The following is a 57,671-nucleotide window of genomic DNA, read 5'->3' as shown; positions in this document are numbered from 1 at the left end:
GCGCCGTTCATCTACTCCATATACAACACTGAAATAACCCTGTATGAAACGTATACTAACTATATGCTACCTGATGACCTTTTTAACAGGCAGCGCACTGGCTCAAGACGACTCCCCCTATAAGACGAGCTTTAAAGTAGATGCCCCCATTATTGCTGCCGGCATGGGCCTGAGTGTCTATGGCTTGTCGCTGATGCAGGACAAGAGCGGAATGAGCGAGGCTGAGATTATGGCACTAAGCAAAGAGGATGTGAACGGTTTTGACCGTTTTGCGGCAGGCTATGATTCTGACAAGGCAAAGAAGCTCAGTGACTTCCCGTTTTACGGCTCTTTTGCAACCCCGTTTCTGATGCTGCTGAACAAGAACGTTGGCAGCAAAGCCGGTCAGGTAATGGTGCTATATGTGGAGACGATGGCTGTAACAGGTGCCTTTTTCACGATGACGAATGGCAGCGTGGAGCGCGCCCGCCCGCTCGTGTACAGTAACGAGGTGGATATCTCGGACAAGAATGACGCGAACGCGCTTAATGCGTTTTACGCCGGCCACACCGCCGCTACCGCCAGCGCCACGTTCTTCGCCGCCAAGATCTTCCACGACTTTAACCCCGACTCCCCGGCCAGGCCTTATGTATGGGCCGCCGCCGCCGCCGTTCCGGCCGCTGTCGGATACCTGCGCCTGAAGGCCGGCAAGCACTTCCTGACCGACAACCTGCTGGGCTACGGGATGGGCGCCGCCGCCGGCATCCTGGTGCCGCAGCTCCACAAAAAAGCAAACAAGCGCAACATCAGCCTGATGCCGGTTTCCGGAAAGTATTTTAACGGGGCGCTGATGACGTATACTTTTTAAGGTAAAAATAAAAGGCCTCCCATTTGGGAGGCCTTTTGCATTAACCGGATAGTACTATTAATATCCTGGATTCTGAGTAAGCAGCTCATTCACTGTTATTTCAGCTTGCGGGATAGGGTACTTCAACTGGTTTTCGCTTGTCACGTTAGGCAGCACCTCGATAGCACGCCCTGTTCTGATCAGGTCATACCATCTGTGGCCTTCCACTGCAAGTTCTACACGGCGTTCCTGCTCGATTTTTAACCTGAGACCATCCTGAGTTACTGCAACAGTTGGCAGCAATCCTCTTTTCTCCCTTACGTCGTTCAATCTTTCCAGCGCTCCAATAAGGTTGTTCTGCTCTGCACGGGCCTCAGCACTGATCAGGTACATTTCAGCAAGGCGGGATACAGTCCAGGCGTTAGAGCCATCCGCACTCAGGCGATACTTGTAAGCCATAAAGTAATCCACTCCTCCAAACACAATCGGCTGCAGGGTCGTGGCTTTACGCTTATCTCCATCTTCAAAGGCGGCAGCAAGTGAATTATCAATCGGCAACTCGAAGCGGCCGCCATTTGTATTCTTTCCTGTGCTAGGCAATTCTACGTTTGCGATCAGGAAGTACGGCATGGATGTTCCATCGTTAGCCGTACTATTCAGATGGAAGATGCGCTCTGCGTTAGACTTATTTGTGAAGATGTTATCGTAATCATCAGACAGCCTGAATTTCTCGTTCGCAATAACCTCCTCTGCCAGCTTTTCGGCCTCAGCATAATTTTTAGTAGCCAGGTATACCCGCGCTAGCAAAGCCTTAGCTGCTGACTTGGATACGTAAGAAGCATCTCTGAAATCTCCAGCGTTCTCAACAGCAAACTTCAGATCCTCAATAATGAAGTCCCATACCTCTTGCTCGGAGTTTCTTGCCACTTTCTCGGTTGTTGGCTCTCTCAAGATCGGCACGCCGCCCCATCTTGTAACAAGGCTGTAGTATCCATAAGCTCTCAGGTAACGAGCTTCTGCCATCACCTCATCTTTTCGGGCAGGACGGCTAAAGGTAGACTCGTCGAGTTTATCCACCGTCTGCAGGAAGAAGTTAGCTCTGTAGATACCCTTGTACAAACCCTGCCAGAAGTACTGCGTCAGCAGGTTGTTTGCAGAGATGCTGTTATCATCTACCTCACCATGCTGAAAAAAGGTAGCCCGGTAGGCCAGGTTATCAGCAGACAGGTCGTCGGTTAGGAAGGAGAGGTAATGGTAAGAAGAGGCGCCTCCCTGGAATCCATCATAAACCCCGTTCAGCAACACCTCTGTATCGCTTGGTGTAACAGCTTCCGGTGATATAGAGCCTCGCGGCTCTATATTCAATTTATCTTCGCAGGCAGACAAGGAAAGCCCCAGCAATGCCATGCAAACCACTTTTGTTTTTATGTTATTCAGCATTTTTCTCAACGATTAAAATCCAATGTTAACGCCTAGTGTAAAGCTTCTCAGCTGTGGCAACGTTGCCTGGTCGTTAGCGGCAGTTACCGCGTCCTGGGCGTTTGAGCTTACTTCAGGGTCAAATCCGGAGTATTCTGTGAAAGTAAACAGGTTCTGGCCTGTGGCATACAGTCTTACTTTTCTCAGGCCTACTCTGTCTACAACAGACGATGGCAGGGTATAGCCAAAGTTCAGTGTTTTCAGACGCAGGTAAGAGCCATCCTCCAGGAACCTGGAAGAACGCTGTGCGTTAAATGAACCGGCTGCGCCGTAAACCGCTCTTGGCACCGAGTTGCTTGTACCTGCACCAGTCCATCTGTCATCCGCTTCATCCTTGGCGATAGCATTATTGTTCGCGCCTGCGCCCAGGTTGCCCGCGCCGTCCAGTTCTTTCCACATGGCGTAAACCTCATTGCCTACACTGTACTGGAAGAAAACGCTCAGGTCAAATCCTTTGTAAGAGAAGTTGTTGGTGATACCTCCGAAATAATCCGGCACTGCGCTACCTACAAACGTTCTGTCTGCACCAGTCGTGATATCTCCGTCACCGTTGATATCTCTGAACTTCACATCGCCCGCTCTTACACCTTTTGCAAACAGCTTCTCAGGAACCTCGTCGTTAGACTGATAAACGCCCTCTTGCTCCAGCAGGTAGAAGGCACCTATCGGCTGGCCTACAGCCACTCTATTCACGAAGCCTCTGTCGAATGGCTCGTCGTTGTTCAGCTTCGTTACCTTGTTGTCGATAAAAGCGATGTTGAAATCCGTTGTCCATTTAAAGGCGCCTGTCAGGTTCTTAGTGCTTACAGCAAACTCAAAGCCCTTGTTCTCCAGCGATCCGATGTTCTCGGTGATGCTGGTATAACCGGATGTTCTTGGCAGTGGTCTGCTCAGCAGCAGGTCATCCGTTTTCTTGATGAAGTAGTCGGCACTTGCGCTGATTCGGTTGCCCAGGAAGCCAAAGTCAAGACCTACGTTTGACTGTTTTGTTTGCTCCCACTTCAGGTTTGGGTTAGGAAGCTGCGAAGGAGCGATACCAGACTGGTCGTTGTAGTTCTGTCCGCCGTTGATAAGGGCCATGGCAGCATAATCGCCAATACCCTCCTGGTTACCAGTGATACCGTAGCTGGCACGCAGCTTAAGGTCGCTCAGGAACGAAAGATCCTGCATGAAAGATTCCTGAGAAAGTCTCCAGCCAACAGATACGGACGGGAAGGTGCCATACTTGTTGTCTTCTGAGAACTTAGAGGAGCCATCGCGTCTGATAGCAAGCGACAGAAGGTACTTGTCTGCGTAGTCCAGGTTCACACGGCCGAGGTAAGACTCCAGAGCGCTTGACGTCCAGTTGCTAGTACCGCTAGGGATCTTAGCCGCTGAAGTGATGTACCTGAAGCTGGAAGAAGGGAAGTCAGTGCCCTCCACGTATTGTCTCTCTGTTACGAACTCCTGGAAAGTATAACCAACCAGAGCAGTCATGTTCAGATCGCCAAAAGACTTGGCATAGTCAAATGTATTCTCGATCAGGTAGTTGCTTGCCGTACCGTTACCGGCTAGGCCGTAACCTTTGGTACCAAAGCCCTGTCCTGAGGTGATGGGCTCGTACTGGAACTCCTTGTTGTTGTACCAGTCGCCACCAGCTGACAGTCGGTAGTTCAAGCCAGGAAGAATTTCGTAGTTACCATAAACGTTTCCGAAAACGCGGAAGATGGTAGTCTCATACTCAGGCTCCAGCGCACCCTGTACCGGGTTGTTCCGCTGCGTAGCGAAGTATGATCCGTCTTCGTTGAAGGCAGGCTGGTCCGGGCGGGACTGCAGCGCGTTAGGCCATGGAGCGAAGATGTTGTTATCGCCGATGATACGGTTGTTCGTGGAGCGGCTTACGCCCAGGTTAGTGCCGATTTTAATCTTGCTGCTAACGGCGTGGTCTAAGTTCAAACGCAGGTTCTTGCGCTCGTACTCGTTGTTGAGGATAATACCCTCCTGCTTGAACTGGGCACCTGAGATGTAGAATTTGGTTTTCTCGTCACCGCCCCTTACAGACACCTGCAGGTTAGAGATAGAGGCCGTGCTTCTTGTTACCTCGTCGATCCAGTTAGTATTGTAAGCGGGTGCTCCCAGCAGACCTATCGTCTTACCAGTATCATTCATATAGTTCTGACGCGCCTCGTTTACGATGCTTGTGTACTCTGTAGCGTTCAGGAAATCAACCTCTTTGGTAAAGTCCTGCACACCTGCATAGGCGTCAATATCAACCTGTGTTTTACCGGCCTTACCTTTTTTAGTGGTAATCAACACAACACCGTTGGATGCTCTAGAACCGTAAATAGCGGCAGAAGAAGCATCTTTCAATACCTCAATTGATTCAATATCATTCGGGTTGATCTCCGCTAAAGGGTTGATCTGCTGGTTACCGAAACCACCCTGGGAGATATCGCTGTTGGAAACAGGGACACCATCCACTACATAAAGCGGGTCATTGCCGGCAGAGATAGAGCTGGTACCACGTACACGAACGGATATACCTCCCCCTGGGGTACCTGAGCTCGAGGTTACGTTTACGCCGGCAATTCTACCCTGGATTGCCTGATCAAGGCCTGCAACCGGGATGTTCTGAATTTCGTCAGACTTCACAGAGGCCACTGAGCCTGTGATGTCGCGTCTTTCCTGCGTACCATAACCTACTACAACTACCTCCTCCAGTAGTTTGGTGTCGCTCTCGAGGGCTACATTGATTTCTGACGCGTTGCCAACAGGTCTTTCAGCTGCCAGATAGCCTACGAATCGGTAAACCAAGGTAGTCGCGTTAGCGGGAACATTGATTGTGTAACTTCCATCATAGCTTGTAGTGGTGCCTATCGTAGTACCTTTTACAAGGACAGCTACGCCAGGCAAACCTTCTCCATTGCTCTGATCAGTTACCTTACCCGAAATGGTCTGATTCTGCGCCCACGCCTGGCTAACAAGCGTTAGGAACATAACCAAACCAAATAATAGAACTTTTCTCATAAAGTTAGATTAGATTGATTGGTAAAATAGTTATTAGTTGTTTCCCAAATATAACTCTATGTTGCAACACTTTACTTCCTGCCCATACTTTTTTCTCGCCTTCTGCTGAACCAAAGGTGCTTTATCACGTAAAAGCAGGTCTTTTCTATATATAAGGTGCTAGTTCCTAACAGCTTGCGCATCCACTAAATTTTTATATAATTTTTCATTTACGGTGTCAGAACACAGGCAAATACATCCTAAATGGTGTGACTGTATATTAGCTAACCGCAATTCAAAATCTGTTGCTTTGAATGGTGCCTCCAGCACAAGGCGGAGCAGCCTTTTATACTTTTCAAGTATATCATCAGCACTATGTTTCTTTTGTTGCAATTGATGAAATCAAAAAAGCGTGTGACGCTTTCGCACCACACGCTTTTCTAGTTTAAAGAGGTAACGGTTATTTCTGCTCTTTCAGGTTTTCCTCAAATAGCTTAAAGATACGCTTATACTCGTCGGTCCAGCTGGCTGGCTCCGTGAAGCCGTGGTCTTCTACCGGGTACACCGCCAGCTCCCAGTTGTCCTTACCCAACTCGATCAAGCGCTGCGTCAGCCGCACCACGTCCTGGAAGTGTACGTTCGTGTCCACCATGCCGTGGCAGATCAACAGGGCGCCCTTTAGCCCCTCAGCGTAGTAGATGGGCGAACTCTTGGCATAGGCTGTGCTGTCCGTGTGTGGTGTGTTAAGAATATTGGAAGTATAGCCGTGGTTGTAGTGTGCCCAGTCGGTAACAGACCGCAGGGCCGCACCGGCGGCAAACACATCCGGCTCCGTGAACATGGCCATCAGCGTGATGAAGCCACCGTACGAGCCACCGTACAGACCGATGCGCTTTGGGTCTACGTTATACTTCTCCACTAGCAGTTTGGCCCCATCCACGTGGTCGCTCAGGTCTTTGCCTCCCATAAACTGGTAGATGCCCGTGCGCACATCGCGACCATAGCCCGCGCTGCCGCGGTAATCGATGTCCAGCACGGTATACCCCTGGTCGGCAAGGAAATTATGGAACATGTACTCGCGGAAGTAGGAGCTCCACCATTTGTGCGCATTCTGCAGGTACCCGGCGCCGTGCACAAAGATCACGGCCGGTCCGTTCTGCACTGCATTCTCCGGGCGGTACAGACGGGCGTATACATCCACGCCATCTTCTGCTTTAAAGGTGATCACCTCCGGCTCGCGCCAGTCGTAGGCCTTGAACTCGTCAGTCAGGGAGTTGGTGATTTGCTTTGGCTTCGCGTTCTTCTTGTTGTCCATCACGTACAGCTCCCACGGCTTGTTGCTGTAAGAGTAGCGGATGGCCAGTTTTTTCTCGTCCGGCGACAGCTCCACCTCGTGGGCACCGGCCATACTTGTCAGCTGTACCATCTCGCCGCCGTTTACCGGCATGCGGTAAAAATGCTTCTCGCCGGGGTGCACCTTGTTGGCTGTAAAGTAGAAGTGCTTTTTATCATCTGATAGGCGCGCATCCGATACTTCAAATTTGCCGCTGGTGAGGGCCTTCTTCTGGCCGCTATTCACGTTCACCGTATAGAGGTGCGAGTAGCCGCTCTCCTCGGAGTGGAACCACACGCGCTCGTTATCCGGCATCCAGCCAATGGCGCCGGGGCCATAGCTGATACCGGGGCCATTGATCCAGGCCTCGTCGCGCTGGCGGTCCAGCACCGTGAGCTTGGAGGTAGCCGGGTCCAGTTTCATAATCCAGCGGTCCTTGTTATCGGCAGAGCGGGCCACCACTACGGCATGCTTGCCATTGTCGGACCAATAGGTCCCATAGATGGCGGCAGCGCGGGGTTCCGGCTTTTTAGTTTTGCTATCGGCGGCACTGGCAGAGGCGCTGGCCTTTGCCTCCTGCTGCAGCAGGTAAGCGGGCTGGTCGTAGATGCCCTCCACCTCGTTCATCAGCACGGCATAGGCGGTGTCGCGCTGCGTATCGTACACAAAGAATTCGTAGCTGCTCTGGGCGTCGCCTACCTTGGTTCTGGTCTTTATATCCTCCGTATAGCCTGATTCTGTCACAAAGTCCGGTACAATGGCTACCTGCGCGTTTTTAGGACGGGAGATGAGCTGGTAGGTAATGAAGCGCTCGTTCGGCCCCAGCGTCACGCTGCTCACGATCTTCTCTTCCACATAGATTTCCTTCGGGCGGTCGGGGCTATCCAGCTTCTGCTGCTTCTCGGCGGCTTCTTTGTCTTCCTTGCGCTCGCGCACGATCTGCAGCAAGGCCAGCTGCTGCTCCTTCAGCCAGTCGCGTTGCGGGTTTTTGCCTTCCTCTGCCGGTTTGCGGCCTTTTTTGAAGTCCGTCAGCTGCACGGTTTGCCCGGAGCCGATGTTCCAGGCAAACAGGTTGCTGTCTTTGGTATATACTACCTTCTGCTCGTTGTGGCTGAAGGCGGGATTGCTCTCGCGCTCCACGGTGTTGGTTACCTGCTGCGCTTTCCCTGATTTTATATCATACAAAAAGATGTCGCCGTTCTTCTCGTACACTTTTTTGGTTTGGGCACGGTTGTACACGCCGCGCTGAGCCGGCAGGCTGCGGCGCTCTTTTGCGCTCACCTTCTGTAGGTTACGGCCGTCGGCGCTCACGCTGTAGAGCGAGTCCTGGCGGTTGCCGTCCGGGTTCCAGTCGAAGTATATCTTCTTTCCGTCTTCAGACCAGAACACGTTGCTCGGAGAGGTGCCGATCCACTTGGGGTCGCGCATGATCTTCTCCACGCTCAGCTCTGTTTTGTCGTTCTGCGCGTGCACATCGGCGCTGCCCAGCAGCAGCAATACCGCAAACGCCACAACTTTTCGTTTCAGTTGCATGGTTGGTTTATTAGGTTTAGGTAGTTTAGTTAAGGTTTGATCCTCAAAATAAAGTATAAACACGAAGTTAACAAAAAGCCACCCGCAGGAAGTTGTGCCTCGGAACGGTTATTTTATACTTCGCCGGCCACGAAAAGTATAGCGACAGTGAAGCAGCAGCAGGATATTTATACTTTAACCTGAGAGGCAGATTTTATACTTGGAAGCCGTTTCGTGCTTGTTGCAGCTGAACCAGATGCCCTTGCTTGCGTGTTTTCACCAGCAAGTATAGTAGCCGAAGTATAAATTGTTGGTGATAACACCAACAATGGCAGTGCGTTATTTTCATCAGCAAGTATAAGAGGCCTCTCTACACTTTGCGGCAGCCGGATTTACACTTTTATACTTCAGGATTTTTTCTTTTTGCTGAAATTCATACTTGGGTGCTGTTCCTCGTGCGGTGTTATACTTTGGTAGAACTGGGCAAAGCGCAGCAGTTCCGCCTCGCCGAATAGTTTCCCCATAAAGGTGATGGTGGTGGGCATGCCGTTCTTCTGGAAGCCCGTGGGCACCACCACGCACGGGTGGCCCGTAAGGTTGGTAACGACCAGGTTGCTGCTGGCAAACGATGGGCTGATGTACACGTCCACCTCCTGTAGCTTCTCCTCCATCTGCTGCACCAGCAACGTGCGCACGCGCTGCGCCTGCAGGTACTCCACGGCAGGTATAAACCGGGCGGTGCGGAAGATGTTGGGCCAGGCGTTCTTGTGCTGCGCCACCAGCAGGCTGTCGCGCCCGCTCCGGGTCAGCTCATCAAAGGCGGCCGCGCCTTCTACCGATATTGTCAGCAACAGGTCGCTTGCCGGCAGGTCTGGCAGTGAGAGGGGCACCAGCTCCACACCCGCCTGCTGCAGTGCATCCAGTGCCGCCTGGTCGTTTTGCTTAAAGCCATAATCCTTCGCGAAGTCATCCTTCAGGTAACCCACGCGCAGCTTCTTCGGGTTTATACTTTGGTTGTAGTTAAACGGCACGTCATACACCGATTGGTCTTTGCCGTCGGGGCCATAAATGGCATTGAAGACGATGGCGCAATCCTCGGCGGAGCGGGCAATCGGGCCGATCTTATCCATGGACCAGCTCAGGGCCATGGCACCGTGGCGGCTCACGCGGCCATAGGTGGGGCGCAGGCCGGTGGTACCCGTGGCCGTGGATGGCGACACGATAGAGCCCAGTGTTTCCGTACCAATGGCGTATGGGAGCAAGCCTGCCGCCACGGCCGCCGCCGATCCCGCTGAGGAGCCACTGGAGCCTTTGCTGATGTCCCACGGCGAGCGGGTTTTGCCGCCGTACCACACATCGCCCATGGCCAGGGCGCCCAGGGTCAGCTTGGCTACCAGCACCCCGCCGGCATCCTGCAGGCGCTGCACCACGGTGGCATCCTCGTCTATCAGCTGGTCTTTGTAAGGCGTGGCACCCCAGGTGGTTTTATACTTACGCGTGGCGAGCAAATCCTTCACCCCGAATGGAATGCCGTGCAGCATGCCTTTATACTTTCCGGCTTTTATTTCCCGGTCTGCCTGGCGAGCCTGCTGCAGCGCCAGCTCCTCGGTTAGGGTAGTCACCGCCTCCAGCGTGGGGCCATACTTCTTCAGGCGGTCCAGGAAGAATGTGGTGAGCTCTTCGGAGGTGATCTGCTGCGTGCGCACCAGCTCGGCCAGCTGCGGGATCGTATAGAATGCCAGTTCCTCGCGCTTTTTGGGCAGCTTCACGTTCTGCGGGCGCTCGGCCTCAAAGGCTGATTTCCCTGTTGGGAAAGTATAGCCTACCGGGATCGGGTTGAACATGAGCGCCGGTGGCACGCTGTTGGGCAGGTTCTGCTTGCGTATCACCTCATAACTCTCCCGGAGCTCCTCCAACTCCGAAACTGTAGAGTCGAGCTGGGTGTCCGTAAAATGCAGCCCGAGCACTTTCTGAGCATCCTGCAGAATGCTTACCGATAGTTTATCATCTGCCACCCTGGCCACAAACGCTCCCGACACAAAGCAGGCGGCACCTAAAAGTGCTATGGTTCTGTTCTTCATTTTATGGTTTAGTTTTGATGTCGACAAAATAATAGATTTTGGCAAAAAAATAAGGGGCAAGCTTAGTGCCCACCCCTTATTTTCTAAACTAAATCAACCGTTAATAGTCATCGTTTTGTGTGATGTTTGGATTTGCATCGATCTCCCCCTGCGGGATTGGCTGGATGCGACGCGGATCGCCTACAGGAATCAGTCTGGCTGCTGATGGATGTTCGCTGGTACGTGTAATTGGCAGGTTCAAGCGGGTCAGCGTGTGGTAACGATGCCCCTCGAAAGCCAACTCCTTTCGTCTCTCCTCCAGTATATCCTCTACTAACTGCCCGCCGGTAGAAGTATAAGCCTCTACGCCTCTTTCCGCCACAAGCATGTTCAGTGTCTCCAATGCGGATGCGTCATCTCCGGTTCTTGCCTGAGCTTCCGCCAGGATTAGCAACACCTCAGCGTACCGGATAACCTTTATGTCATCCTTATCGGAAGGATTCGTACGGTTAGAGTACTTGTTCACGATGTATGCTGGATTTACACCGCCGCGCTCGCCAACCAAAATTACCCCCAGACGCACATCATCTTCTGTGTAAGTATTATACAGGTCAGTCGTGGCTAAAATATCTCCGTAGCCGCCTTGGTCGTAGATGTTAGCCAGTGCGTTAGAGCCATTGTTGTCTATGGCATCTATAGATATCTCAAAGATGGTCTCCACCTGGTTAGAAACAGGAACAGGGTTCTGCCAATAGTCAACAAAATTCGCTGCAGACACAAGCTCATAGCCACCGTTGTCCACTACATCCTGGGCTGCTGTCTTGGCATTCTCATAGTCGCCCATGAACAGATAAGCACGGGCCTGCAATGCTCTAGCCGCATATTTGCTCATGTAAGAGGCATCAGATGCTCCGGCTTCCATCATTTCAAATGCCTTTGTATAATCAGCGATGATTTGGCTATATACCTCTGCCACTGTGTTGCGAGCAGGCTCTGCATTCTGATCAAACTCTGTCACGATCGGCACCCCTGCAGCATTTGGATCAACAGTGTAGGGCTTTGCGAAGAATTTAACCAGTTCGTGGTACGCTAATGCCCTTACAGCATAGGCCTCTCCTTTCAGTTGGCTTACTACTTCCGCATCAGCCTCCGGCAGCTCTGCATTAATCACTATGTTGGCGCGCAGGATAGTCTCGTAAAGGTTATTCCACATCTCCGTGGGCTCCGCAGAAGAAGCAGTAAGAGCGAACGTGTTTTGGTTGAGATAACGCCCGGAGTTTGTAGGGGCAATGTAGGTGTTATCAGCTAGCAGGTCGCCCAAGACCGGAATATTTCTACCAAACGTTTCGAATGTGCGCATGGAGGCGTAAACGCCGTTCATTGCGGCTTGCATCTCCTGCTCCGTCGTTATGGCAGAGCCGATTGGAACCGAAGCGTAGGGCTCTTTCTCCAGGAAGCTATCTTCGCATGAACTCAGCAACATGGTTGCTGACAGCATGGACATTAATATGAATCTATTTTTCATAAACGATTTAATTAACTTTCAATGATTAGAAACTAACATTTACACCAAAGGTAACTGCCTTACCCATTGGAATATTTGCGTCTTGCGCACCGTTAACGCCTGCTTCCGGATCCATTGGAAGGTCGTCATCATACACCTTTGTCAGAAGGTTAGTGCCACGCACATAAACATTAGCTTTGGACAACTTCACTTTCTCAGTCCACTCACTTGGGAGGTCGTAGCCAAACTGCAGGTTTCTCAGACGAATAAAGTCTCCTTTGTACAGCAATCTGGTTGAAAAGCTGCTTGAGCTGTTTACCAAATCATACTCATACCTTGGCACGTCTGTGATGTCGCCCGGCTGCTGCCATCTGTCGAGCACCTTACTATACTTGTTGGAAAGCGGGTAACCACCATCCATCAGGTAATACTCCCACGAGTCTCGGACGTAATTGCCAAAGTTGTAAACAAACAAGGCATCCAATGTAAAGCCCTTAAAGGTGAAGGTGTTGTTGAAACCACCAAAGAACTTGGGAGACGCACTCTTATAAGGAACGCGTGCCGCCCGAGAGTAAACGGATGTTACTTCTGTCTGCTCAGCATCGGCCCACCACTGTGGATCGCCTGTATCCGGGTCTACGCCTGCCCACTGTCGCACATAGAATGTTCTGTAGTCCTCGCCTTCCCGCAGCAGGTACGCTCCATCAATGATATCCTCCCCGTCAGGCAGTTCTGTGATCTCATTCTTGTTGAAAGCAATATTGAAGCTGGTTCTCCACTTAAATTCGCCGTCGATCGGGTAACCGCTGATGGCTAATTCAAAACCCTTGTTCTTCATCTCACCGATGTTTTCCAGGATGGTAGTGAAACCCGTCGTTCTTGAGATAGGACGCTCGAAAAGCAGGTTGCTGGTAGTCCTTACATAGTAATCAGCTGTGAGTGATAACCGGTCGTTGAAGAAGCCGAAGTCTACACCTACGTTAAACGGCTTGTTCAATTCCCAGGTAAGAGCCGTATTACCAATGTTGGTAAAGGCGCCACCTGGCTGTTGGTTGTAGTTAATACCGTACCCGTAAAGCGGTCTCCAGGTATAGTTACCGATGTCGCCGTTACCGTTAACGCCATAAGAAGACCTTAGCTTCAGAGTTGACATAACGTCGAGATTCTGCATAAAGGCCTCCTGATCAATGTTCCAGGATACACCAACAGACCAGAAATTACCATACCTGTTCTCTGAACCGAAACGGGATGAGCCGTCACGACGGAAGCTACCGCTCAGCACATACTTGTCGGCATAGCTGAAGTTTGCTCTAGATAGAATGGAAGAGAAAGAATAATCGTTACCTGTTGCTGCTGCGTCAACCGGGCTTGCAGCCACAACTGTGCCTGTAAGAGCTGTTGTTGGCGGGAAGTTGTTTGCACTGCTTGTGATTCTGTACTCGTTAGACTCCTGAGCCTCATAACCAACTGTAACGTCTGCGGTTAGCAGGTCGATGCTTGGCACTGTGAAGCGGTAGTTCAACAGGTTTGTAGATGTCCAGTTGAAGATACGAGTGTAGTAGTCGAAGCCGTAGCCGCCATAGTTTCTACCATCACCATGGAATGGGTTCCAGTACATTCTCTCTTCCAGGTTTATATAGTCCACACCAACCTGAGAGGTAAAGCGAAGACCTTCCGTGATGTTCCACCCAGCCCCTAAAGAGCCTAAAACCTTGGTATTGGAAAGATCTCTCTTGTCATTCTCCACCAAGTATAGTGGGTTATAGTTACCTGAGTAGCCCAGTGCCCCGCCACGATCAATATTGAGTGAGCCATCCGGATTGTAAGGATTTTGCGTCGGGAGCAGGAAGCCTATAGCACCTACTGGGTTAGCAAAAGCGCCACCGTTTGAAGGAGTGTTTTGGTCAATATTTGAAGCATTTAACGTAGAGAAGAAATCAATCTTCTGGTTAACAGTATGGTTCAGGTTTAATGAGCCGGAAATTCTCCTTAGCTCAGAGCCTATAACCGGTGCTTCCTGGTCAAACAAACCGCCGGAAACGAAGAACCTCGTTTTTTCATTACCACCCGAAGCAGAAAGGTTGTAAGTGGACTGCTTGCCCCTTCTTACGATAAGATCCCTCCAATCCGTATCCACATCCGAACCCTCTCCAAGCGAGGCCATGTACGGATTGATTACATCCGGACCATACCCCGCATTCACGAGGCCTTCTCTTGTTAGCTCCAACCACTGCTCGGCGTTCAGGAACTCACCGGCATCCGGAACTTTAGCTAATTCTGTATAGCCGTGTTCCGTAGAGAAATTGAACTTGGTCTTGCCTGCCTGTCCCTTCTTCGTGGTGATGAGGATCACGCCATTGGCGCCACGTGAGCCATAGATCGAGGTAGAGGCGGCATCTTTCAATACCGAAACGCTTTCGATGTCATTCGGGTTAAGGCCTGCTAATTGGTTGGAAGTGGTTGTGAGCCTGGAAACGTCGCCCGTGTTAAGTATCACACCGTCCACTACATACAGCGGATCCGAGCCCGCATTGATTGAGCCGATACCCCTGATGCGAATCTCCTGGCTGGCACCCGGCTGCCCTGAAGCACCGATTGACTGCAATCCAGCCACCTGCCCCTGGAGCAGCTGATCCACAGAGGCAACAGGTCTGTCTTCCAGCACCTCGGAGCCAACTTGAGTTACCGAGCCGGTCAACTCTTTTTCTATAGTTGTGCCGTAGCCTGTAATCACAACTTCCTGCAGTTGTTTGTTGTCTATAGCCAGGCCAACGTTAACAGTAGAGGCATTTCCTACTTGTTTTTCCACAGTAGTATAGCCAATGAAGCTAAACACAAGTGTGTTACTTCCCTCCGGCACATTAATGGTATAGCTACCATTGGCACTGGTCGCCGTGCCTACCTGAGTTCCTTTTACCAGCACAGTAACGCCTGGCAACCCTTGCCCACTCTCTGCGTCAGTTACTGTACCTATTACTGTTTTACCCTGCGCTACTGCCTGCTGCAGCAACGTTACTACCAGAATAAAACTTAGTAGTAGCAGTCTTTTCATAAATGATAAATAAGGTGAAAAAATGATTTAATTATGCTATAAAATCGCATATAGATACATATACTTGTATAATGATTCCAAGTTCAATTTTTAATTAAAATTAAATGGGAATATTGTGGAAACATAGGCCTGAGCGAACGACTATTGGCGCCCAACACTCATCTAGCAACAAATACAACTAACAAACAATGGATTACATGCAGCTACTTACTCCCTTTTAGCACCATGTCCCAACATTCAGCCACGTTGCTATCAAAGCATAAACTTTAAATATTTCAGACGCTCACTTATGAGGAATACATACCTGGCAGATACTTTTATTAAACCTCTAAGCCCCATTTCATAAACTTAATTCATATACAGCATCAGCATTTTTTTAGAGTTAGTGCTTGGCTGATCCAATATTAACAGCCACCGTAGTACCACATCTGGAAAATGCAGTACCTTGCACTATCAGCAAACCACACATGAACAAAAAACTATACGTACTGCTGGCCTTGCTACTGGCGCTGGCGCAGCTGCAGCCGGCGCAGGCAGGCAGCGGGAAGGAGGACAACGCGCTGCTCTGGAAAATCTCGGGAAAGGGGCTGAAAAAGCCCTCCTACCTCTACGGCACCATCCATGCGGTGTGCCCGGACAAAATGGCGATCTCGGAGGCACTGCAGGTAACGGTAAGCCAGACGGAGCAGCTGTCGCTGGAGCTGGACATGGACGACCCGAACATGATGGCCCAGATCATGCAGCACGCCACACTGCCGGAGGGCCAGTCGCTGAAGGCGCTGTTTGAGGAGGAGGAATACAAGGCCCTGTCCGAGCTTTTCGCCGGCAACTATGGCGTGGACCTGAAGATGCTGGACACCATGAAGCCGTTCATGCTCTACTCCATGCTGATCCCGGTGATGACGGAGTGCACCCCGGAGTCGTATGAGCAGAAGCTGATGGAACTGGCCCACGGCCAGAAGAAGGAGGTGGTGGGCATCGAGACGGTGCAGGAGCAAATGGCCGCCGTAGACAGGCTGCCAAACGCGATGTATGCGGACATGCTGGCTCGCACGGCCACCGATCTGCCTAAATCCAAAGCCGACTACCGCGAGATGGTGGAGCTATACATGGCCCAGGACCTGCAGGGGCTCCAGGAACTGATGCAGCGCGACTACTCGGAAGAGGACTACAGGAAGTTCCAGGAGGTGTTCCTGGTGCAGCGCAACCAGAACTGGATCCCGGTGATGGAGCGGATGGCCAAGGAGAAACCGACCTTTTTTGCAGTAGGCGCGGCACACCTCACCGGTGAGCAGGGCGTGATTGAGCTGCTGCGCAGGCAGGGCTACAAAGTAACGCCCGTTAAGAAGTAATTTTACAGAGCTTGAAAAGTATAAAGCGGTCAGGAAGCGCCAAAAGCAATTCCTGACCGCTTTTTGTTGCAGCGTGCTTGTGCGGCAAGTATAGGCAAATTCTTAGCGGCCGTGGCGCATCATCATGATCACCTGGTCGGCCTGCTTCACGTTATACTCGTAGGCCAGGCGCTTGTGGTTTATCAGGTCTATAATCGTGCCGATGAGGCAGAGGCCACCGGTAAAGAAGTAGAGCAGGCCCATGCCTATCTGCCCGGTGAGGAAGCGCTGAATCCCGGCCACGCCGAAGAACCCCACAATGGTGGTAACCAGCAGCAGCATGGGCTCGCGCCGGCGGGAGCGGTAAATGCTTGCAAACTGCCGCGCCTCATCCTCGTTCATGGGGTTTACCAGCGTTTGAATGTAGCCCATTTCGTCCGGCTCCAGGTCCGGCATCAAGTGAAGTATACTTGCCATATAGTTTTATTTTAGTGTTTCAGATGGTATGCTGTGCGTACGGTGGAAGTATAAAAGGCTGCCGCAGCGCCACAAGAGCAGCAGCACGGCCGGCGCCGCCAGCGGGTGCGCCGCCCAGGACGCCTGCCACTCGCCCCGCGCCAGGTAAGCAATGCCATGCCCCAGCCCGCAGCCCGGGCAACCGCTCTCCAGCACCCAGCTGAACGGGCAAAAGCTGAACAGGTGCGCTCCACCCGGGTTCATAGACGCCAACAGCAGAAGGCCCACTACCCAAAGCAGCGCCTCCAGCGGTACCCGTGCATTTGCCCTTTGCCAGTAGTTCAGGGTAGTAGGGAGTTTACTCATGTACCCGTTTTATACTTCCATACTTTTAAATTGGGATTTAAAGTAGTATAAAATTGTGATAATCAAAAGGGTAAGGTAACTATTCTTAAAGTATGGGCATAAAAAAAAGCCCCACAGAATGGAGCTTTTTTAAGCTTACTATATGACGTTCACAGTTATTCTTGTTCAGAGTCGGCGGCACCGCCTTTCTCATTCATTCTCACAACACCTTCCTGGCCTTCTGCGTTGGTTAATTTAACCTCGTACACCACTGCGGCGTTGGCAGCACCCTCCTCCGGGGTAATCTTATGGATCTCTCCTACCGTCCAGTCTTTGTACACATCGCTCTTCAGGGCGTTCTGTACTGCCTCCGGCAACTGGTCCTGCGTTACGAGTTCGCGGTTGCCCTGCGCCTGCTCAGTTTGCTGGCCCTGGGTCTGACCTTGCGTCTGGCCCTGAGTTTGTGTTTGCTCCTGTGTCTGGGCGTTGGCTTCAAGTGAGGTAAATCCTAGTATCGCTATTGCTGCTGCAAAGAATGTCGCTTTTTTCATGTTCTATTTTGTGTCGGTTTTAAATGTAATCTCATTCCCATAGTGACAGAACCGTGCCAAACTCTGCTTTTGCTACATAACCCTGATCCACAGGCAAGTAGGGCACAACCATAAAATATGCAGATTGTAGAATATCCCTGGCAACCTGTGCCCCATCTCCACAACATGTGGAAAGTTTCCACACCTCGCTCCTCCACAACTTTCCGTCAACAGCCATTATTTTATGGAAATGGGCCGCATGGAGCACTAACTAAACCGCCTGCCCAAAGTATAACCAATAGCAACACATTAAACTCTGAAAGCTATGGAATGCAACGTAGGGATTGTTGAGCAGAAGGCGCGCGTACTGGCCGGGCTGGCACTTATCGGCATAGGCGCTTACTATAACTCAAAGCCGCTGGCCGCGATCGGGATCATACCTATACTTACCGGGATGCTGCGCTGGTGCCCGCTAAACGCCGCCGTGGGCTACGACGGCTGCAAGGGCGAACATACCCGGTATGGTAAATAACGCCACCGCAAAACTGCAGGAGCCGGTGCTGGTGTACGACGGCGACTGCAGTTTCTGTAAGTTCTGGGTGAGCAGGTGGCGCCGCAAAACCGGTTCCAGGGTAACGTACGTGCCGTACCAGGAGGTGCCCGATGGCTTCCATGGCATCACGCACGCGCAGTTCCGCAGGTCAGTGTACCTCATCACCAGGTATGGGCAGCGCCTGCACGGGGCCGGGGCGGTGGCGGCGCTGCTGCAGTTAAGCGGCCACAGCACCTGGCACTGGCTTTACCACCGCGTGCCGCTGGCCGGCACCGTGGCTGAGGCGGGCTACCGTATGGTGGCCGATCACCGTGATTTTTTCTACAAGCTCACCAGGCTGGTTTTCAGGAATGATGCCTGAGGAAGTATACATCAGCAGGCAAAACACTTCATACGATGCGCAAGGTTATACTTTACACGGCAGTCAGCCTCGACGGGTACATTGCCCGCCCCGACGGCGATACCAGTTGGCTCCACGACGGGAAGTATACTATGGAGGGGGAGGACTACGGCTACAGCTCTTTTGTGCAAAGTATAGATACCACCCTGATGGGGCATAATACTTACAAAGTGGTACTCGGGTTTAAGGAGCCTTCCCCCTTTCCTGCTACAGCAAACTACGTCTTCAGCCGCGCCAGCCACCCCGATACGGAGCAGGTGCGGTTTGTGCAGCAGGACCCGGCGGCGTTTGTAAGGGAGCTAAAGCAGCAGCCGGGTAAGGGCATCTGGCTCATCGGCGGCGGACAGGTCAACACGCTGCTGCTGAATGCCGGCCTGATAGACGAGTTCATACTTACCTACATCCCCATTATACTTGGCAGCGGCATCCCTTTGTTTGCCGCCGGCGCGCAGGAGCGGCAGCTGCAGACATTGGAGAGCAAAAGCTACCGGAATGGCTTTGTGCAGCTATGGCTGCAGCCGAGCTAAAACAGGAAAGCAGCGGCTTCCACTGCATGAGGGTGCGTGGCCGCTGCTGCTAAGCTTTTTGGGTGATCGTTAATTTTCTGCTGAGCCTTGCTGCTCGTTACAGGATTTCTGGCTTGCTGCTCAGGAGGCAGCTGGGGTATAGCTGCTCCTCGTCCTGCCTGTGCTCCCGCTCCAGGCGGTGCTTGCGGGCTATGCGCTCGTTGTCTATCATGTCCGGGCTCACCCTGTCGGTGTAATCCCTGGTGAAGCCCAGGCTGTCGCCTACTTCGCTTAAAGTATAATTCCAGGTGTCGGAGATTCCCAGCCCTGCATTCCTCCTGTGTCTTCTCATCTCATACGCTCCTTTCTTACTAGGTTAAAAATTCCATCAGGTAAGTTTCCTCCATTTACTAAAGACTACTTACAATTTATTATACGAAAGTTACAGTTACGAGTACGCAGGATAGGTGCATTTTAATACAATTTCTTTCTACTAACGATCACCTTAACAATCTGCCCGGAAGGCCGCCATACTTCTCGCTGACACGCTTTTTTCCGAACATCCGTTAGCTAAACCCGACCAACGTGTTCGTCTTGTCTACAAACGGGCATATAGTATCTGTACAATAACGAAGGCCTGCGCAGACTCATCGCTGCGCAGGCCTTCGGCAAGCTTGTGCCCGTTGGGTTTATTTCTTTTTCTTGGCTTTGGATTTCGCTTTCTTCGACTTGGCTGCCTTCACTTTTTCCTCTGTTTGCTCGGCTTCCTTCAGCAGGGCTTTCCAGTCATACTTGGCGTCGGCGCTGAAATCGATGGTGGCCTCGTAGTCCTCCTTCTCCACCTCCAGCACCTTGATGTCCTTGGTCAGGTAGGTCTGGATCTCGTCCAGTATGGGCTTCTCCTCGGGGGCGCAGAAACTCACGGCAATGCCCTTTTCGGTGCCCCGGCCTGTGCGGCCCACGCGGTGCACGTAGTTCTCGGGCTGCTCGGGCAAATCATAGTTCACCACGTACTCCACGCTCGGGATGTCGATGCCGCGGGCGCTCACGTCGGTGGCGATCAGCAGCTTCACGTCGCCTTTCTTGAACTGGCGCATCACCTCCAGGCGGTCCTTCTGCTCCTTGCCCCCATGTATACTTATCGCCTCAATGCCCACGCGCTCCATGGCCGCCACCACACGCTCGGCGCGTATTTTGGTGCGCACAAAGGCCAGAATTTTTTTATCTGGGTTCTGCTTCACCACCCGCTCCAGGAAATAGCGCTTGTCATCCATGTCCACGAACATCACTGAGTGGTCCACATTCTTGGCAACCGGGTCTTTCGGGGAGATTTGGATGCGCACGGGCTTGTTCACAAGCGAGTAGGCCAGTTCCTTGATCTTCTCGTTGATGGTGGCCGAGAAGAACAGCGTCTGGCGCTGGCGCGGCAGCTTGGTGATCAGGTGGCGGATATCGTGTATAAAGCCCAGGTCCAGCATGTGGTCAGCCTCATCCAGCACCAGCACCTCCACGCGGTGCAGGTGGATGTGGCCCTGGCTCACGAGGTCGAACAGGCGGCCGGGCGTGGCCACCAGCACATCAATGCCATCCTCCAGCTTCGCGATCTGCGGCCCCTGCTCCACGCCGCCGAACACGCAGAACGTGCTGACGCGGGTGCCGCGGCCAATCTCGTTGAACACCTCCGTTATCTGCAGCGCCAGCTCGCGGGTCGGCACCATCACGATGCACTTAATGCCGTCGCCGCGCTTGCGGTTCTTGCTAAACTGCAGCCTGTCGAGCACCGGAATGGCGAAAGCAGCTGTCTTACCCGTACCGGTTTGCGCAATGGCCAGTACGTCCTCCCCCTTCATAATGGGTGGAATGGCTTTGAACTGAATGTCGGTTGGCTTTTTGAAGCCCAGCTTGCTCAGGCTTTTCTTTATCTCGTCGGAGATGCGGTAATCTTCAAACTTCATGCTGATGGGTGTTATACCTGGGTCCTGCCTATACGTACGGTAGAGCCAGTGTGCAAAGGTACGCTTATTTGCGCTTAGTTGATACCTGGCACTGCCCTTAGCCTTTCCGGCCCAGCCACTCCTGCACCGAGGTGGCTATTCTGGCGAAATCGCTGCCGCCGGTGCCATAGGTATCGTAGGCGAATTTGAGGATGATACCGCTGACCACCACCAGGAACAGCACGCGCACGAAACCGACGCCGCGCTTCAGGGCGGTGCGGGTGCCCAGTTGCGAGCCCAGTATGCTGCACACCGCCATCGGCACGGCCACCTCGTAGAGCACGTACCCGTTCCAGGCAAAGTATAGCAAGGCCGAGAGATTGGTGGCCACGTTCACCACCTTAGCCGCCGCCGAGGCCGCCAGAAAGTTAAAGCCGAACAGCCCGATGAAGATAAAGATGAGGAAGCTGCCGGTACCGGGGCCGAAGAAGCCATCGTAGAAACCAATCGCTGCCCCGATCAGCAGGCCGTACAGCCGTTCTTTTGCCTCCGTGAGCTTGGGTGCGTGCAGTGCCCCGAAATCCTTCCTCACAAAAGTATAAACCGCCACCAGCACCAGCAGCACCAGTATGAGCGGCTTCAGCAAACTGGCATCAAGCAGGCTCAGGGCACGCGCGCCCAGGAACGAGCACACAAAAGCCGCCGCGGCCGCCGGAAGTATAGCCAGGTAATTGATCCTGACGCTGCGCACATACTTTACCATGGCCGCCGTGGTGCCCGCTATGCCCGCAAACTTGCCGGTGCCAAACACCGTGGCCAGCGGCACGCCCGGCAAAAACACGAGCAGGGCCGGCACTTGTATCAGTCCGCCGCCCCCTACTACCGCATCTATAAAGCCTGCCATAAAGGCGAACAGGCACAGGTAAATGATCTCTTCCACCAGAAGTATAAAGTATAAAAAGCGGCGCAAGTTACGGCGCAGACGCATCACCTGAATCTGCCTGGCCAAAAATTTCCGGTTGATTTTTACTGGCCCTGATGGCACTTCTACAGCCTGGGCAATGTTGCTTTCCTGCACATCAAAAAGACATCACCCGTGATCAAGAGATTCTTTATCTATACCTTGCTGCTTAGCACCCTGCTGAGCCATACTTCCTGCGAGAAAGAAGCCGCTGCCGCTGCCCCCATTGTGGTGGAGGCGCCTGCCGGGGAAGACCTGTACGTGTCGTCGGAGCTGCTGCTGAGTGTGCCTAGGGAGCTGCTGCAGCAGCTTGTTGCCTCGCAAGGGTATGGCACGTATGGCGGTGAGGTAAAGTATGGCATCTCGGTTTACAAGCTGGTGTATAACACCACCTATCTGGGCCGCGAGATAAAGGCCTCGGGGCTGGTTTGCCTGCCACAGCACACTGCTGCGCCGGTCCCTGTTGTCAGTGTGCAGCACGGCACCAACTTCGCCCACCGCGACGCTCCGTCTAACTTCGAGGGCCTTTCCGGCTTTGAGCTTTTTGCCGCTGCCGGGTACGCCCTGCTGATCCCGGACTACATCGGCTTCGGCGAATCGAAGGACATCCTGCACCTTTACTACGACCAGAAGCACGCTGCCCTGGCGGTGGTGGACATGATCAAGGCGGCCAAAACGCTTTATGCGGAGGAGGAGGTGCCCGTAAGCGACAAGCTTTTCCTGGTGGGCTACTCGGAGGGAGGCTACGTAACGCTGTCGGCGCAGAAGGAGATCGAGACGAACCCGGCGCACGGTTTGAAGGTAACCGCCTCGGCGGCCGGCGCTGGCGGGTATGATATGGTGGAGATGCTGGGCCTTGTAAAGTCAGGGGAAGCTTACGCTTACCCGGCATACCTGGCCTACGTGCTGCAGGCCTACAACAACACCAACCAATGGAACCGCCCGCTATCAGACTTTTTCCGGGAGCCGTACGCCTCTAAGATGCCCAGCCTGTTCGACGGCAGCAAGAGCGGCAGCGCCATTAACCGGGAGTTGACAAGGGACCCGAAGGCGCTCTTTAACCCGACTTTCTTTGCAGCCCTGCAGGACGACGAAAAAGAACTGGCCCTGAAGCAGGCGCTGCAAGCCAACAGCTTCTACGATTGGGTGCCGCAAAGCCCGACGCGCCTCTACCACGGCACTGCCGACGAGGTGGTGCCCTTCAGCAACTCCCAAAAGACTTACGATCGCTTTGTGGCTGGTGGCGCCAGGCAGTTGGAGTTCATCCCGATAGAAGGCGAAGGGCACGGCTCCGCTTTCGAGCCGATGCTAGAGTCGCTGGTGCCTTGGATAAAGAGTTTTTAAAGTATACGCCGGTGCGATTTTGTACCAGTTTATACTTCAAGAGTGTTCCAGATTGTGGATAATACAGCTTATCCACAAAGTTGCTAACATTTTTAGCTGGTTTTCTAAATAATTTAGCTGCTCTTGCTAAAGAAAGTATAATTAATTGATGTTCTTGCTTTTAGGAGAAATTTTATAAAAGAAGCAAAGTATAGCCCCCTCTCTTGAAAGCCGGAGAAGAAGTTTCTGTAGTACCGGATCCAACTACCCCTGTATCACCCCACCCCGGCCCTCCCCTTTTATCGAGGGCCCCTACCCCCAAAACAGGGGAGGGAGTTTTGCAGTACCGGTTCCAACCACCCCTGCCCCTCCTTAGCCAAGGAGGGGAGTTCTGTAATTACTTCTGTTGAGGTATGAGTTGCATAGCTAAAGTATAAACACCCCTATAGTCCCCTCCAAGGGATAGTCTATACTTGCTCCGTAGAAAAGCAGCAGCTATCGAACTGCTACCCAGTCCTTGGGTTGAGCGCCTTGTAGATTTACGGTTTCGCTTCAGCGAAATTGCGGAGACCGCAGGTCAAGCAAAGGAAATGTACACAGCGCGATACCAAAGGACGAGCCCTCTCGGGCTTGAGAGCACCAAAGCCGGAGGTACAACGGTAGGTATATAGGAGCTTGAGGATGAACGGCAGCTAGAAAGGATAGCTTGTGTCAAATAACAGGAAGCAGCGGCTATGCAAGTATAACAAGTATAAAGTATAGCAGCAAGTATAAACTGGAAAGTATGGCCAAAGTATAAAAAGGCACAAGCGGACGCCCCGAAACGCTCCGGGACTTTCAGCTTGCGCCAGGAAAGAAGGACAAGTATAGCAGTAAGTATAAAAACACGGGCTACAACCCTGCAGCAAACCCCCATACTCCTCACAACCTCCCTCCCACCACTACCTTCTCCTTAAACTCGCTTTTCTCGCCGTTCAGCCCGAACAACTCGATGTGGAACAGGTAATAGCCGATGCTGGCCTTGGCCCCATCCTCGCGCAGGCCGTCCCAGCGGAAAAAGCCATTCGCCTCCAGCAGCTCGTTGCGCGCCAGCCTGCGTATCTCCCGCCCCTGCACGTCGTACACCGTTATACTTGCCACCAGGCCGGTTTTGTCGGTGCGGTAGTTGATGGTGGTGAAATCTTCGTAGCCATCGCCATCCGGAGAGAAAATCCTGGGCGCGACCTCGAACACCCGCTGCGCCACCACCCCCTCCTGCGCCTGCGAATTCTTATAGCCCGGCGTGGCAAAAACCGTGGTCGCCGCCGAGTGGAAGTTGCCGGCTATACTTGCCCCCTCCAGCCGCACCCGCTCCAGCGATACGCCGTTCACATCATCCAGTAGCTCGAAGTGCATCTTCTCATCATAGCTAAACCTTTCTGCCTCCACGCCATCCGGCTGCACTACCACCACAGCGCCGGCATCATCGGGGTAGCTGGGCAGGGTACTCATGCGCAGGAAAGTCTCCTGCCGCGCCAAAGGATAGTTTTGCCTGATGTTTTCGGGATTGGAGGTGAGCACCACGTATTGCCCGGGCGCCAGCACATAATGGGCCGCGGTTATACTTTTGGGGCTGCTGATTGAGTCGTTGCTGATGTTGGCCAGTTGCCAGCCCTGCAGGTCGATATACTTGTCGCTGCGGTTTACCAGTTCCACGAAATCCACGCCGTTGGGCCGCGGGTTAAACAGCACTTCGTTGATGACCACATCGCCGGGCGCGGGGGCGGAAGGCAGGGCAAAAGTAGCGATTAGAGGCTGACTGCTGCGGTTGCCAGAGCAATCGGTTATACTTTGTGCCGTTAACATGTACTCCTGCCGCTCCTGCAGCGGTGCCGAAAGCAGAAGTATAACCTCGGTAAACAGCGGCCCCTGCACCTGCACCTGATTTATACTTACACCTGGGCTGATACTGTAGTGGGCTATACTTGCCGCCTGTGCGCTGTCCAGCCGCTCGTTGAAGCGAAGTATAACTTTGTCTGCCGCTACGGCGATGACACTAGAAAGTATGGGCGGTGTGTTGTCGGGGATGGAGGCGGCCATGGAGTTAGGTTGTGCCGGTGTGCCTCCCTGTGGGTTCCCGGAGGCTGTCCAGTTCTCGATGCCGGCGCAGGGGTTGGTTATGTCGATCATCTCCAGACTCCAGCCGCCTTCGCGCTTGCTGTTGTCTTTGTACCAGGCATCGGCATACTGCACCGCATAGATCAGTTTGCCGTTTGGCTGGCGCAGCTGCAGCAGTTCGCCGCTGTTGTTCAGGCTTGGAAAGTTGCTGATGCCAATCACCTTGCCATATGGTGTAAAAGCAGCCGCCTGCGTGTTGGGCACTATGACCGCATACTCCTGCGGCAGCAGCTGCGCATCCGGAAGTATGGCTGTGGAGGTGGCGTCGGCGTAGCGGATGCCCTGCAGCTGCAGCACCTTATCCGTGGGGTTATACAGCTCGATGTACTCCTGCGCCGGCAAACCAACCGTGGGACTTTCATCCGCCATGATCTCGGTTATGAGCAGTTCGTTGTAGCCGGGCAGCACCGCCGGAGGTATGAAGCTGAAGCTGGAAAGTATAGGCGTGTCGAGGCCATTACCATACAGATCCTGCAGGTTATTTATACCTAGTGTGTTGGCTCCAACACCAAAACTTTGCCCGAACACCAGCCGCACCGTAGCATCCCCGCTGAGTTCCGCCAGGATAGGGTTTATACTTCCGTTCAACGTATAGTTGCTGCTGTTTTGCGCCTGCTCCGGCTGCAGCGGCTCGTTAAAGCGAAGGATGAGTTCCTGGTTTGATGCAGTCTGCAGCTCCTCCAGCACCGGCGGTTGCGCGTCGGTTATGGTAAAGTCATCGAAATAGAACTTCTTGCTGTTGGCCGAAGTATACTTTACCACTACTCCAAAGTATGAGGAGCGTTTGTGCGTGCCATCAGTTACCCTCCCCTGGCTCACATAGCTCTGGCTGGCGCCGCTTGCATCTATACTTAGCTCCCATTCATAGGTTATACTTCGCATAACCCGAACGCGCACCACGTTGTTGCTAGTGGCCACGGTTTTGTCCTGCCCGTCGATGATCTTCACGGCGGTTTTGCCGGCGTCTTTGCGGTAGAGGCTCACTTCGTCTTGGGTATTGCCGATGCGCACGAAGTAGCCGTTTACGTCGGGGGCTTTCAGGTTTTCCTTGTCGGAGATCAGGTAGACATCGGTGTAGTTGGAGGCGGAGGTAGCCAGTTTGAGGTTGGTCCAGAACTCCCAGGTAGTGCCCACAGCCGCTCGGGAGGGCGTAGTGAGCTGCAGGATAGTTCCGGTTACCGCTGGCCCGTTGCTCTGGAGTTGGCTTTGCGGATTGATGAGGAAGCTGTCCGCATCGCCGCTCCAGGTGGGGTTGTGGGTGAAGTTGCCGTCGGAGAAGGTTTCCTCCAATTGGGCAGCGGCAAGTTGCGGAAGCAGCAGTATAACAATGCCCATCAACCCTTGTGGAAGTGCCCGCCCTGTACGTTGCAGATAAGTATGGCGAAACAATTTCCTGCCGGAAGATGCCCCACAGCGGAAGTATTTGGCTGCTAAAGCTGCGGTAAAAGTGTTAATTTTCTGCGCAAACGATTGTGGTAAAGTTTGTTTCATGCCTGAATTGTGCTGAAAACTTCCGAAATTGCGATTGCGTGAGGGATAGAGCCGGCACCCCGCAGCGTTAGCGAGGAGTAGAGGCGAAAGCCCGGCCTGCTCGCGTAAGCGAAAGGACACATCCAAAGTATAAAAGTGCTCGCAGGTTTTGAAAACACTGTGAGTCAGAAGATAACGCAGCCGCTTTTGTAATTTCAGAACTATTACGGGAGCCGGTTAGAGAAGTTAAAGAGTTGGGGAGTTTAGGAGTTTTGAATGAGCGATGGAGTGAATCCGTGCACTAAACAATCAACAACTTAACTGGCCAACAATTAAGAGATTAACCATTTAATTATATACCCTAAACAATGAAAGTAGCAGTAGTAGGCGCCACCGGATTGGTAGGCGGCGAGATTTTGAAAGTACTGGCGGAGCGCGACTTCCCGGTAACAGAGTTGATGTTGGTTGCTTCTGAGAGATCTGTTGGTAAACAGATGGCGTTTAAGGGTAAACAGATAAAGGTTATCGGGATGCAGGACGCGATTGCGGCTGCCCCGCACATTGCTATTTTCTCTGCCGGCGGCAGCACCTCTGCGGAGTGGGCGCCCAAGTTTGCCGAAGTAGGCACCGTGGTAGTAGACAACTCGTCAGCCTGGCGCATGGACCCCACCAAGAAGCTGGTGGTACCGGAGATCAATGCCAAAGAACTGACCAAAGAAGATAAGATCATCGCCAACCCGAACTGCTCGACCATCCAGATGGTGGTGGCACTGAACAAGCTGCACGAGGAGTTGAAAGCAAAGCGGATTGTGGTGAGCACCTACCAGTCGGTAACAGGCACGGGTGTGAAGGCGGTGGAGCAGCTCATGAACGAGCGCGAAGGCAAAGAAGGCGAGAAGGCATACCCGTACCCGATTGATTTGAACGTGCTGCCGCACATCGACGTGTTCACGGATAACGGCTATACCAAAGAGGAGATGAAAATGATCCTCGAAACCAAAAAGATCATGAGCGACGAATCAATCCGCGTGACGGCCACGGCAGTGCGCATTCCGGTAATGGGCGGCCACTCGGAGTCGGTGAACGTAGAGTTTGAGAAGGATTTTACACTGGACGAAGTATACCGCATCCTGAACCAAACTGAAGGCGTGAAGGTGGTAGACGACGTGAAGAACCTGCAGTACCCGATGCCAAAGGACGCCCACGGTAAAGACGAAGTGCTCGTAGGTCGCGTACGCTTAGACGAAACCCAGCCCCGCACCGTGAACCTGTGGATTGTGGCCGATAACCTGCGCAAAGGCGCTGCCACCAATGCGGTGCAGATTGCTGAGTATTTGGTGAAGCACGAGCTGGTATAGCTCTTTGCGACACACGTAGCACGTATCAGGTAGCACGACAAAGTATAAGTATGAATTGCTCATCCGGACTTCTCAGTCCGGAGGTAAACTGATGGGGACTTCCGGGTCCCCATTTTTTATTTGCGCGGGGTTACGCGGATTTGGATATCTGCGGCAGATTGGGCTTGGGCTTGGAAGTCTGGAAGAGCGGGGGAAGTAGAAGACGCACTATTAAAAATAATTTAATATATTCACTTAGTATTATCTAAGAGTGTTCATCTTAAAGGTCTTATCAAGACTTACGCCAATTTAAAATGAAAAAGGTATCCTTCAAAGAAGCAGCTATTCAAATTCTTAATGAAGCTGACGAACCATTGTCTTCTCAACAGATTGTTGAAATCGCACTAGAGAGAGGAATCATTGAAACTTCTGGTGCTACACCTGAAGCAACCATGGCAGCCCAGCTCTATACAGACATAAACAAAAATAAACACTCAAAATTTAAGAAGGTTGGCAAGGGGAAATTTGCTTTAAAAAAGCAGAAAGAATCAGCTAATTCACCTCTACTTGCCATTCAAGCGCAGAACGAATTAGTGAAGCAAAAGCTGATTGATAAAATCCAGAGTATGGACCCGTTCCAGTTCGAATACCTCACCGCGGAACTATTAAGAAAGATTGGCTATGAAAATGTTGAAGTAACTAAGCGCAGTGGAGATAAAGGAGTAGATATAACTGCTAACTTAACTGTTGGCGGCCTTACTAATGTAAAAACGGTAATTCAAGTTAAAAAATATCAGAAGGGGAATAACATTTCAGGAAAGTATATTACACAGTTAAGAGGAAGTGCAGAGGTAGACCAGAGAGGATTGATAATAACAACCTCAGAATTCACCAAAGATGCATATAGTGAATCACGAGCTATAAATAAAATGCCAGTAGCTCTTGTAAATGGCTCAAAGCTTATTGATTTATTATTTGCTTATAAGGTAGGCGTAAAGGAAGAACTAGTAAGGGTCTATTCTATAGACACTGAATTATTTGAAAATGATTCTACTGATTCAGAGACAAAAACAAGTGACACTAAGAATCGCTCCCTTTGGCCTCTCCCTGGAGGGACATATTCCTTTGTCGACACATTGCAAAATTTCCTAAGCTTTGTCGAAACATCAAATAGCTCTAGAAAGGATTTGGTTAATTGGTTTATTAACAATTATGATAATGTCACTTCTGTGAAGACAGCTGATGGATATGTGAATGTCCCTAAGAATATGGGGTTAATAAACTTCAACAATGGTGTTTGCTATCTCACTAAGAGTGGAAAGGAGTATATCAAAAATAAGGATAACGAAACCCTCTTTAGAATTACATCAGAAAACATACTTGCTTTTGAGGAAACATATGAATTTCTGTTAAACAGCAATGAAGACAAATCAGATTATGATGTTCTAGAATTTATAAAAGATACTTTCCAAGTAGAGTGGAGTACTTTGGCACAGGTTAACTTCCGTCTTCAGTGGTTGATGAATATGGGAAGAGTTGAAAAGGTAGGAAGTAACTATATTGCCATATCTAACAAAGTACTTGAAGCCGTTGAGTAATCGTAATAAATACTACGCCCCTGCTCCTTTGGATTTGCAACGCAAAACAGCGACTATCTAAATAAAGTATAAAACACAACCTCAAAACAAACGCATATGGAATTAGTCTCCGCCCCAACAGGCCTGATCATCTGGCAAATGTTCATAACGCTGCACGTGATTTTGTTCGTAATTGCCTGGGTTATGATCCTGCGCAACAGCAGACCGAATGCTATTTATACTTTGGCCTGGCTGCTCGGCACACTACTGCTGCCTGTCGTTGGCCCGGTAATGTACTTTGTAAGGCGCCGCTCGTTCAGCAGAGTATAAGCTAAAACAGCCTGAGGCACGTGCTTTATGCCCATCCACCCCATCCACACCGACAGGCTTGTACTTATCCCCTTCACCCTGGAAGTGGCGCGGGCACTTTTGGCTTTCAACACAAGTATACTTGCCGAGATCGGCCTGCAGCCCACCCGCTTCTGGCCCGACCAGGAAAGTATGGATACCCTGCCCCGGATCATTAAACGGCTGGAGCAACTACCGGAGCCAACCGGTTTTGAGTCGTGGATGATCGTGCTGAAGCGCAATGCCACGGTTATCGGTGATGCCGGTTTTAAAGGAGCAGCGAACAAGGAAGGGGCTGTGGATATCGGCTACTCCATCATCGAGCAGGAACAGCAACGTGGCTATGGGCTGGAGACGGCCCGGGCACTGGTAGGATGGGCTTTCCGGCACCCGCAGGTAAAAGCCGTGACGGCAAACTGCCTGCTGGAAAACGCGGCATCGATCCGGCTGCTGGAAAAACTGGGCATGCAGGAAACTGTGCGGGACGATGAGCTGATCTACTGGCGACTGACAAAACCAGCCACGAGCCAATATTACACTTAACCTGTAAGTGCCAGTTTGCCTAGCTAAGTAGCTGATAGCAACTCCTAAAGAACTATCGTGCTGAACGGCCGACGGCGGCTAACGCATAAACCAGCTATACTTTCGGAGTCGCCTTTAATTTCTGCTTCAGAAATCCACTTTATAGAGATCTTCCATCTGCCGCTGCGTTATGAACTTTGGCATGGCCCTGAACAGTGTATTTCGGAAGCGGCCCAGCAGCGGGTGGCGCCAGTGCGCTACCTCCCCCAGCCTCCTCGACAGCTCGATCACTTTGGCTGTCCGGGGCATTCTGCGCTTTTCATACTTTCTAAGGGCCTTGGCCAACTCCGGTTCCTGCTGCAGGCACTGCGCCAGCACCACGGCGTCTTCTATGGCCTGGCAGGCACCCTGACCCATGTTAGGGGTCGTGGCATGGGCGGCATCGCCGAGCAGCACAACGCGGCCATACACAAAATGCTTCAGCGGCTTTAAATCGGCAATGTCGTTCCAGATGAGTTGTTCCGGGGCCGTGGAGGCCAGCACCGCCTCTACCGGCGCGTGCACCTTCTCGAAATGGCGGGCCAGCCTCTCGGGCGTCATGCGGCGCATTTTCTCGTCGCGCTGCGGGGCGTTGATGCAGGCGTACCAGTAGATCTTATCGTCCTGCAGTGGCGCTATCCCCACGCGGCCTTCGGGTGCCCAGGTCTCTGCCGAGATCATGGTGTTGATGTCCACTCCTGGATTATCGATGACAGCGCGCCAGCAAGTATAACCGGCATAGCGCGGTATGCTTTGCGGCACCAGCTGCTGGCGCACCACCGAGCTGATGCCATCGGCGGCAATGAGCAGGTCGGCCGTGGCCTGGCTCCCATCCGTAAACATGACCCGTACCTGCCCGCCCTGTTGCGTTACCTCCTCGCAGCGTTTGCCCAGTACCAGCGAGTTTGGCTGCAGGTGGTTGCAGAGCACCTCGTGCAGGTCGGCGCGGTGAATCACAAAGTTGTTGATGCCATACTTGTTGCTCAGGGGACGGGTATCCATGTTGCTGATCACTTTGCCGTGCTCATCAAAGATAACGAGTGCCTCCAGCTGCTTGCCGCGCGCTATCACCGCCTCGGCCACGCCCAGGCGGGCAAGGCCCTGCATGGCGTTGGCGGCAAGGCCCACGCCTGCCCCAAGTCCCAGGATCCTGGGCGCCGCTTCGTAAACGGTTGCTTCTATGCCTGCCTTCTGCAGGGCAAGCGCCGCGCACAAGCCTCCTATACCTCCTCCTATTACAATGGCTTTCATGTGGCTGCTAGTTTGATAGACCTCGACAGCATACGCTTCATAAACTCATACTTCCCGGCGGCACACAGAGGTGCCGCGCGGGCAGGGCGCTGTTCTTTATTTTACGCAATCCAGTGGCTTTGCAGCCTTACATTACCCAAACAATCAGGACGCGTGGAGCAACACAAAAAAAGCCGGCTTGTGCCGACCTTTATACTTACTCCGCCACGGCGGCCTCTCCCTCCGGGCACTTGTTATCCATCAGCAGCCGGATGTTCTCCACGCAGGGCACAGGTATGAAAGCATAAACCTGTTCTTCGCCGCTGCAGTACTTAAAGCTGGCAAACTCAGAGCGGCTTTTCGGGTAAACCCATTTGTCGGCCTCGCAGCCATACACAAACAGCGGGAAGTCGTTGTAGTAGTAATCCACATAAGAAACCACTTCCCCGTCCTTCACAAACAGCAGGCGGCGGTGGTTGTCCGGCACCGCGTCTCCCTCCCATTTAAACCCGATCGCGTCGCTGATGGATTTTTCATCTTCATTCGGCTGGAAGAAGTACATGGTGTCCCAGTCAAAATCGGTGAGCTCGGCCATGCGGATGGTCTTGTAGCCTTCCGGGCCAACCTCCCCCCCGGTCACGGCGGCTTTCAGTTTCTCGTTCAGGGCGGTGTTGCTGCCATTGCAGCCTGCCAGAAGCAGCAGGGCAAGCAATGGCCAGATGCATCGTTTCATCAAAGGGTGTTTTATACTTTGGACAGATGAAGGTACGGCTTTCGGCTTAACCTCACAAACGAGTTATACTTTGCGCTAGCGCTTATACTCCTCGGCCAGTTCTTCCCGCTCCTGCGCTTGCCGCCCGAACACCTTGGCCACCCACTTGGGCAGGAAGAAGGAGCCCAGCACCAGGTATGGATAGTAGGTGATGAGGCGGTAAAGCACCACCACCACGCTGGCAAAGCCCCCCAGAAACAGGCCGAAGAAGCTCGGGAAGGCCATCTCCACAATACCCGCTCCACCCGGCGTAATGGCGATCAGCATCACGATCCAGAAGATGAGGTTGCGGGAGAAGATCAGCAGGTGCTCGCTGAAAGAGACATCCACAAAGGCGGCGATGAGGCAGTTGAGCAAAAAGTAACGGGCGCTCCAGACAAATATGGTGGAAAGTATGGCGCGGGCCCAGTAGTTAAAATCCTTGCCCCGCAGCTGCTCCGACGCCCACACGATCTCGTTGCCGTGCTGAAAGGCATTTACGCGCCACTTGCGCAGAAACCCGATGGAGGTGATCTTGAGCAGCAGCCACTTAAAGGCGCGCGGGCGCACGAACAGCGCGTAAATCATGATAAAAGTATAAACCGCTATCAGGGAGTAGCTGATGTAGAAGGCCATCTTCAGCTTGTCCACGTCGGAAGGGTCCAGGTTAAAGGTCGGGAAAACCTCTCCCTGTGTGGCCAGCAGGGCAATCGGCGCGGCCAGGATAAAGAACATGTTGTCCAGCACGGCCGTGAACATGACGTACGCCAGCGACTTGCCCAGCGGGATGCCTTCCTTGTTGAGGATGATGGTGGCCACGGTGGTGCCTCCCACCACGGAGGGCGTAACGGCCGAGGCAAACTCCCAGAGCATGATCACATCCAGGCTGTTACGCCAGGTCAGGAACTTATCGGTCAGGGAGCGGATGCGGTAGATGTAGCCAAAGTCGCGGATGACCAGCACCACCAGCGCCGCCAGCAGCCACCAGATGTTGGCCTGGGCTATACCTTTCAGCTCACCAATCTTATCGTCTTTGATAAAAAGCCAGGCGGTGGCGGCCAAACCCAGCAATACCGGGATCAGCACCTTTACCGGGCTAAAGCTTTTAAGTATGGTTTTCTTGTTCTGATCCATCTGACGTGGTAATTGCCCCGAAACGGCGCTGGGCCAGGGCGGGCGTAAAGCTATGAACAATTAGGAATACGCCCAAAACCAGGCGTAGTTAGTGGCCCGGCCGCTACTCCACCAGCAGCTGCGTAACCTGGGTGGCCTGCCCGACGGCCTCGGTGATGAAAAAATCGTTGAAGCCCTCGCCCACCTCCAGCCCGACCAGGTTGAGCTGCAGCATGTCCAGGATGGCCAGGAAGTTGAAGATCATGCCGATCTTGTCGGGAAACTCCTCGATCAGTTTGGAGAAGGCCACGCGGTTGCGCTGCTGCACCATGCCCAAAATAACATCGCGCTGCCCCTCGATGGTGTACGGGTATTGGATAACAGTATGCTTTGGCCTGTTCTGCTCCTCCTCAAAGCGCGTCATCACCTTCTCGAACACACGCATGATCTTGTAGAGGCTCAGGTCCTGCAGCTCGTACTCGAAGTGGTTGGCGTTGGCGATCTGCTGCAGCTCCTGGTGTATGTTGCCACGGTTCTCCTGGGCCATGCGCTGGTCCTCCATCTGCGAGAGGTCGGGCACGGCGCTTTTATACTTCTTATACTCCAGCAGGTGCTGCACCAGCTCCTCGCGTGGGTCAATCTCGTTTCCCTCCTCGTCCTTCTCCACGCGCGGCAGCAGCATTTTGGCCTTAATGCGCATCAGGGTGGCGGCGGTAAGTATAAAATCGCTGGCCACCTCGATGTTGAGCTGCTCCAGCTGCTTCAGGTAGCCCACAAACTCCGTGGTGATCCGGAAGATCGGAATGTCGTGTATGTCGAGCTCATCGCGCTCGATAAAGAACAGCAACAGGTCGAACGGACCCTCAAACAACGGTAATCTTATCTCGAAACTCACCTTATCAACTCATTTTGGGGCGCGTGTGGCTGCGCAGGTGGCAAAAATAATCATTTTAAGCGGATTGCGAACGTCCGCCTCTCTGCATCAACCTAAACAGGCGGGGCATGGTTCACAACTATTTTATCCTCATAAAGTATATAGCAGAATGCTTATGCCTCAGCCGGGCATGCCCGCTATGCCCTAGCGGCCCGATGCAGGAAGGTATACATTTTTAGACATATATCACGCCGGCCGCCTGGGCAGAATTAAGTGGCGGCATGTGTTTTTATATTTATTAACTTTACGGTTTGGAAGAAAAGGCACGCGTGCTTTTTAAACTTTAACCCGATTTTTTTGTTTTAAGGGTCTATAAGGACAATTCTATGATAATCAAACCCGGAGAGCTGCTTGCCTCCATTAACTCGCCTGCCGACCTGCGCAACCTGAAGCAGGAGCAGCTTTTGCAGGTGACCCAGGAGCTAAGGCAGTATATCATTGATGTCGTGTCGATTCATGGCGGCCATTTTGGCGCCAGTCTGGGTGTGGTGGAGCTCACTGCGGCGCTGCATTATGTGTTTGACACGCCTTATGACCAGCTGGTGTGGGATGTGGGCCACCAGGCGTACGGGCACAAGATCCTGACCGGCCGCCGCGAGGTATTTCACACCAACCGCAAGTATGGCGGCATCTCCGGTTTTCCCAAGCGTAAAGAAAGCGAATACGATACCTTCGGCGTGGGCCACTCCAGCACCTCTATTTCGGCGGCGCTGGGCATGGCCGTGGCCTCCAAGTATAAAGGCGAGGACAAGCGCCAGCACATAGCCGTGATCGGCGACGGCGCCATGACGGGCGGCATGGCCTTCGAGGCCCTGAACCACGGCGGCGTGGCCAACGCCAACCTGCTGGTGGTGCTCAACGACAACTGCATGAGCATCGATCCGAACGTGGGCGCGCTCAAAGAATATTTAACGGACATCACCACCTCCCGCACCTACAACAAAATGCGCGACGAGGTATGGAAGATACTGGGCAAGATCAGCAAGTTCGGACCGGATGCCCGCACCATCGTCTCCAAGATCGAAAACGGCGTGAAGGCGGCCATCCTGAAGCAGAGCAACCTGTTCGAGGGGCTTAACTTCCGCTACTTCGGCCCGATCGACGGCCACGATATCAACCACCTGGTATCGGTGATGGAGGACCTGAAGCACATTCCGGGTCCGAAGATCCTGCACGTGCTCACCACCAAGGGCAAGGGCTTTGCCTTGGCCGAGAAAGAGCAGACCAAGTGGCACGCGCCCGGCACCTTCGATAAAATCACCGGCGAGATCTATAAAAAGCACTACGACACGCCGCAGCCACCCAAGTACCAGGACGTGTTTGGCCATACGATTGTGGAGCTGGCCGAGCAGAACCCAAAGATCATGGGTGTGACGCCGGCCATGCCGTCGGGTTGCTCACTCAACATCATGATGGCGGCCATGCCGGATCGCGCCTTTGACGTGGGCATTGCCGAGCAGCATGCCGTTACCTTTTCCGCCGGCCTGGCGACGCAGGGGCTGGTGCCGTTCTGCAACATCTACAGCTCGTTTATGCAGCGCGGCTACGACCAGGTGGTGCACGACGTGTGCCTGCAGAACCTGAACGTGGTTTTCTGCCTCGACCGGGCCGGTTTTGCCGGTGCCGATGGCCCAACCCACCACGGCGCCTACGACATTGCCTACATGCGCTGCATCCCCAACATGGTGGTGGCCGCCCCGATGAACGAACAGGAGCTGCGCAACATGATGTTTACCGCCTCGCAGGAGGACATGGGCCCGTTCACGATCCGTTACCCGCGCGGCGAGGGCGTGATGCCCAACTGGCGCACCCCGCTGGAGCTGCAGCAGGTAGGCAAAGGCCGCACGATTCAGGAGGGCGAGGAAGTGGCTATCCTTACGTTCGGACATATCGGCAACTACGCCGTGGAAGTATGCCAGAAGCTGGCTTTAGACGGCATTAACCCAGGCCACTACGACATGCGCTACGCCAAACCGCTGGACGCCGAGCTGCTGCACCACATCTTCACCAAGTATGAGAAAGTGGTAACCGTGGAAGACGGCTGCCTGCAGGGCGGCTTCGGAAGCGCGGTGCTGGAGTTCATGGTCGACAACGGCTATACTTCGCAGGTGAAGCGCCTGGGCATCCCGGACAGAATTTTTGAGCACGGCTCCCAGCTGCAGCTGCAACACGAGGCCGGCTTCGCCCCAATCGATATTGAAAACACGGTACGCGAGCTGGCTGGCGTGCCGGTGAAAGTATAAGCTAAAGTATAAAAGCAAGAATCCAGAGCAGAGCCTCGCAGTGTAAAAGCTGCGGGGCTTTTTTTGTCTGAATCAGGATTTACAGGATGTTAGGATGGACAGGATTTCTATTTCACAATTTACATACTTATAGTTGATACCGTATAGCACCTCATGCAGTTGGAAGACATCACATATAAAGTAATTGGCTGCGCTATGAAAGTGCACAATACGATGGGTAATGGTTTTCAGGAAGTCATTTATCAACGATGTTTGGCTATAGAACTCGGACTTGCAGGAATTGGCTTTGAGCGTGAAAAGGAACAGCCAATATTTTACAATAGCATTGAAGTAGGTAACCGCAGAGCTGATTTTATAGTTGAGAATAACATTATGGTTGAAATTAAGGCATTGGTAAATTTGGAAGACGTACACCTGGCACAGGCTAAGAATTATGTTTTTGCCTACAACTTGCCTGTAGGTCTTCTTATTAATTTTGGAGCAAGTAGCCTACAGTATAAAAAGATATTCAACAGCAGGTATAAAGGGCAATAAGAGCAATTTCAAAATCAATTTTATACTTTCGAAGGCAATCCTGCCAATCCTAACATCCTGTAAATCCTGATTCAGACAAAAATGGCAAACACCTACACCGACCACGGCTCCGGCGACACGCTGGTTTTCCTGCACGGCTTCTGCGAGAGCAAGGAAGTATGGGCCGAATTCACCAAGCCGCTGCAGCACAAGTTCCGCATTATCGCCCTGGACCTGCCGGGCTTTGGCGAGAACACGCAGAACATCAGCAATTATAGTATGGAAAGTATGGCCAACTACGTGAAGCATAAGCTGGAGGAACTAGGCGTAAGCCGGTGCATTCTGGTGGGCCACTCCATGGGCGGCTACGCAAGTATGGCCTTTGCCGAAAAGTATGGCGGCATGCTGCAGGGCCTCTGCCTTTTCCACTCCTCCGCCCTCCCCGACACCGACGAGAAGCAGGAGCAACGCGATAAAAGTATAGAATTTGTGGAGCGCAACGGGGTCATCAGCTTCATCAACCCGTTTATAGAGCCGCTTTTCTTTAAGGGTAACCGCGAGCGACTGCAGCAGGAAATTGAGATGATGAAGGAAATTGGCCGCGCCACTCCGCAGGAAAGCGTAACCGGGGCCCTGGCCGCCATGCGCGACCGCCCCGACCGCTCCGATGTGCTGCGCAAGGCTCCTTTCCCGGTGCTGTTTATCTTTGGTAAGGAGGATGGGGCCGTGCCGATGGAGAAGGCGCTGGAGCAATGCCACCTGCCGGGCAACAGCATCGTCTACTTCCTGGAGAAAACCGGCCACATGGGCATGTTCGAGCGCCCCTACGAGACCCGCAAAGCCGTCGAGACATTCGCGAAGACTATTTTTGAGAGTTAGAGAGTTGGGGAGTTTGGGAGTTAGAGAGTAGGGCTTCGTGCTGGTTCTTGACCTCTTTTCATACTTTTTAAAGTATAACTTTCCTCTCCGGAGAGGGAGAGCTCCTGCCGGAATATAAGGTCTGCTCACGTAAGGGACGGGTTGATATCCTGCAGCTACGGCGGCTTCATTAACGCGAACGCAAATTTCAAGGCATGTCAACGCGCCGCCTTGCTGACTCTCAAATTAACGCACTTCACCCGCTATGCAGGCTGTAGCATGAATCTACCGTGTAACCCGCCCCCTTGCGTAATACGCATACTTTCGCGGTGGCCTGTGTACTTCATACTCTTGGCTATCGGGCCTTTAGCAGGTCTGCTCTCCATGCGCCCACTGCTGCGCAAATAAAAAACGGCAGCCCGCATATTGCAGGCTGCCGCTAAAATCGAAACTTTTATCTATACTTTAAATCAGGCTAAATAGTTAGTCCTGCAGCTCCATTTCCATCACGGTGCCATCCGGAGTTCGCAGGTCCATTTCGTCGTCGTCTAGTTTCATCACCTCGAAGTTCTCCGTCATGTCGGCACCCTCAAACTGCAGCGACAGGCGCTTGCCCGTCTGGTCGAAGGTCCAGGTGCCGGTTTGCAGGGCGGAGCCTGCTCCCAGCGCGAAACGTCCATCGGCATAAAACTGCATGGTCTGGTCCTGCTCGGCATCCGTTAGTTTCTCCTTGTCGCCGGCGGCGTTCTTCTCCTTATCGGCTACCCAGGTCTTGCTGCTGGTGCCCGAAATCATACTTTCTGAGCCCACTTCCTCTTTGTTCCCGCCACAGCTTGTTATCGTAATGGCCAGCAACAGGGCCAACAGGCCGTGCCAGCTGTTCTTTAACTTATCCATAGTTTTATCTTATTGTTGTTCTGACTGATGCTTACGGCCTGTAAAGCTTTGTCGTTGCAAAGGCTGGCACAACTAACTGCTATAAGCGGCGTATCTTACTGTATGCTACCTGTTTTTAACAAACAGCAGCGCTTTTGTGTAAAAACTTTGATTTAAAAATATATCGATATGGGACTATTAGATTTTTTTAAGAAGGGCAAGGAGGAGCCCGCCAATAAATCAGGCAATATCTCCTCTAAGAATGTGCAGACGCCTCCGGGCACGCAGCCGGTAAGCCAGGGCACCAGTCCATTTGGCACTACCGGCACCGGCAAGACAGCCAATGCCAGCCAGGACGTTTACACTGTGCAGAGCGGCGACTCGCTCTCCAAGATCGCCAAGAAGCACTACGGCGACGCCAACGACTGGAAGAAAATCTATAATGCCAACAAGCAAACGATCGGCGACAACCCAGACCTGATTCGTCCGGGCCAGCGCCTGTCCATCCCAAGAGACTAAAAATACCTGTTTGTGTTGAAGGTAGAACAGCCAGCCCCCTTTCTGGGGTTGGCTGTTTGTTTTTATACTTGGGCTATATTTTATACTTGCATAGCCGCTGCTTCCTTCCACTTGAACTAAGCTATCTTTTCTAGCAACCGCTGATCCTATAGTTCTCACATACCTATCGTTGCATTTCTAGCTTTGGCTCCCTCAAGCCCGGGAGGGCTCGTCCTCGGGCATCGCGCTGTGTTCCCTCCTGCGCCAGGGCGCTGCCCTTTCAGGGCACCGGATCTCACAAGGCGCTCAACCCAAGGACTGGGTATCATTCGATAGCTTCGGCCTTATTGTCATTTCATTCGAGATGACAGTGGAGTAGTAAGTATAATTCCCCTCTCGGGAGGGGTTGGGGTGGGTTTATACTTGTACTTGTAGGGACAGGTCGCGACCTGTCCGCGCGAAGGCTGTAGCTATAGAATTTATACTTTAGCTGATGCAACTTGAACCGAACTCCCTCCCCTGTTTTTAGGGGAGGGGCCCTCGATAAAAGGGGAGGGCTGGGGTGGGGCGACTCCAAACAAAAAAGCCCACCAGGCATAACACCTGGCGGGCTTCTCAATCAATAAGTATGCTTTTGGTGCTTAGAAGCGCTCGTCGGCAGCGAAGAAGAAGTCGCCTTCTATCTGCGCGTTCTCGTCAGAGTCGGAGCCGTGCACGGCGTTTGCCTCGATAGACTTCGCGTACTTCTTGCGGATAGTGCCTTCTTCGGCCTGGGCCGGGTTAGTGGCGCCGATCAGCTTGCGGAAATCTTCCACGGCGTTGTCTTTCTCCAGGATCATCGCCACGATCGGGCCGGAAGACATATACTTTACCAGGTCGCCGTAGAACGGGCGCTCTTTGTGCACTTCGTAAAACTTGCCTGCGCGCTCCTCTGTCAGTCTTGTCTTTTTCATCGCCACAATGCGGAAGCCGCCTTCCTCGATCATCTGGGTAATGCCGCCAATATGGTTTTCTGCCACTGCATCAGGCTTAATCATGGTGAATGTCTTGTTTCCGGCCATGTTGTCTTTTACGTTATCGTTAAAAATGTCTTCTTTGGTTTGCAAAACTAGCGCATTTCAGGCAATATTGGTATATTTTTCCGCTATCTTTCGTGAATTTCCCGCGTTGTGCCGTGGGTGCCGCAGCACCCGTGAACGCGCCCACTGTTGCTTTAGACGTATTTTATTCAGAAATTCGCGCCTTATATCCTTATTAGTCAGAGGATTTATACGTACCCTATGCATGATACCGACGCTCTGAAAGAGCTTCTGAAAGAGCCTAAAGAGGTGATGATCACCACACACCACAAACCGGACGCGGATGCGCTGGGCTCCTCGCTGGGCCTGGCCGGCTACCTGAAAAAGAAGGGCCACCGCGTTACCGTCATCACGCCTTCCGATTACCCCAATTTCCTGAACTGGATGCAGGGCAACGAGGATGTGCTCGTGTACTCGGAGAAGAACGATGCCCTGGTGCAGCGTATCGTGAAGGAGTCGCAGGTGATCTTCTGCCTTGATTTCAACAGCCTCTCGCGCATAAACGAGATGGGGGAGTATATCCGCCAGGCATCCGGCACGAAAGTTTTGGTGGACCACCACCTGCAGCCGGAGGACTTCGCTGATCTGAACTTCTCCATTACCAGAGCCGCCGCCACCGCCGAGATCGTATATGACCTGATAAAGGCCATGGGTGATGCCGAGCTGATCGACACCGGCATTGGCGAGTGCCTCTATGCCGGCATCATGACCGACACAGGCTCCTTCCGCCACCCGAGCACCTCGCAGAACGTGCACCTTATCATCGCAGACCTGCTGCACATTGGCGTGAACACCTCCAACATCCACCGCCTGATCTACGACAGCTCCACGGAACTACGCCTGCGCTTCCTGGGTTATGCCCTGAAGGACAAGCTGGTAGTGCTGCGCGAGTATAACACCGCTTACTTCGCCATCACAGCCGAGGAACTGAAGGCCTATGACTCCAAAACGGGCGATACCGAGGGTTTGGTGAACTATGCGCTCTCCATTGAGGGGATCGTTTTTGCCGCCCTTATCATAGACCGCTCGCAGGCCGTGAAGATGTCGTTCCGCTCGGTGGGCGATTTCTCGGTAAACGAGTTTGCCCGTGCCCACTTTAATGGGGGCGGCCACAAGAATGCAGCCGGCGGCATGTCTATCGACACGCTGGAGAACACGGTGGCCAGGTTCGAGAGCCTGCTGCCGCAGTACAAAGACCAACTGCAGCACGCCGCAAACAGATAATAACCTTATATCAAACTATACCTAGATGTTATTTAAAACTAAATTTTTGCTGCCGGTACTGGCCGGGGCACTGGTGTTGCAGGGATGCAACAAGAACAACGACGAGTTTTATAAAACGGCTGATGGCCTGACTTATAAGATCTTTGAGAACAACGACAAAGGCGAGTATGAGAACAAGGGCAAGGTAGCCCCGGAAGACTCGACAGGAGCCAAGATCGGCGAGTTTGTGGCCTTCCACTGGCAGATGGTGAACTCCGAGGACTCGATCTTTGTAGACACCCGCGAGCAGGTGCCGGGCTTGCCCCGCATTATTCCGGTAATGGAGCCAACCATGAAGGGTGGATTGGAGAACGCGTTCATGATGCTCTCTGCCGGCGACAGCGGCGTGTTTAAGCTCAACGCCGATACCCTTTTCGCTAAAACCTTCGGACAGCCGCTTCCCGCCTTCGTGAAGCCGGGCTCAGAGATCACTTTCCGCATTAAGGCCGAGCGTGTGATGAACCAGGCCGAGGCCGAGACCTACCAACAGGAGCTGATGCAGCGCTACATGGAGGAGTCTAAGGTGCGTGCCGAGAAGCAGATCAAGGTAGACGACGAGGCGATCCAGAAATATCTTAAGGAGCAAAACCTGGAGAACGCGCAGAAGACCGAGTCTGGCGTTTACTACGTGGTAACGGAGCAGGGCAAGGGCGAGAAGCCAGTTGCCGGCGACGTGGTGGCCGTACACTACAAAGGCACCCGCCTGGACGGCAAGGAGTTCGACTCGTCTTACAACAACCCGATGTCTGGTGGCGAGCCGATCCGTTTCCCGCTGGGCCAGGGCCGCGTGATTCAGGGCTGGGACGATGCGATTGCTGAGCTGAACAAAGGCAGCAAGGCTATCCTGCTGATCCCCTCGCCGCTGGCTTACGGAGAGCAGGCGCCAAGCGCGGACATCCCCGCCAACAGCATCCTGCGCTTCGACGTGGAGCTGGTTGATGTTGAGAAACAGCCACAACAGTAAGTATAAAATATGATTGCTATACTTAAGCACAGCACCGGAAGCCGCCTGCTGCAGGCGCTTCTGTTGCTTGTAGTTATACTTGGCTTCGCGGCCTGCAAAAAGGACAACACGCCTCAGAAAGAGAAGGACGACAAGCAGATTCAGCAGTACTTCCAGGCAAACGGCATCGATCCTGCCACCGTAACCAAAACCAGCAGCGGTTTATACTACCAGCAACTGGAAGCAGGCGCCGGCGACAAGGTGTTTCCGGGAGATGTGGTGTCTGTACATTATACCGGCACTTTGCTGAACGGCACCAAATTCGACTCCAGCGTTGACAGGGGAAAGCCTTTCGAGTTTAAGGTTGGAGTCGGCGGAGTTATTGCCGGCTGGGACGAAGGCTTGCCATACATGCGTGAAGGCGAGAAGGCCAGGCTGTTTATTCCCTCTCATTTAGGGTATGGCAGGCAAAATTCCGGACCTATCCCCGCAAACTCTCCTTTGGTTTTTGAGATAGAGGTGCTGGATATTTTACCGTAACCATACTTTTTACAGAACAAAAAGCCGCCGGGGTTATACTTCCCGGCGGCTTTTTTTATACTCCCATACTTCAAAGAATATGGTTTTATGCTTCCACTCCTCCGCTTTCCATACTTTTATACTTTAACCTAAGGGGTAGTTAACGAACCCATTCCAGAGAAGGAGATTCCGAAAAGTATAACTTGACTCTCCTGCCAGGGATAACGCGTTTCATACTTTATTTTGTCATCCTGAAAGGATCTTGGTAGCAAGTCGCGGAGGCTTAACCTCCCGGGGGTAGGAACCCGCTTTTTCTACAAGGTTCCTTGGCAGCATGGCAGGTGGTTTAGAGTCTTTGTGGGTAGAAGGAAAAGCATCCTTCATTACATAGGCTGATGCGGCTCGCCCACAAGATCCTTTCAGGATGACAGAGGAATGTATACCTGTTCCCCTTTATCTCAGCAACCTACACTTTATACTTTAAAAGTCTTTTGTCTAAAGTCCTTTTGTCGTGATACATGATACGTGTGTCGTGCTACGTAATTCCCTTACTCCGCCAGCACTTCCGAAAGTATAGCCAGTGATTTGATGTCGCCCAGCTTGTCCACATGCAGTTGGTAGTAGCGAATGAGGATATCGAGCAGCTCGCGGCGCACACGGCCGTTGGGAATGGAAGCGTAGTCGGGTGCCTGCAGCAACTCATCGAAATACTGCTCGTGCACCTGCATGGCCAGCACGGTGGGCGCCGAGGTGGCCGACTGCGCGTTCGGCGAGAACGCCACCTGCTCCACCACCTCAGCCCCGGAACTTGGGCCAAAGCCTAAATGGGAACTCAGCTGCAGCAAAAACACCAAATGGAAGTTCTCAAAACCCTGGTCCATCTCATCAAAGGTGGTGATGGCGCTGTACAGGAAATGGAACAGCGGCAGGTTCTCCTCCTCCTCCTTCACCGTGCGCGACACCACCTCCGAGAGGAACAGCACGATGCTGCTCTTGCGGATATCGAACGGGACGGACACAAGGGAGTAGTCGGTTCTGAACTCGGAGATGCGCGAGAGGCCGCCGCGGTGCGAGGTGTAGACCACCATCTCCAGCAGCGTGAACGGCTGGAACAGCGCCACACGCGAGCCGTTGCCCTTCTTGCGCACGCCGTTCACGATGTACGACTGCACGCCCAGCGCCTCGGTATAGATCTTGGTGATGATGGACGTCTCCCTATACTTGATGTTGCTGAGAACGATCCCCCTTGTCTTGACTAACATTTACTCGAGTACGGCTATTTTACTGATACAGGTTTGGTCGCCATTGCTGCTCATGACCAGGTATACTCCGGCCCTGACGCGGTTGCCGTTGTAGTCGCGCACGTTCCAGGCGAAGGTGCCGCCCGTGGCTTTGCCCTTGTACACCAGCGCGCCCGCCACATCTGTAATACGCACATCGGCGTTGTTTGGCAAGCCCGAGACGCCGACTTCCCCGGTAAAATCCGGGCGCACCGGGTTGAGGAACACCATGGCGCAATCGGGTTTTCCTTCCGTGATGGTGGCGGTGGAGCGAAAAGAGGCTACCCCGGCATCGGTGGCTACAAACACCTCCCCCGACTGGTGCTCCACGCCTACGGCGTATACTTTGTCGGAGGGCAGCGGGCTGTTCTGGGTGGTGAAGTGGTGAATCTGCGCATCGCCGTCGGCGCTGAAAAGCCAGAGCCCGTTATCGGTGCCGACCCATTTGCGGTTGGCCCCGTCCACAGCTATACTTCTAACGATCTGCCCGTCCAGCAAAGGGCGGCCCTCTATGATGGGGATGCGCGCATCGTAGCGGCCCGACTCAAAAACCAGCGCGGTATTGTAGTAAATGCCCACACCACTAGCCGTGCCTACCCAGATGTCGCCGTTAAAATCTTTGGCCATACTATACACGGCGCCGCTCGGCAAACCGCCGTTGCCCTCGCCCACGCCCAGCGTTCGGGTGCGGTTCTGCTGCTCGTCGTATACCACCAGGCCGCTGCGGCTGTTGCCTTTCCTGGCGATGGAGAGCCATTTCTGCCCGTAATCATCGATCACTAAGGAGGTAAAGTTACTGGCATCCGGAATACCATCTAACGTATACGATTGCCAGCTGCCGTCGGGGCTTAGCCGGTGCAGGCCGGGTGTGCCGGGTTGCTGGCTGGGGTTCACTGCCCATACATTGCCCTCAAAATCCACGGCCACGTCTGTTACGAGCACCTGATCGGTAGCGATTGTCGGCAGCAGCGGGCTGTTTTCTTCCTTATAAAGTATGGCTTTCTCCGGCCCCTCCCACTCGATTAAGCCGCCGCCAAAGCTGGCCAGGTACAGTTTGCCGGTGATAGGGTTGAAGACAGCGCTGACTAAATCCTGCCCTATTACAAAGGAAGGCTGCGGGTAGAGGGCGCGGTTAAAGTTTTGCCATTCGCCGTTGCTGTAAGTATAAAAGCCGCTCTGGTTGTTCTGTGGCTCATAGCTCTCGTTGTAGCCGCCCCCCAGCACGTACACCCTGCCGCCGTAAGTATAAACCCGGAAGCCGTTGCTAGCGTAGGGCCCGCCGGGCGCAAAGGTGGCAGCCTCAGAATTGCTGAGGCTCATTCTTACCAAACCCTTCGCCTGATCGGCCAGCCATACTTCGCCGTTGGCGGTGGTACTAGCTTCCTGCGGCTGCGTGAGTAACGTATGATTTAAAGTATAAATCCGACCGCTGGCATCCAGCACCAGCACGCCTTCTGCGGAAGTTATACTAAGGTAGGCATCCGTGGCATTTATACTTTGTACTGTGGCCCCGGCAGCCAACGCGGTTTCACTCCAGCTCTCCCCTTCAGAAGTATAAACGCCGCTGCTGGTGCCCGCATACAGCTTTCCCCGAAAAGCCGCCAGACTGGTAACAGCCGAACCTTCAGGCAAACCGCTGCTCTGGCTGCTCCAACTCCTGAAATCCTGCAGGTTGGTGCCCGAAAGGGACGCGGAAAGGACACCGAGGCTTGTCGCCAGGTAAATTTTATCCCCAAGTATGGCTACGTCGGTGGCGTTTATACTTTCGCCGCTGGGGCCGAGGCTCCTGTAGGTTTCCTTCACCTCGCGCTTTGGCAGGTCCAGCACCACCACGCCAAAGGAGGTAGCCAGGTAAGCCAGCTGGTTAAACGTATAAATGCGGTTGATTTTCTTCTCACCGGCAATGCTTTTCCGGAAGATGTCGGCGATGGCGTAAACGTTGTTGCCCTGCAGCAGGTCTACTTTGCTGTTGTGGTAGGCGATGAGGAGGGTGTTGGTGGCTTCACTAAAAGCGATGTCGCTGATCTGCTGCTCGCTCAGTCCGTCTACCTTGGAGATGGTTTCGGTGGTGTTGAACTCGGTATCGTAATAGAAAAGACCCCGCTCGGCGGCCAGGTATACTTTGTCGCCGGCCACGGCCACGGCTTTGCCCTGGTGGTAAGGCACATGCACCTGCCAGCCCCCAATCGGCACCTGACTCTGGGCCTGCGCCGTGCTGCACCAGCACAGCCATACCAGCAGCAGGCAGGGCAGGTATTTGATGCAGGGGGCAAGTATGGCTTTCACGGTCTCAAGTATAAATCAGCTATTCTTTTGCTTCATGCCTTCTGTGAAGCAGTGGCGGCAGCGGGCCTCGTACGAATCCGTCTCGCCCAGCAGCACCTGCTTCTCGTCGGCGGCGTTACGAAACGAGTAGTTGGCAATGTCGCCGCACTGCACGCACACGGCATGTACTTTGGTCACGTACTCGGCCACGGCCATCAGCGCCGGCATCGGCCCGAAGGGCTTGCCCAGGTAGTCCATGTCCAGTCCGGCGGCAATCACGCGCACCCCGCTGTTAGCCAGCTTCACGCATACTTCGGCCAGGCCATCGTCGAAGAACTGGGCCTCGTCTATGCCCACCACATCGCAGCTGCCACCCAGCAACAGCATGTCCTGGGCAAAGTCTATGGGCGTGGAGCGGATGGCGTTGGCATCGTGCGACACCACATCCTCCTCGTGGTAGCGCTTATCCACGGTAGGCTTAAAAATCTCGATCTTCTGCTTGGCGATCTTGGCGCGGTTCAGCCTCCTGATCAGTTCCTCGGTCTTGCCCGAGAACATCGACCCGCAGATCACCTCAATCCAACCTTTTCTGTTAACATGGCTTTTGTTGCCTACGCGCGGTTCAATAAACATATTGATTGCTGGTTGCTGTTTGTTGATTGTTGTCAGGTGTAATTGCAACGCCCTTCAAAAGAACAATCAGCAATTGACAATCAACAATAAAACTTTCTAACTTTTTAACTCTCTAACTCCTAAACTTTCTAACTGCTATACTTCATGTGCGGCAGCTTGGTCTGCTCGGGCACCTTTCCGATAATTTCGCCGCCGGTTAAAGTACACTGGCAGGTCAGTCGTTCGTTATCCTTCAGGCGGCCTTTGTCGCGGTAGCGGATCTCGGGAGCCGTGAGCGGCCCGGTGTGCTCCATCCCCTGCAAAACAATGATGCGGCAGGTGGTGCAGCGGCCCTTGGCTCCGCAGGCGTGCATCCAGTCGGTGCCGCGTGCCTGCAGCGCCTTCAGCAGCGTTTGCCCCTCGGGCACCGTTACCTCCAGGTTCGCCAGGTTTTGCACCTTTAACTTCGGCATAATTTTATAACTTTACAGGAGAAAGCGACAGCAATGGAAGACAAATATAATCAATTACGCCTGGAACGGTACAGCAAGGAGCTGGCAAATCTGCTCTGCGACCGTCATTTTGCATCTCACGACACCCTGAACGGCCCGCAGCTGATTAGTTTTACGCCCATCAAGCAGGTAAACCTGTTTGTAATAAAGGAGTTGCTGCTGAAGTGGCACCACGAGATGGCCAACCTGCGCAGCCCCTACTTTGATTATGAGCACGAGGAGGTGAAAGAGGCCTTGGTGAACTTCATGAACGTGCTCTCGCGCAAGATCCTGATGAAGCGCAACGCCTTTGAGCCACTGCTGCAAAAGGCCATCTACGACACGTTCCTGATCATACTGGCACCAGTGGCCACCTTTGAGGAAAAATTCCTGCGCATACAGGAGGAAATCACCCTGCCCAAGCTGCAGGAGAACCTGAAGTACATCGACCTGGACAAGCAGCTCTTCGCCGGCTTTATCGAGACGCTCTCGCCCAGCAGCCGCGACCGCGAGTACATCCTGAGCCGCTTTAAGCTGTACATAAACGCCAACCAGGGCCTGCGCACGCCACTGCAAAACCTGGTGGAGCAGTTCAGCGCGCTGCTGCCTGTAACAGAGGCGGAGATACTGGAAGCAGAGCAGGCGAAGGCGCCATCGTTCCTGGACAGATCTGCCTCTGCCGCCAAGCCAGCCCCCGCCGCCCCGGTGCAGGAAAAGGACGTGGTGGCCCCGATACATACTGCCCAGCGCGAAGCAGCGGCCCCTGTGGCACGCCCCGCTATGTATAAAGAGGAGGACGACGAGCTGGAAGAGGTGGCAGCCAACGCACGGCCTACCCTCAACGACAATTTCCGCAAAGCGACTGCCTCCTCTGTGGCCGACGCACACAGCAACCGCAAGATCGACTCGCTGAAGAACTCCATTTCCATCAACCAGCGCTTTAGCTTCATCAACGAGCTGTTCGACGGCGACAACCTGACCTATTACCAGACCATCCAGACGCTGGATAGCTTTAACGATGTGGCCTCGGCCACGCAGTACGTGACCGGCACCCTGGCCGGCAAGTATGACTGGAGCCGGAAGCAGGAGCACGTCGGTAAGCTGCTCCGCCTGATAGAGCGCAAGTTCGACTAAGGCGCTAATACGCAAGTATGACCGGGAGCCGCTGCCAACACAGCGGCTCCCGGCGTTTTCGGGCATCTGTTCCCTTCTGCCATACTTCCCCGGAACCCGGCCCGATAAAATTTAGGCAACATGGCTAAAAGTGCGCCCGTAGGGATTGCAAATAAGGGGGCGAAGTACTAATTATGCACTTTGCTTTGTGTTCTGCTTCTGTTTTCTGCCCCTGTTCCGGCGTTCAGGGCCCGGACAAAAAGTAAAAACAGCCTGACACAAACAGCACTTTAACCCGTAACAACTAAAAAGCAACCTGATTATCAGCCATGAGAGACGATTTTGACTACGATGACGACTTCGCCTACAGCGATTTCGACGATGAGGATGAGGATGATGACTTCGGAATGACGTTTGAGGAAGATTTATACCTGATGATACGGGAAAAGCTCCGCGACACCATCCAGGAATACAAAGCCCAGCACCCGGCCCTGAAGAAGCTGGAGAGCGCCGTCAGCGCGTTTAAGGTGAACGCCAAGAACACGGACGACTCTAAGTTTTACCCTCTGGCGGCCAAACTGCTGAGCGAGCACATTAAGCCGCTTACGCAGGACTCAGAGGAGATTCAGGAGATCTATGACAACATGCAAACTGATATTGCCCGTTTCAAGAACCAGCGCGCGCATGGTTACGAGGGCGAACTATACCTGACGGATTAGACCCGCCAGCGACGCTTTTCTTGCCGCAGCCTGAACTGTTTCCGAATGGTTCAGGCTGTTTTTTTAACTCCCATACCACAATTCAGGACACATTTAAATAACCATATATAGCTGCTTATTAACAACTTATAAAAATCCTTTTCCGCTTTATCCGTATAATAGTCCAATACATAGGCATACATAGATTAAAAAATAATATATTTGCACCCTTATATTGATGCAACCCTTTAAAGGTTTTCGGAATCATACTGGTACGAAACTGAAAATTGAAAGCTGTGATACTTACATTGCTACGCAACCCGTTATCTACTAACAAACTTAATACTCCGGCGCAAATGGCGACAACGAAGCTACTAACTGGAGAGCAATACCTTATTCAGACTGTGGATAAGCGATTAGCCCTCACCACACACCGGCTGATACAGCAGCGGCACCCGCTATCGTGGCGCAGCAACAAGGCTGTCAGGCTCGAGGACATAGCTGCCTGGGAGGTAAAGCCCACCGGCTCTCAGCTGTACCTGGGCCTTAGCGTGCTCACTGCCCTGCTCGTATACTTTAATGAGTCATTCTTCATGCTGAGCGGCTTTTTCATAGCTCTCTTCTTCATGACCCGCAGCCAGAAAGTGCATGTGCTTACCGCGCAGGGCGAGTCGATGGTGCTGCCGCTGGATGTGGAGCAGAGACACATCAACAGCCTGATAGATATGGTAAGGCAGGCGCAGCAAACCCGCCTGGATAAGCTGGGACTGCAAAAGCCAGTGTACAGCAAGGCCAAAGCCACCGCTGCCGTGCAGGCCGAGCCAAGCACTATGGCCGCCGCCTAGCAGGGCCGTTCACCCTGAACCACCGAAGCACCCTGACAGGTGCTTTTTTTGTTTTACGCCCGCCACGGGCAATATACTGGCACTACAACCGTATTATCCCTATATTTAGGCGCCTTACTGCCGCCGCACCCGCGGGTGGCGGGGCGCTTCGATTTATACGGATAACGTGAACACATACCAACTCAAAATAAAACAGGTACTAAGCGAGGTAAGCAAGGTGGTGGTGGGCCAGTCGTACATGGTGAACCGCCTGCTGATAGGCCTTTTTACCGGTGGCCACATCCTGCTGGAGGGCGTGCCCGGCCTGGCCAAAACGCTTACCATCAACTCCCTGTCCAAGGCGCTGCACCTCGACTTCCAGCGCATCCAGTTTACCCCCGATCTGCTCCCCTCCGACCTGATCGGGACGATGATCTATAACCAGAACGCCTCCATGTTCGAGGTGAAGAAGGGGCCTATCTTCGCCAACCTCATACTTGCCGACGAGGTGAACCGCTCCCCGGCCAAGGTGCAGTCGGCGCTGCTGGAGGCCATGCAGGAGAAACAGGTCACCATCGGCGAGAATACCTACCAACTGGATCTGCCTTTCCTGGTGCTGGCCACCCAGAATCCCGTGGAGCACGAGGGAACTTACCCGCTGCCCGAGGCGCAGGTAGACCGCTTCATGATGAAAGTATACATTGACTATCCCCGCAAGGAGGACGAGCTGGAGATCATGCGCCGCATGGCCAACATGAGCTTTTCCGACACCGTGGCCAAGGTGCTTTCCAAGGAGGATATTTTCGCCATCCGCAACGAGATAAACCAGGTGCAGATCTCCGAGACGCTGGAGAAGTATATCATTGAACTGGTGTTTGCCTCCCGCCGCCCCGCCGAGTACGACCTGCTGGAGTTTGCCCCCTACATCCAGTTCGGGGTATCGCCAAGGGCAAGTATAGCCCTTAACCGCGCCGCCAAGGCCGTAGCCTACTTCGACGACCGCGACTACGTGCTGCCCGAGGACATAAAGGAGGTTGCTTATGATGTAATGAACCACCGCATCATCCTGAACTACGAGGCCGAGGCCGACGGTATCCGCACCAAGGATTTCATTGAGACTATCCTTCGGAAGGTGCCGATCAGCTAAGCCGGCTTAAAGACGCCTGCAAGCTTTCTCTCATATCCCTCATCTCCCGTTACCTTTGGCTGCAGCGGGAGATTTTTTATGAATCGTACCTTGTGGAAAGTATGTGGCGGGGGAATTTTAGAGCTGTACTTCCTGCGTAGCTGCTGGGGGAGACAGTGGCAAGTATAAAAAGAAACCCGCCCCTAAGGGGCGGGTTTTCGCAGGGCGGGTGACTAAGCTACCCTGCTGTGAGTTGCCACGATGTTTCTCACCCATACATGTGCAACCCATTTCCTAGGGAGGCAGGATTGATGCAGCAAAACTACACCTGCCATATTAGCTGTAGATTATTGCAGAATTACTATTTTGTTAAAACCCATCCGGCAGCCTCCTTCCAGACTCCTTCACAGCGACTCCTCCCTCCTGCCGTTGCCAAAGCCAGAGCAGAAAGACATTAATACCTTGATAGTCATTTAATTACAAGCAAATATCGACCTTTAGTAATAGAAACTTAACTCCCGAGTAATATTGAGGTAATACAGTCCTTCTACTTTTGTCGCAGCAATAAGACTACATATAAAATGCGACAGAATCTCACCACAGTTCTATTTTTCCTGTTATCCGCTTTCCTATCAGTGCATGCGCAGACTGGCAGCATACAGGGAGTCATCAAAGACGCCAGCAATGGCGAAGAATTGATTGGCGCTATTATCAGAGTGCAAGACACGGGGATGGGGGCACCTTCAGATGCCTTCGGTATTTTCCGGATCGACAACGTGCAGGAGGGCATTTATACTTTAGAAGTGAACAGCCTATCCTACACGCCCAAAACGATTACCAATATTATTGTAACGGCAGGTAAAACCACAACGCTTGACATAAAGCTGGAGCAAAACACGGCGCAGCTATCGGAAGTAACGATAACGGCAAAAGGAAACAGGGAAACCGAGCAAATCTTATTATTAGACCAGAAAAAAGCTGTTTTAGCTACCCAGGCTATTGGCGCACAGGAACTTTCCCGGAAAGGTGTTAGTGATGCCGAAGGCGCAGTTGCCAAGATCTCAGGCGTTTCGAAGCGTGATGGTGTAAAGAACGTCTTCGTCCGCGGCTTGGGCGACCGCTATAACACGACCACCCTGAACGGGTTTGCCATACCCTCTGAAGACCCTGAATTCAAGAACATATCCCTCGATTTTTTCACGAGCGACATGATTCAGTCGGTTGATGTGAACAAGGTATTCTCCGCGTCTATGAATGGCGATGTGGGGGGCGCGCTGATTAACATCAACTCCAAAGAACTTGTGGATGACAATGCCTTTCAGATCGGGATCTCAACCGGGATAAACAGCCAGGTGCCGGGCAGTAACTTTTACCTTCCTGAGGGAATGAGCAAATTTGGCTATGCTACGGCATCAGGCAATACGAAAAAAGGGCAGGAATCCCTAACTGACTATTCCTTTAAGAACTCGCTTGAGCCGGCACAGAAAAATCCCTTGTTAAACGGCGGCATCTCCTTTTCCGGCGGCAAGAAGTTTCTGGACAAGCACCGCTTTTATGTGATGGGCTCCATGGATAACAAGTACCATTACCAGGAAGGAGTTAGCCGATTGATTACGGCAACTAACCCTGAGACTCCTTTCCGCGATTTTAACTACCAACAATCCCTGCGCAGCGCCTCGCACATGCTGGCGGGCAACCTGGAGTTTAACCTGAACAACAGCCAACTGCGATACAATTCCCTATACCTGCATACAGCCACAGCTGCCGCCTACGACTTCTATGGCAAAGAAACAGAGCTGTTCCAGAAAGCAGATGAACATAACTCCGAAGGCCATACCAGGCGCTTGCAGGTGAATGACAACACAGCTTTTATTAACCAGCTCATCTGGGACGGAGGCTTATCGGATAGGATGACCTATAATGTAGGTGCTGCGGTAAACCATGTCATTGGGCAGGAGCCTGACCGCAGAGTCTTCATGTTGCCGTCTATCGGAAACGGCATGGTGGAACTGGGCGTGGGCGAAGGAAGAAACCAACGCTTCAACAGTAAATTAACAGAAACTGCCATCCTCCCTAAAGCCAATCTGCAATACGCGCTTTCGGCAGACCCGGAAGAACTATCCTACATCGAAGTTGGCTATAATGGCAAAGTAAGCTCCAAAGACTTCACAGCCCCCAATTACAACTTTATTTGGGATGAAACGCAAAGCGCTCTCCCCACTTTCAGATTAGATGATATCCGCCTCGACTCATACTTTAATCAGGAGAGTTTAGCCAAGGGCAATTTCCAGCTGGAACACTTCAATGATACCTACCATGTTGAATGGATTAATCATGGGGCCTATGTTGACCTGGTGCATCAGGTTGGAAACCAGCTGACTTTAAACGCAGGGGTAAGGGCAGATGATGTGTATATGAAGATTGATTATAACGTTAACCGTGGCGCAAATCAAGGCTCTAACGTGATGGACAAATTCTTTTTATCGCCAAGCTTTAACGCCAAATACGAACTCGACGATAAAAACCATATCAGAACAGGCATCAGCCGCACCTATACCCTGCCTCAGGATAAGGAGATATCGCCCTTCATTTACCAGGGAATCTTCGGAAAGGAAAGCGGTAACCCCAACCTGAAACCTTCCACCAATTACAACTTCGACCTCAAGTGGGACTATTACCCATCAATGGACGAGCAGCTATCGGTTAATGCGTTTTACAAGCACATTCTCAACCCGATTGCTCGGGTAGACCAGGGTAACTCGGCAGGCTTAGCAACCTATGACAACGTGTCGGACCATGCCGTGGCCGCCGGTGTGGAGGTAGAAGTGCGAAAATCGCTGCTAAACATTGCCGAGAAGCATCGTGTGAATGCCGGCCTGAATGCGTCCTACATCCACACGAAAATAGATAAGCTGCCCATCTTTTTTACTGGAACCTCTTCTACCCTGGAAGGCGCTGCACCCTACATCCTTAATGCGGACCTGACTTACAATCTGCTGACCGACAAAAATGTCAGCGTAACGTCGGCACTGGTGCTGAACTATGTGAGCGACAAAGTACACACCATCGGTACTCGTGGCTACAACAACCTGATTGAGGAAAGCATCACAACCCTGGACTTTGTTACCTCAATGGGACTTAACGAGCACCTTAAGCTCAATTTAAAAGCCAAAAACCTCTTAAACCCTGCCTATAAGCTCACCAGAGAAGGTGCCGGCTCCGATACAAATGCTCAGAGCATTACAATCGGCAGCTATAAAAGAGGTGTTCAATTTGACTTTGGCGTGACCTACCAGTTTTAACAATTAGTTAATAATCCGTTCATATTCAGTTGATATCTCATTCCTAATATTGTATAAACAATCAAGAAAATGAAAAAGACAATCCTTTACCTACTGATGATTCCGTTCGGGTTATTCTCATGCAAAGATGATGATGAATCAACACCAACCCCTGTTGTAAGCAATGAACTAAGCGGTGATATTTCCACGGAGGTAACACTTGATCCAAATATCGAATATAAATTAACAGGCTCTCTGCTTGTAGTGGAGGGCGGAAAACTCCGTATTCCGGCGGGCACCGTTATCAAAGCTGACAAGGGTTTCAACAAGTACATTCTTGTGGAGCAAGGTGGCCAGATCTTTGTGAACGGCACAGCCGATAAGCCGGTTAAAATAACGTCTGCTGCGGCTGATCCCAAGCAGGGCGACTGGGGTGGTTTGATCCTTAACGGTAAGGCAAGACTTTCCGGCCCGGCTGGCAAAGTTACTACCGGCACCACGGAAGTTAACCCGGCCGTAATCTATGGCGGCGATGTTGACAACGACAACTCGGGCGTAATCGAGTACCTCATCCTGGAGTATACCGGCGCAAAATCCTCCGCCGATATCGAGCACAACGGCCTAACGCTAAATGGCGTGGGAAGCGGCACAAAAATCGAGAACGTTTACATACCGTATGGTGCTGATGACGCTGTAGAGTTCTTTGGTGGTTCAGTAAATGTAAAGAACCTGATAGTGATAGATTCTGACGACGATATGTTTGATGTAACGCAGGGCTGGTCGGGCACACTGGATAACGCCTATGGTGTTTGGAAGGCCGGCTATACCAGTACAGAGTCTGACCCAAGAGGCGCTGAGCTTGACGGCAACCTGGATGGCAACACTCCTGGCGACGTGAACCAGTCTGATTTCATCTTCAAGAACATCACGATCGTGAACGAGTCTGCTTTTGAGATGCAGGACGCGGTGAAAGTACGTAGAGGCGCTAAAGCCCATATCACCAACCTGCTCATCAAAGGCGGTACCGCCACCGACCTGATCGACCTGACGGACGGCAAGGGCAATGGAAATGCCGGTACTGTTGTTGAGTATCACCACACCGGTGTGACGGTTAAAGGCCAGGAAGTTAAAAACCCCGACAACGCTACCATCACAGCTAACACTGCTAATACTGGCGCTGACACATCCGTATTCAGCTGGACTGGCTATAAGTTCTAACCGGATTTAATAACCATACTGAAGGCTGCCACAAATGTACATTTGTGGCAGCCTTTTTTTGCGTTAGGGTATAAGGTGGATCGCAACGACGCCCTGACCAGAACCTTCGCCAACGAGCGCCCCCGGGTAGCTTTTTCTATTGTACACCAAAGGGAATCCGCGGGCGCTATGAGGATCCAACCTACACAGGCCTATCAGGGGAGGGCCGAAAACGCCAGCCTCAAAAGCTTAACATTAGCTTAACATTGCGGTAAACCGGCAGTAACATTAATACACTTATTTTGCAGCGTAGTAACAGTGGCATGCGCCGCTCCTGACTAGAGCGAAGAAACCGTAGTGCTGATAGCCTGACTAACTACCGGCGCCACAAGCAACAGCTGCTACTACAGGTTTTCACTAGAATTGAAAGGTATACTTGCTTTATAAAGTATGCTGGCAAATTAAATCAGTACTACGAATTAGTTTTATTTCTCACCCAACTGAAAGTATCGTGTACAAAAAGCTAAGAAGCGCAATTGTTGTGGCTTTGGGGTGCCTCGGCATAGGCACCGCTCAGGCTCAGAGCGTTAATGATTCCAAGTTCGGCAAAGGCCTGCAATTCATTGCCGCCGACTCCTCCTTCAGCCTCAAATTGGGTGCCCGCTTCCAAACGCTCTACCAAGGCTCCACTACAAGTGGGTCGGGTGAGTGGAAAGACCGCCTCCTGATCCGCAGGGCCCGCCTGAAGCTTGAAGGCTTCGCCTACTCGCCTAAACTGGAGTATAAGATTGCGCTCGGCCTGAGCAACAACGACATCGGCAATGATAACCCGGAGATGTTTGACAACGCCAACAGCATTGTGTTAGACGCCGTGGCCAAGTGGCACTTCAGACCAAACTGGGAACTGTGGGTGGGGCAGACCAAGCTGCCCGGCAACCGCGAGCACATTGTCTCCTCCCATAAGATGCAGTTTGTGGACCGCAGCCTGCTGAACTCCCGCTTCAGCCTGGACCGCGAAGCGGGCCTGCAGCTACACCACACCCACCAGCTTGGCCAGATGGTTCTCCGCGAAAGCGCTGCGCTGTCTATGGGTGAGGGCCGCAACATAGCCGTCAACAACACCGGCGGGTACAGCTATACGGCACAGGCAGAAATCTTTCCGCTGGGTGAGTTTGAGGGCGGCGGGGCCTATGTGGGCAGCGACATTTACCGTGAGGAAAGCCCGAAGCTGGCTCTTGCCGCCGCCTACAACTTTAACGACGACACCAATCGCTCCCAAGGGCAGCTCGGTGATTTCCTGAGCGGGCAGCGTGACCTGCACACCATCTTTGTGGATGCCATGTTCAAGTACAGGGGCTTCTCCACGATGGCAGAGTTTGCCCGCCGCTCCGCTCCGGACGGCCCGGTGATAACCACGACCGAGG

At 52.8% G+C, this 57,671-nt stretch carries 47 protein-coding genes (1 of these 47 only partly in view); 24 read left to right on the top strand and 23 right to left on the bottom strand.

The genetic code is table 11. The features are described 5' to 3' along the window. The first annotated feature begins 43 nt into the window (after nt 1-43). Nucleotides 44-847 (top strand): phosphatase PAP2 family protein, encoded by an 804-nt coding sequence (locus tag A3841_RS15850; RefSeq protein WP_073853670.1) that lies wholly within the window; start codon nt 44-46, stop codon nt 845-847. 57 nt (nt 848-904) lie between these two features. Here the strand turns inward: A3841_RS15850 and A3841_RS15845 are convergent, their stop codons facing one another. The 6 genes from A3841_RS15845 to A3841_RS15820 form a co-directional block, all read right to left on the bottom strand. Beyond that, on the bottom strand, nt 905-2,266 hold the full coding sequence (locus A3841_RS15845) for a RagB/SusD family nutrient uptake outer membrane protein (RefSeq protein WP_073853668.1): 1,362 nt from the start codon (nt 2,264-2,266) through the stop codon (nt 905-907). Between the two features lie 12 nt (nt 2,267-2,278). Then, the gene (locus tag A3841_RS15840) at nt 2,279-5,281 is read right to left on the bottom strand and encodes a SusC/RagA family TonB-linked outer membrane protein (RefSeq protein ID WP_235861460.1); all 3,003 of its coding nucleotides are present in this window, start codon (nt 5,279-5,281) and stop codon (nt 2,279-2,281) included. A gap of 469 nt (nt 5,282-5,750) precedes the next feature. Beyond that, nucleotides 5,751-8,156 (bottom strand): prolyl oligopeptidase family serine peptidase, encoded by a 2,406-nt coding sequence (locus A3841_RS15835; protein ID WP_073853664.1) that lies wholly within the window; start codon nt 8,154-8,156, stop codon nt 5,751-5,753. A 386-nt stretch (nt 8,157-8,542) separates the two neighbouring features. Beyond that, complete coding sequence (locus A3841_RS15830; RefSeq protein WP_073853662.1) at nt 8,543-10,216, bottom strand: amidase; 1,674 nt, start codon at nt 10,214-10,216, stop codon at nt 8,543-8,545. A gap of 100 nt (nt 10,217-10,316) precedes the next feature. Beyond that, nucleotides 10,317-11,720: a RagB/SusD family nutrient uptake outer membrane protein gene (locus tag A3841_RS15825; protein ID WP_083610393.1), complete on the bottom strand. Its 1,404-nt coding sequence runs from the start codon at nt 11,718-11,720 to the stop codon at nt 10,317-10,319. 25 nt (nt 11,721-11,745) lie between these two features. After that, a complete protein-coding gene (locus A3841_RS15820) occupies nt 11,746-14,751 on the bottom strand; it encodes a SusC/RagA family TonB-linked outer membrane protein (protein ID WP_073853658.1) in 3,006 nt (1,001 codons plus the stop codon). Nucleotides 14,752-15,218: 467 nt separating this feature from the next. Between A3841_RS15820 and A3841_RS15815 the strand changes: the two genes are divergently transcribed. Next, nucleotides 15,219-16,103, top strand: a complete 885-nt coding sequence (locus A3841_RS15815) for a TraB/GumN family protein (protein ID WP_073853656.1) — start codon at nt 15,219-15,221, stop codon at nt 16,101-16,103. 102 nt (nt 16,104-16,205) lie between these two features. On the opposite strand, the gene A3841_RS15810 is transcribed toward A3841_RS15815, so the two are convergent. From A3841_RS15810 to A3841_RS15800, 3 genes are all read right to left on the bottom strand, one after another. Beyond that, on the bottom strand, nt 16,206-16,559 hold the full coding sequence (locus tag A3841_RS15810) for a TM2 domain-containing protein (protein WP_073853654.1): 354 nt from the start codon (nt 16,557-16,559) through the stop codon (nt 16,206-16,208). A 6-nt stretch (nt 16,560-16,565) separates the two neighbouring features. Continuing rightward, nucleotides 16,566-16,904 (bottom strand): DUF2752 domain-containing protein, encoded by a 339-nt coding sequence (locus A3841_RS15805; protein WP_073853652.1) that lies wholly within the window; start codon nt 16,902-16,904, stop codon nt 16,566-16,568. 155 nt (nt 16,905-17,059) lie between these two features. Then, nucleotides 17,060-17,434 carry a hypothetical protein gene (locus A3841_RS15800; protein ID WP_073853650.1) on the bottom strand — a complete coding sequence of 125 codons (375 nt, stop codon included), beginning with the start codon at nt 17,432-17,434 and terminating at the stop codon, nt 17,060-17,062. Between the two features lie 304 nt (nt 17,435-17,738). Here A3841_RS15800 and A3841_RS15790 point away from each other — a divergent pair, with 304 nt between their 5' ends. The 3 genes from A3841_RS15790 to A3841_RS15780 are packed head-to-tail and all read left to right on the top strand — an operon-like array spanning nt 17,739 to nt 18,893. Next, the gene (locus A3841_RS15790; RefSeq protein ID WP_073853646.1) at nt 17,739-17,945 is read left to right on the top strand and encodes a YgaP family membrane protein; all 207 of its coding nucleotides are present in this window, start codon (nt 17,739-17,741) and stop codon (nt 17,943-17,945) included. Then, nucleotides 17,935-18,327 (top strand): thiol-disulfide oxidoreductase DCC family protein, encoded by a 393-nt coding sequence (locus A3841_RS15785; protein WP_073853644.1) that lies wholly within the window; start codon nt 17,935-17,937, stop codon nt 18,325-18,327. The genes A3841_RS15790 and A3841_RS15785 overlap by 11 nt, the downstream gene beginning before the upstream one ends. A gap of 35 nt (nt 18,328-18,362) precedes the next feature. Then, on the top strand, nt 18,363-18,893 hold the full coding sequence (locus A3841_RS15780) for a dihydrofolate reductase family protein (RefSeq protein WP_073853642.1): 531 nt from the start codon (nt 18,363-18,365) through the stop codon (nt 18,891-18,893). 97 nt (nt 18,894-18,990) lie between these two features. Here the strand turns inward: A3841_RS15780 and A3841_RS15775 are convergent, their stop codons facing one another. From A3841_RS15775 to A3841_RS15765, 3 genes are all read right to left on the bottom strand, one after another. Beyond that, nucleotides 18,991-19,224 (bottom strand): hypothetical protein, encoded by a 234-nt coding sequence (locus A3841_RS15775; protein ID WP_073853640.1) that lies wholly within the window; start codon nt 19,222-19,224, stop codon nt 18,991-18,993. 337 nt (nt 19,225-19,561) lie between these two features. Continuing rightward, a complete protein-coding gene (locus tag A3841_RS15770; protein ID WP_073853638.1) occupies nt 19,562-20,827 on the bottom strand; it encodes a DEAD/DEAH box helicase in 1,266 nt (421 codons plus the stop codon). A 97-nt stretch (nt 20,828-20,924) separates the two neighbouring features. Further along, a complete protein-coding gene (locus tag A3841_RS15765) occupies nt 20,925-21,815 on the bottom strand; it encodes a sulfite exporter TauE/SafE family protein (RefSeq protein WP_235861443.1) in 891 nt (296 codons plus the stop codon). A gap of 87 nt (nt 21,816-21,902) precedes the next feature. Here A3841_RS15765 and A3841_RS15760 point away from each other — a divergent pair, with 87 nt between their 5' ends. Next, entirely contained in the window at nt 21,903-23,111 is a 1,209-nt protein-coding gene (locus tag A3841_RS15760; protein ID WP_235861441.1) for an alpha/beta hydrolase family protein, read from the top strand. Nucleotides 23,112-24,011: 900 nt separating this feature from the next. Here A3841_RS15760 and A3841_RS15755 read toward each other — a convergent pair. Next, complete coding sequence (locus A3841_RS15755; RefSeq protein ID WP_235861440.1) at nt 24,012-26,582, bottom strand: lamin tail domain-containing protein; 2,571 nt, start codon at nt 26,580-26,582, stop codon at nt 24,012-24,014. Between the two features lie 503 nt (nt 26,583-27,085). Between A3841_RS15755 and A3841_RS15750 the strand changes: the two genes are divergently transcribed. The 4 genes from A3841_RS15750 (at nt 27,086) to A3841_RS15735 (ending at nt 30,522) form a co-directional block, all read left to right on the top strand. Then, nucleotides 27,086-28,075: an aspartate-semialdehyde dehydrogenase gene (locus tag A3841_RS15750; RefSeq protein ID WP_073853632.1), complete on the top strand. Its 990-nt coding sequence runs from the start codon at nt 27,086-27,088 to the stop codon at nt 28,073-28,075. A gap of 293 nt (nt 28,076-28,368) precedes the next feature. Continuing rightward, entirely contained in the window at nt 28,369-29,652 is a 1,284-nt protein-coding gene (locus tag A3841_RS15745) for a restriction endonuclease (RefSeq protein WP_073853630.1), read from the top strand. A gap of 96 nt (nt 29,653-29,748) precedes the next feature. Then, a complete protein-coding gene (locus A3841_RS15740) occupies nt 29,749-29,961 on the top strand; it encodes a PLDc N-terminal domain-containing protein (RefSeq protein ID WP_073853628.1) in 213 nt (70 codons plus the stop codon). 27 nt (nt 29,962-29,988) lie between these two features. Beyond that, complete coding sequence (locus tag A3841_RS15735) at nt 29,989-30,522, top strand: GNAT family N-acetyltransferase (RefSeq protein WP_073853626.1); 534 nt, start codon at nt 29,989-29,991, stop codon at nt 30,520-30,522. Nucleotides 30,523-30,648: 126 nt separating this feature from the next. On the opposite strand, the gene A3841_RS15730 is transcribed toward A3841_RS15735, so the two are convergent. From A3841_RS15730 to A3841_RS15715, 4 genes are all read right to left on the bottom strand, one after another. Then, nucleotides 30,649-31,791 carry an FAD-dependent monooxygenase gene (locus A3841_RS15730; RefSeq protein WP_073853624.1) on the bottom strand — a complete coding sequence of 381 codons (1,143 nt, stop codon included), beginning with the start codon at nt 31,789-31,791 and terminating at the stop codon, nt 30,649-30,651. A gap of 196 nt (nt 31,792-31,987) precedes the next feature. Then, complete coding sequence (locus A3841_RS15725) at nt 31,988-32,503, bottom strand: hypothetical protein (RefSeq protein ID WP_139307986.1); 516 nt, start codon at nt 32,501-32,503, stop codon at nt 31,988-31,990. A 75-nt stretch (nt 32,504-32,578) separates the two neighbouring features. Beyond that, complete coding sequence (locus tag A3841_RS15720) at nt 32,579-33,655, bottom strand: lysylphosphatidylglycerol synthase transmembrane domain-containing protein (protein ID WP_073853621.1); 1,077 nt, start codon at nt 33,653-33,655, stop codon at nt 32,579-32,581. 103 nt (nt 33,656-33,758) lie between these two features. After that, nucleotides 33,759-34,529, bottom strand: a complete 771-nt coding sequence (locus tag A3841_RS15715) for a segregation and condensation protein A (protein ID WP_170866217.1) — start codon at nt 34,527-34,529, stop codon at nt 33,759-33,761. A gap of 365 nt (nt 34,530-34,894) precedes the next feature. On the opposite strand from A3841_RS15715, the gene dxs reads away from it, so the two are divergent. From dxs to A3841_RS15700, 3 genes are all read left to right on the top strand, one after another. Then, nucleotides 34,895-36,811 (top strand): 1-deoxy-D-xylulose-5-phosphate synthase, encoded by a 1,917-nt coding sequence (gene dxs / locus A3841_RS15710; RefSeq protein WP_073853615.1) that lies wholly within the window; start codon nt 34,895-34,897, stop codon nt 36,809-36,811. 159 nt (nt 36,812-36,970) lie between these two features. Beyond that, a complete protein-coding gene (locus A3841_RS15705; RefSeq protein WP_394332895.1) occupies nt 36,971-37,345 on the top strand; it encodes a GxxExxY protein in 375 nt (124 codons plus the stop codon). Nucleotides 37,346-37,426: 81 nt separating this feature from the next. Further along, entirely contained in the window at nt 37,427-38,203 is a 777-nt protein-coding gene (locus A3841_RS15700) for an alpha/beta fold hydrolase (protein WP_073853611.1), read from the top strand. A 462-nt stretch (nt 38,204-38,665) separates the two neighbouring features. Here the strand turns inward: A3841_RS15700 and A3841_RS15695 are convergent, their stop codons facing one another. Then, nucleotides 38,666-39,079, bottom strand: a complete 414-nt coding sequence (locus tag A3841_RS15695; protein WP_073853609.1) for a hypothetical protein — start codon at nt 39,077-39,079, stop codon at nt 38,666-38,668. A 168-nt stretch (nt 39,080-39,247) separates the two neighbouring features. On the opposite strand from A3841_RS15695, the gene A3841_RS15690 reads away from it, so the two are divergent. Beyond that, complete coding sequence (locus A3841_RS15690) at nt 39,248-39,577, top strand: LysM peptidoglycan-binding domain-containing protein (RefSeq protein ID WP_073853607.1); 330 nt, start codon at nt 39,248-39,250, stop codon at nt 39,575-39,577. 620 nt (nt 39,578-40,197) lie between these two features. On the opposite strand, the gene A3841_RS15685 is transcribed toward A3841_RS15690, so the two are convergent. Then, the gene (locus tag A3841_RS15685) at nt 40,198-40,617 is read right to left on the bottom strand and encodes a nucleoside-diphosphate kinase (RefSeq protein WP_073854225.1); all 420 of its coding nucleotides are present in this window, start codon (nt 40,615-40,617) and stop codon (nt 40,198-40,200) included. A 219-nt stretch (nt 40,618-40,836) separates the two neighbouring features. Here A3841_RS15685 and A3841_RS15680 point away from each other — a divergent pair, with 219 nt between their 5' ends. The 3 genes from A3841_RS15680 to A3841_RS15670 are packed head-to-tail and all read left to right on the top strand — an operon-like array spanning nt 40,837 to nt 43,381. Continuing rightward, nucleotides 40,837-41,859: a DHH family phosphoesterase gene (locus A3841_RS15680; RefSeq protein WP_073853605.1), complete on the top strand. Its 1,023-nt coding sequence runs from the start codon at nt 40,837-40,839 to the stop codon at nt 41,857-41,859. A 25-nt stretch (nt 41,860-41,884) separates the two neighbouring features. Continuing rightward, on the top strand, nt 41,885-42,862 hold the full coding sequence (locus tag A3841_RS15675; protein ID WP_073853603.1) for an FKBP-type peptidyl-prolyl cis-trans isomerase: 978 nt from the start codon (nt 41,885-41,887) through the stop codon (nt 42,860-42,862). A gap of 9 nt (nt 42,863-42,871) precedes the next feature. Next, nucleotides 42,872-43,381: an FKBP-type peptidyl-prolyl cis-trans isomerase gene (locus A3841_RS15670; RefSeq protein WP_073853601.1), complete on the top strand. Its 510-nt coding sequence runs from the start codon at nt 42,872-42,874 to the stop codon at nt 43,379-43,381. 527 nt (nt 43,382-43,908) lie between these two features. Here the strand turns inward: A3841_RS15670 and recO are convergent. The 4 genes from recO to A3841_RS15650 form a co-directional block, all read right to left on the bottom strand. Further along, a complete protein-coding gene (recO, locus tag A3841_RS15665; RefSeq protein WP_073853599.1) occupies nt 43,909-44,622 on the bottom strand; it encodes a DNA repair protein RecO in 714 nt (237 codons plus the stop codon). Next, complete coding sequence (gene porZ / locus A3841_RS15660; RefSeq protein ID WP_073853597.1) at nt 44,623-46,926, bottom strand: type IX secretion system anionic LPS delivery protein PorZ; 2,304 nt, start codon at nt 46,924-46,926, stop codon at nt 44,623-44,625. Between the two features lie 15 nt (nt 46,927-46,941). Next, nucleotides 46,942-47,538: a thymidine kinase gene (locus tag A3841_RS15655; protein WP_073853595.1), complete on the bottom strand. Its 597-nt coding sequence runs from the start codon at nt 47,536-47,538 to the stop codon at nt 46,942-46,944. A 128-nt stretch (nt 47,539-47,666) separates the two neighbouring features. Then, nucleotides 47,667-47,990 carry a 2Fe-2S iron-sulfur cluster-binding protein gene (locus tag A3841_RS15650; protein ID WP_073853593.1) on the bottom strand — a complete coding sequence of 108 codons (324 nt, stop codon included), beginning with the start codon at nt 47,988-47,990 and terminating at the stop codon, nt 47,667-47,669. Nucleotides 47,991-48,023: 33 nt separating this feature from the next. Between A3841_RS15650 and A3841_RS15645 the strand changes: the two genes are divergently transcribed. The 7 genes from A3841_RS15645 to A3841_RS15610 form a co-directional block, all read left to right on the top strand. Continuing rightward, nucleotides 48,024-49,142, top strand: a complete 1,119-nt coding sequence (locus A3841_RS15645; RefSeq protein ID WP_073853591.1) for a hypothetical protein — start codon at nt 48,024-48,026, stop codon at nt 49,140-49,142. Nucleotides 49,143-49,450: 308 nt separating this feature from the next. Beyond that, a complete protein-coding gene (locus A3841_RS15640) occupies nt 49,451-49,840 on the top strand; it encodes a hypothetical protein (protein WP_073853589.1) in 390 nt (129 codons plus the stop codon). A gap of 383 nt (nt 49,841-50,223) precedes the next feature. After that, nucleotides 50,224-50,664, top strand: a complete 441-nt coding sequence (locus A3841_RS15635) for a hypothetical protein (protein ID WP_235861438.1) — start codon at nt 50,224-50,226, stop codon at nt 50,662-50,664. Between the two features lie 166 nt (nt 50,665-50,830). Then, complete coding sequence (locus A3841_RS15630; RefSeq protein ID WP_073853585.1) at nt 50,831-51,790, top strand: AAA family ATPase; 960 nt, start codon at nt 50,831-50,833, stop codon at nt 51,788-51,790. A 560-nt stretch (nt 51,791-52,350) separates the two neighbouring features. Continuing rightward, entirely contained in the window at nt 52,351-55,071 is a 2,721-nt protein-coding gene (locus tag A3841_RS15625; protein WP_073853583.1) for a TonB-dependent receptor, read from the top strand. A gap of 69 nt (nt 55,072-55,140) precedes the next feature. After that, nucleotides 55,141-56,268: a hypothetical protein gene (locus tag A3841_RS15620; RefSeq protein WP_073853581.1), complete on the top strand. Its 1,128-nt coding sequence runs from the start codon at nt 55,141-55,143 to the stop codon at nt 56,266-56,268. Nucleotides 56,269-56,788: 520 nt separating this feature from the next. Further along, nucleotides 56,789-57,671, top strand: the 5' portion of a protein-coding gene (locus tag A3841_RS15610) for a porin (RefSeq protein ID WP_235861437.1). The gene runs 272 nt beyond the window's last position; the window shows 883 of its 1,155 coding nt (coding positions 1-883); its start codon is at nt 56,789-56,791; its stop codon lies off the right edge, out of view.

It is taken from the genome of Pontibacter flavimaris, assembly GCF_001907195.1.
GTDB lineage: Bacteria > Bacteroidota > Bacteroidia > Cytophagales > Hymenobacteraceae > Pontibacter > Pontibacter flavimaris.
This window is presented reverse-complemented; position numbering and strand designations above follow the sequence as displayed.

Bases quoted from the DNA above. Each gene is read 5' to 3' on its own strand.
- A3841_RS15850 (WP_073853670.1), top strand. From the start codon at position 44: ATGAAACGTATACTAACTATATGCTACCTGATGACCTTTTTAACAGGC.
- A3841_RS15845 (WP_073853668.1), bottom strand. From the start codon at position 2,266: ATGCTGAATAACATAAAAACAAAAGTGGTTTGCATGGCATTGCTGGGG.
- A3841_RS15840 (WP_235861460.1), bottom strand. From the start codon at position 5,281: ATGTTCCTAACGCTTGTTAGCCAGGCGTGGGCGCAGAATCAGACCATT.
- A3841_RS15835 (WP_073853664.1), bottom strand. From the start codon at position 8,156: ATGCAACTGAAACGAAAAGTTGTGGCGTTTGCGGTATTGCTGCTGCTG.
- A3841_RS15830 (WP_073853662.1), bottom strand. From the start codon at position 10,216: ATGAAGAACAGAACCATAGCACTTTTAGGTGCCGCCTGCTTTGTGTCG.
- A3841_RS15825 (WP_083610393.1), bottom strand. From the start codon at position 11,720: ATGAAAAATAGATTCATATTAATGTCCATGCTGTCAGCAACCATGTTG.
- A3841_RS15820 (WP_073853658.1), bottom strand. From the start codon at position 14,751: ATGAAAAGACTGCTACTACTAAGTTTTATTCTGGTAGTAACGTTGCTG.
- A3841_RS15815 (WP_073853656.1), top strand. From the start codon at position 15,219: ATGAACAAAAAACTATACGTACTGCTGGCCTTGCTACTGGCGCTGGCG.
- A3841_RS15810 (WP_073853654.1), bottom strand. From the start codon at position 16,559: ATGGCAAGTATACTTCACTTGATGCCGGACCTGGAGCCGGACGAAATG.
- A3841_RS15805 (WP_073853652.1), bottom strand. From the start codon at position 16,904: ATGAGTAAACTCCCTACTACCCTGAACTACTGGCAAAGGGCAAATGCA.
- A3841_RS15800 (WP_073853650.1), bottom strand. From the start codon at position 17,434: ATGAAAAAAGCGACATTCTTTGCAGCAGCAATAGCGATACTAGGATTT.
- A3841_RS15790 (WP_073853646.1), top strand. From the start codon at position 17,739: ATGGAATGCAACGTAGGGATTGTTGAGCAGAAGGCGCGCGTACTGGCC.
- A3841_RS15785 (WP_073853644.1), top strand. From the start codon at position 17,935: ATGGTAAATAACGCCACCGCAAAACTGCAGGAGCCGGTGCTGGTGTAC.
- A3841_RS15780 (WP_073853642.1), top strand. From the start codon at position 18,363: ATGCGCAAGGTTATACTTTACACGGCAGTCAGCCTCGACGGGTACATT.
- A3841_RS15775 (WP_073853640.1), bottom strand. From the start codon at position 19,224: ATGAGAAGACACAGGAGGAATGCAGGGCTGGGAATCTCCGACACCTGG.
- A3841_RS15770 (WP_073853638.1), bottom strand. From the start codon at position 20,827: ATGAAGTTTGAAGATTACCGCATCTCCGACGAGATAAAGAAAAGCCTG.
- A3841_RS15755 (WP_235861440.1), bottom strand. From the start codon at position 26,582: ATGGGCATTGTTATACTGCTGCTTCCGCAACTTGCCGCTGCCCAATTG.
- A3841_RS15750 (WP_073853632.1), top strand. From the start codon at position 27,086: ATGAAAGTAGCAGTAGTAGGCGCCACCGGATTGGTAGGCGGCGAGATT.
- A3841_RS15745 (WP_073853630.1), top strand. From the start codon at position 28,369: ATGAAAAAGGTATCCTTCAAAGAAGCAGCTATTCAAATTCTTAATGAA.
- A3841_RS15740 (WP_073853628.1), top strand. From the start codon at position 29,749: ATGGAATTAGTCTCCGCCCCAACAGGCCTGATCATCTGGCAAATGTTC.
- A3841_RS15735 (WP_073853626.1), top strand. From the start codon at position 29,989: ATGCCCATCCACCCCATCCACACCGACAGGCTTGTACTTATCCCCTTC.
- A3841_RS15730 (WP_073853624.1), bottom strand. From the start codon at position 31,791: ATGAAAGCCATTGTAATAGGAGGAGGTATAGGAGGCTTGTGCGCGGCG.
- A3841_RS15725 (WP_139307986.1), bottom strand. From the start codon at position 32,503: ATGAAACGATGCATCTGGCCATTGCTTGCCCTGCTGCTTCTGGCAGGC.
- A3841_RS15720 (WP_073853621.1), bottom strand. From the start codon at position 33,655: ATGGATCAGAACAAGAAAACCATACTTAAAAGCTTTAGCCCGGTAAAG.
- dxs (WP_073853615.1), top strand. From the start codon at position 34,895: ATGATAATCAAACCCGGAGAGCTGCTTGCCTCCATTAACTCGCCTGCC.
- A3841_RS15700 (WP_073853611.1), top strand. From the start codon at position 37,427: ATGGCAAACACCTACACCGACCACGGCTCCGGCGACACGCTGGTTTTC.
- A3841_RS15695 (WP_073853609.1), bottom strand. From the start codon at position 39,079: ATGGATAAGTTAAAGAACAGCTGGCACGGCCTGTTGGCCCTGTTGCTG.
- A3841_RS15690 (WP_073853607.1), top strand. From the start codon at position 39,248: ATGGGACTATTAGATTTTTTTAAGAAGGGCAAGGAGGAGCCCGCCAAT.
- A3841_RS15685 (WP_073854225.1), bottom strand. From the start codon at position 40,617: ATGGCCGGAAACAAGACATTCACCATGATTAAGCCTGATGCAGTGGCA.
- A3841_RS15680 (WP_073853605.1), top strand. From the start codon at position 40,837: ATGCATGATACCGACGCTCTGAAAGAGCTTCTGAAAGAGCCTAAAGAG.
- A3841_RS15675 (WP_073853603.1), top strand. From the start codon at position 41,885: ATGTTATTTAAAACTAAATTTTTGCTGCCGGTACTGGCCGGGGCACTG.
- A3841_RS15670 (WP_073853601.1), top strand. From the start codon at position 42,872: ATGATTGCTATACTTAAGCACAGCACCGGAAGCCGCCTGCTGCAGGCG.
- recO (WP_073853599.1), bottom strand. From the start codon at position 44,622: ATGTTAGTCAAGACAAGGGGGATCGTTCTCAGCAACATCAAGTATAGG.
- A3841_RS15655 (WP_073853595.1), bottom strand. From the start codon at position 47,538: ATGTTTATTGAACCGCGCGTAGGCAACAAAAGCCATGTTAACAGAAAA.
- A3841_RS15650 (WP_073853593.1), bottom strand. From the start codon at position 47,990: ATGCCGAAGTTAAAGGTGCAAAACCTGGCGAACCTGGAGGTAACGGTG.
- A3841_RS15645 (WP_073853591.1), top strand. From the start codon at position 48,024: ATGGAAGACAAATATAATCAATTACGCCTGGAACGGTACAGCAAGGAG.
- A3841_RS15640 (WP_073853589.1), top strand. From the start codon at position 49,451: ATGAGAGACGATTTTGACTACGATGACGACTTCGCCTACAGCGATTTC.
- A3841_RS15625 (WP_073853583.1), top strand. From the start codon at position 52,351: ATGCGACAGAATCTCACCACAGTTCTATTTTTCCTGTTATCCGCTTTC.
- A3841_RS15620 (WP_073853581.1), top strand. From the start codon at position 55,141: ATGAAAAAGACAATCCTTTACCTACTGATGATTCCGTTCGGGTTATTC.